Source organism: Exiguobacterium sp. SH5S4 (genome assembly GCF_004337045.1).
Taxonomy (GTDB): Bacteria; Bacillota; Bacilli; order Exiguobacteriales; family Exiguobacteriaceae; genus Exiguobacterium; species Exiguobacterium aurantiacum_A.
Map to the genome: position 1 here is coordinate 1 of NZ_SJUQ01000023.1, position 51,620 is coordinate 51,620.

Annotated in this window: 66 protein-coding genes, 1 rRNA gene and 2 other annotated features; all 67 genes read left to right on the plus strand. The window is 49.3% G+C overall.

Annotated elements, in window-relative coordinates; genetic code table 11:
• The first annotated feature begins 3 nt into the window (after positions 1–3).
• Positions 4–119: ribosomal RNA gene (gene rrf / locus EVJ32_RS12240) — 5S ribosomal RNA — on the plus strand.
• A 142-nt stretch (positions 120–261) separates the two neighbouring features.
• Positions 262–729 carry a CtsR family transcriptional regulator gene (locus EVJ32_RS12245; RefSeq protein ID WP_070329265.1) on the plus strand — a complete coding sequence of 156 codons (468 nt, stop codon included), beginning with the start codon at positions 262–264 and terminating at the stop codon, positions 727–729.
• 14 nt (positions 730–743) lie between these two features.
• Positions 744–1,178, plus strand: a complete 435-nt coding sequence (locus EVJ32_RS12250) for a UvrB/UvrC motif-containing protein (RefSeq protein ID WP_131458633.1) — start codon at positions 744–746, stop codon at positions 1,176–1,178.
• On the plus strand, positions 1,178–2,221 hold the full coding sequence (locus tag EVJ32_RS12255; RefSeq protein WP_131458634.1) for a protein arginine kinase: 1,044 nt from the start codon (positions 1,178–1,180) through the stop codon (positions 2,219–2,221). The genes EVJ32_RS12250 and EVJ32_RS12255 overlap by 1 nt, the downstream gene beginning before the upstream one ends.
• A gap of 24 nt (positions 2,222–2,245) precedes the next feature.
• A complete protein-coding gene (gene clpC / locus EVJ32_RS12260; protein ID WP_070329262.1) occupies positions 2,246–4,681 on the plus strand; it encodes an ATP-dependent protease ATP-binding subunit ClpC in 2,436 nt (811 codons plus the stop codon).
• A 54-nt stretch (positions 4,682–4,735) separates the two neighbouring features.
• Positions 4,736–6,112 (plus strand): DNA repair protein RadA, encoded by a 1,377-nt coding sequence (gene radA / locus EVJ32_RS12265; RefSeq protein ID WP_070329261.1) that lies wholly within the window; start codon positions 4,736–4,738, stop codon positions 6,110–6,112.
• Between the two features lie 114 nt (positions 6,113–6,226).
• Complete coding sequence (locus EVJ32_RS12270) at positions 6,227–7,291, plus strand: PIN/TRAM domain-containing protein (protein WP_131458635.1); 1,065 nt, start codon at positions 6,227–6,229, stop codon at positions 7,289–7,291.
• Between the two features lie 56 nt (positions 7,292–7,347).
• Positions 7,348–8,028, plus strand: a complete 681-nt coding sequence (gene ispD / locus EVJ32_RS12275; protein WP_201738376.1) for a 2-C-methyl-D-erythritol 4-phosphate cytidylyltransferase — start codon at positions 7,348–7,350, stop codon at positions 8,026–8,028.
• On the plus strand, positions 8,025–8,498 hold the full coding sequence (gene ispF / locus EVJ32_RS12280) for a 2-C-methyl-D-erythritol 2,4-cyclodiphosphate synthase (RefSeq protein ID WP_070329258.1): 474 nt from the start codon (positions 8,025–8,027) through the stop codon (positions 8,496–8,498). The genes ispD and ispF overlap by 4 nt, the downstream gene beginning before the upstream one ends.
• Before the next feature lie 45 nt (positions 8,499–8,543).
• Positions 8,544–10,001: a glutamate--tRNA ligase gene (gene gltX / locus EVJ32_RS12285; RefSeq protein WP_201738375.1), complete on the plus strand. Its 1,458-nt coding sequence runs from the start codon at positions 8,544–8,546 to the stop codon at positions 9,999–10,001.
• Positions 9,998–10,201, plus strand: a binding site (T-box leader). Its footprint overlaps the gene before it by 4 nt.
• 49 nt (positions 10,202–10,250) lie before the next feature.
• Complete coding sequence (gene cysE, locus EVJ32_RS12290) at positions 10,251–10,940, plus strand: serine O-acetyltransferase (RefSeq protein ID WP_070329256.1); 690 nt, start codon at positions 10,251–10,253, stop codon at positions 10,938–10,940.
• Positions 10,909–12,306 (plus strand): cysteine--tRNA ligase, encoded by a 1,398-nt coding sequence (gene cysS / locus EVJ32_RS12295; protein WP_071398667.1) that lies wholly within the window; start codon positions 10,909–10,911, stop codon positions 12,304–12,306. The genes cysE and cysS overlap by 32 nt, the downstream gene beginning before the upstream one ends.
• Entirely contained in the window at positions 12,303–12,707 is a 405-nt protein-coding gene (locus EVJ32_RS12300; RefSeq protein ID WP_035386102.1) for a Mini-ribonuclease 3, read from the plus strand. The genes cysS and EVJ32_RS12300 overlap by 4 nt, the downstream gene beginning before the upstream one ends.
• A 130-nt stretch (positions 12,708–12,837) precedes the next feature.
• The gene (gene rlmB / locus EVJ32_RS12305; protein WP_035386115.1) at positions 12,838–13,575 is read left to right on the plus strand and encodes a 23S rRNA (guanosine(2251)-2'-O)-methyltransferase RlmB; all 738 of its coding nucleotides are present in this window, start codon (positions 12,838–12,840) and stop codon (positions 13,573–13,575) included.
• On the plus strand, positions 13,572–14,120 hold the full coding sequence (locus tag EVJ32_RS12310) for a YacP-like NYN domain-containing protein (RefSeq protein ID WP_131441632.1): 549 nt from the start codon (positions 13,572–13,574) through the stop codon (positions 14,118–14,120). Before rlmB ends, EVJ32_RS12310 begins: the two co-directional genes overlap by 4 nt.
• Positions 14,121–14,322: 202 nt before the next feature.
• Complete coding sequence (gene sigH / locus EVJ32_RS12315; RefSeq protein WP_070329253.1) at positions 14,323–14,964, plus strand: RNA polymerase sporulation sigma factor SigH; 642 nt, start codon at positions 14,323–14,325, stop codon at positions 14,962–14,964.
• A 127-nt stretch (positions 14,965–15,091) separates the two neighbouring features.
• Positions 15,092–15,238 (plus strand): 50S ribosomal protein L33, encoded by a 147-nt coding sequence (gene rpmG / locus EVJ32_RS12320; protein WP_083274150.1) that lies wholly within the window; start codon positions 15,092–15,094, stop codon positions 15,236–15,238.
• Positions 15,239–15,272: 34 nt separating this feature from the next.
• Positions 15,273–15,443 carry a preprotein translocase subunit SecE gene (gene secE / locus EVJ32_RS12325; protein ID WP_012727692.1) on the plus strand — a complete coding sequence of 57 codons (171 nt, stop codon included), beginning with the start codon at positions 15,273–15,275 and terminating at the stop codon, positions 15,441–15,443.
• 17 nt (positions 15,444–15,460) lie between these two features.
• Positions 15,461–16,012 (plus strand): transcription termination/antitermination protein NusG, encoded by a 552-nt coding sequence (gene nusG, locus EVJ32_RS12330; RefSeq protein WP_016508920.1) that lies wholly within the window; start codon positions 15,461–15,463, stop codon positions 16,010–16,012.
• 148 nt (positions 16,013–16,160) lie between these two features.
• Positions 16,161–16,586 (plus strand): 50S ribosomal protein L11, encoded by a 426-nt coding sequence (gene rplK / locus EVJ32_RS12335; protein ID WP_070329252.1) that lies wholly within the window; start codon positions 16,161–16,163, stop codon positions 16,584–16,586.
• Positions 16,587–16,684: 98 nt separating this feature from the next.
• The gene (gene rplA, locus EVJ32_RS12340; protein ID WP_083274148.1) at positions 16,685–17,371 is read left to right on the plus strand and encodes a 50S ribosomal protein L1; all 687 of its coding nucleotides are present in this window, start codon (positions 16,685–16,687) and stop codon (positions 17,369–17,371) included.
• Between the two features lie 59 nt (positions 17,372–17,430).
• Positions 17,431–17,584, plus strand: a sequence feature (ribosomal protein L10 leader region).
• Positions 17,585–17,629: 45 nt separating this feature from the next.
• The gene (rplJ, locus tag EVJ32_RS12345; RefSeq protein ID WP_070329251.1) at positions 17,630–18,136 is read left to right on the plus strand and encodes a 50S ribosomal protein L10; all 507 of its coding nucleotides are present in this window, start codon (positions 17,630–17,632) and stop codon (positions 18,134–18,136) included.
• A 54-nt stretch (positions 18,137–18,190) separates the two neighbouring features.
• Positions 18,191–18,556, plus strand: a complete 366-nt coding sequence (gene rplL / locus EVJ32_RS12350) for a 50S ribosomal protein L7/L12 (protein WP_070329250.1) — start codon at positions 18,191–18,193, stop codon at positions 18,554–18,556.
• Between the two features lie 85 nt (positions 18,557–18,641).
• On the plus strand, positions 18,642–19,238 hold the full coding sequence (locus tag EVJ32_RS12355) for a class I SAM-dependent methyltransferase (RefSeq protein WP_131441633.1): 597 nt from the start codon (positions 18,642–18,644) through the stop codon (positions 19,236–19,238).
• Between the two features lie 193 nt (positions 19,239–19,431).
• The gene (rpoB, locus tag EVJ32_RS12360; RefSeq protein WP_070329266.1) at positions 19,432–22,980 is read left to right on the plus strand and encodes a DNA-directed RNA polymerase subunit beta; all 3,549 of its coding nucleotides are present in this window, start codon (positions 19,432–19,434) and stop codon (positions 22,978–22,980) included.
• 22 nt (positions 22,981–23,002) lie between these two features.
• Positions 23,003–26,602: a DNA-directed RNA polymerase subunit beta' gene (gene rpoC, locus EVJ32_RS12365; RefSeq protein ID WP_070329248.1), complete on the plus strand. Its 3,600-nt coding sequence runs from the start codon at positions 23,003–23,005 to the stop codon at positions 26,600–26,602.
• 288 nt (positions 26,603–26,890) lie between these two features.
• The gene (gene rpsL / locus EVJ32_RS12370; protein WP_012727683.1) at positions 26,891–27,313 is read left to right on the plus strand and encodes a 30S ribosomal protein S12; all 423 of its coding nucleotides are present in this window, start codon (positions 26,891–26,893) and stop codon (positions 27,311–27,313) included.
• Positions 27,314–27,358: 45 nt separating this feature from the next.
• Positions 27,359–27,826, plus strand: a complete 468-nt coding sequence (gene rpsG / locus EVJ32_RS12375; protein WP_016508928.1) for a 30S ribosomal protein S7 — start codon at positions 27,359–27,361, stop codon at positions 27,824–27,826.
• 116 nt (positions 27,827–27,942) lie between these two features.
• Complete coding sequence (fusA, locus tag EVJ32_RS12380; protein ID WP_070329247.1) at positions 27,943–30,021, plus strand: elongation factor G; 2,079 nt, start codon at positions 27,943–27,945, stop codon at positions 30,019–30,021.
• A 114-nt stretch (positions 30,022–30,135) separates the two neighbouring features.
• The gene (gene tuf, locus EVJ32_RS12385; RefSeq protein WP_131458638.1) at positions 30,136–31,323 is read left to right on the plus strand and encodes an elongation factor Tu; all 1,188 of its coding nucleotides are present in this window, start codon (positions 30,136–30,138) and stop codon (positions 31,321–31,323) included.
• Between the two features lie 97 nt (positions 31,324–31,420).
• A complete protein-coding gene (locus tag EVJ32_RS12390; RefSeq protein ID WP_131458639.1) occupies positions 31,421–31,930 on the plus strand; it encodes a hypothetical protein in 510 nt (169 codons plus the stop codon).
• Positions 31,931–32,310: 380 nt separating this feature from the next.
• Entirely contained in the window at positions 32,311–32,619 is a 309-nt protein-coding gene (rpsJ, locus tag EVJ32_RS12395; protein ID WP_016508894.1) for a 30S ribosomal protein S10, read from the plus strand.
• 61 nt (positions 32,620–32,680) lie between these two features.
• Positions 32,681–33,307, plus strand: coding sequence for a 50S ribosomal protein L3 (gene rplC / locus EVJ32_RS12400; protein ID WP_016508913.1), 627 nt, complete (start codon positions 32,681–32,683; stop codon positions 33,305–33,307).
• Between the two features lie 28 nt (positions 33,308–33,335).
• Positions 33,336–33,959: a 50S ribosomal protein L4 gene (rplD, locus tag EVJ32_RS12405; protein WP_016508943.1), complete on the plus strand. Its 624-nt coding sequence runs from the start codon at positions 33,336–33,338 to the stop codon at positions 33,957–33,959.
• A complete protein-coding gene (rplW, locus tag EVJ32_RS12410; protein WP_071398658.1) occupies positions 33,959–34,240 on the plus strand; it encodes a 50S ribosomal protein L23 in 282 nt (93 codons plus the stop codon). The genes rplD and rplW overlap by 1 nt, the downstream gene beginning before the upstream one ends.
• A 34-nt stretch (positions 34,241–34,274) precedes the next feature.
• The gene (gene rplB / locus EVJ32_RS12415) at positions 34,275–35,105 is read left to right on the plus strand and encodes a 50S ribosomal protein L2 (protein WP_070329243.1); all 831 of its coding nucleotides are present in this window, start codon (positions 34,275–34,277) and stop codon (positions 35,103–35,105) included.
• Positions 35,106–35,171: 66 nt separating this feature from the next.
• Entirely contained in the window at positions 35,172–35,447 is a 276-nt protein-coding gene (rpsS, locus tag EVJ32_RS12420) for a 30S ribosomal protein S19 (protein ID WP_012727673.1), read from the plus strand.
• Between the two features lie 20 nt (positions 35,448–35,467).
• Entirely contained in the window at positions 35,468–35,800 is a 333-nt protein-coding gene (gene rplV, locus EVJ32_RS12425) for a 50S ribosomal protein L22 (RefSeq protein ID WP_021066609.1), read from the plus strand.
• 13 nt (positions 35,801–35,813) lie between these two features.
• A complete protein-coding gene (gene rpsC, locus EVJ32_RS12430) occupies positions 35,814–36,458 on the plus strand; it encodes a 30S ribosomal protein S3 (protein ID WP_035386108.1) in 645 nt (214 codons plus the stop codon).
• Positions 36,459–36,490: 32 nt separating this feature from the next.
• Positions 36,491–36,928, plus strand: coding sequence for a 50S ribosomal protein L16 (gene rplP, locus EVJ32_RS12435; protein ID WP_016508922.1), 438 nt, complete (start codon positions 36,491–36,493; stop codon positions 36,926–36,928).
• Positions 36,915–37,118 carry a 50S ribosomal protein L29 gene (gene rpmC / locus EVJ32_RS12440; protein ID WP_016508900.1) on the plus strand — a complete coding sequence of 68 codons (204 nt, stop codon included), beginning with the start codon at positions 36,915–36,917 and terminating at the stop codon, positions 37,116–37,118. Before rplP ends, rpmC begins: the two co-directional genes overlap by 14 nt.
• A 33-nt stretch (positions 37,119–37,151) precedes the next feature.
• Positions 37,152–37,412 (plus strand): 30S ribosomal protein S17, encoded by a 261-nt coding sequence (gene rpsQ, locus EVJ32_RS12445; protein ID WP_016508930.1) that lies wholly within the window; start codon positions 37,152–37,154, stop codon positions 37,410–37,412.
• A gap of 43 nt (positions 37,413–37,455) precedes the next feature.
• Positions 37,456–37,824 carry a 50S ribosomal protein L14 gene (gene rplN, locus EVJ32_RS12450; RefSeq protein WP_012727667.1) on the plus strand — a complete coding sequence of 123 codons (369 nt, stop codon included), beginning with the start codon at positions 37,456–37,458 and terminating at the stop codon, positions 37,822–37,824.
• A 37-nt stretch (positions 37,825–37,861) separates the two neighbouring features.
• Positions 37,862–38,170, plus strand: coding sequence for a 50S ribosomal protein L24 (gene rplX / locus EVJ32_RS12455; protein ID WP_070329242.1), 309 nt, complete (start codon positions 37,862–37,864; stop codon positions 38,168–38,170).
• A 32-nt stretch (positions 38,171–38,202) separates the two neighbouring features.
• Positions 38,203–38,742, plus strand: a complete 540-nt coding sequence (gene rplE, locus EVJ32_RS12460; protein ID WP_016508927.1) for a 50S ribosomal protein L5 — start codon at positions 38,203–38,205, stop codon at positions 38,740–38,742.
• Between the two features lie 18 nt (positions 38,743–38,760).
• Positions 38,761–39,030 (plus strand): 30S ribosomal protein S14, encoded by a 270-nt coding sequence (gene rpsN / locus EVJ32_RS12465; RefSeq protein WP_035386110.1) that lies wholly within the window; start codon positions 38,761–38,763, stop codon positions 39,028–39,030.
• Between the two features lie 31 nt (positions 39,031–39,061).
• The gene (gene rpsH / locus EVJ32_RS12470; protein ID WP_021066614.1) at positions 39,062–39,460 is read left to right on the plus strand and encodes a 30S ribosomal protein S8; all 399 of its coding nucleotides are present in this window, start codon (positions 39,062–39,064) and stop codon (positions 39,458–39,460) included.
• 33 nt (positions 39,461–39,493) lie between these two features.
• Positions 39,494–40,033 carry a 50S ribosomal protein L6 gene (gene rplF, locus EVJ32_RS12475; protein WP_016508938.1) on the plus strand — a complete coding sequence of 180 codons (540 nt, stop codon included), beginning with the start codon at positions 39,494–39,496 and terminating at the stop codon, positions 40,031–40,033.
• 34 nt (positions 40,034–40,067) lie between these two features.
• On the plus strand, positions 40,068–40,430 hold the full coding sequence (gene rplR / locus EVJ32_RS12480) for a 50S ribosomal protein L18 (RefSeq protein WP_070329241.1): 363 nt from the start codon (positions 40,068–40,070) through the stop codon (positions 40,428–40,430).
• A gap of 20 nt (positions 40,431–40,450) precedes the next feature.
• Positions 40,451–40,951 (plus strand): 30S ribosomal protein S5, encoded by a 501-nt coding sequence (gene rpsE / locus EVJ32_RS12485; RefSeq protein ID WP_016508948.1) that lies wholly within the window; start codon positions 40,451–40,453, stop codon positions 40,949–40,951.
• A 15-nt stretch (positions 40,952–40,966) separates the two neighbouring features.
• Positions 40,967–41,152 (plus strand): 50S ribosomal protein L30, encoded by a 186-nt coding sequence (gene rpmD / locus EVJ32_RS12490; RefSeq protein WP_016508937.1) that lies wholly within the window; start codon positions 40,967–40,969, stop codon positions 41,150–41,152.
• 30 nt (positions 41,153–41,182) lie between these two features.
• Positions 41,183–41,623 (plus strand): 50S ribosomal protein L15, encoded by a 441-nt coding sequence (gene rplO, locus EVJ32_RS12495; protein ID WP_021066618.1) that lies wholly within the window; start codon positions 41,183–41,185, stop codon positions 41,621–41,623.
• Positions 41,623–42,912 (plus strand): preprotein translocase subunit SecY, encoded by a 1,290-nt coding sequence (secY, locus tag EVJ32_RS12500; protein ID WP_070329240.1) that lies wholly within the window; start codon positions 41,623–41,625, stop codon positions 42,910–42,912. Before rplO ends, secY begins: the two co-directional genes overlap by 1 nt.
• Before the next feature lie 79 nt (positions 42,913–42,991).
• Positions 42,992–43,642, plus strand: a complete 651-nt coding sequence (locus EVJ32_RS12505) for an adenylate kinase (protein ID WP_070329239.1) — start codon at positions 42,992–42,994, stop codon at positions 43,640–43,642.
• Entirely contained in the window at positions 43,639–44,397 is a 759-nt protein-coding gene (map, locus tag EVJ32_RS12510) for a type I methionyl aminopeptidase (RefSeq protein ID WP_131458640.1), read from the plus strand. Before EVJ32_RS12505 ends, map begins: the two co-directional genes overlap by 4 nt.
• 105 nt (positions 44,398–44,502) lie before the next feature.
• Positions 44,503–44,721, plus strand: coding sequence for a translation initiation factor IF-1 (infA, locus tag EVJ32_RS12515; protein WP_035386112.1), 219 nt, complete (start codon positions 44,503–44,505; stop codon positions 44,719–44,721).
• 30 nt (positions 44,722–44,751) lie between these two features.
• Positions 44,752–44,865 carry a 50S ribosomal protein L36 gene (gene rpmJ, locus EVJ32_RS12520; protein ID WP_003156543.1) on the plus strand — a complete coding sequence of 38 codons (114 nt, stop codon included), beginning with the start codon at positions 44,752–44,754 and terminating at the stop codon, positions 44,863–44,865.
• A gap of 19 nt (positions 44,866–44,884) precedes the next feature.
• The gene (rpsM, locus tag EVJ32_RS12525) at positions 44,885–45,250 is read left to right on the plus strand and encodes a 30S ribosomal protein S13 (RefSeq protein WP_035386113.1); all 366 of its coding nucleotides are present in this window, start codon (positions 44,885–44,887) and stop codon (positions 45,248–45,250) included.
• Positions 45,251–45,266: 16 nt separating this feature from the next.
• The gene (gene rpsK / locus EVJ32_RS12530) at positions 45,267–45,662 is read left to right on the plus strand and encodes a 30S ribosomal protein S11 (RefSeq protein WP_070329238.1); all 396 of its coding nucleotides are present in this window, start codon (positions 45,267–45,269) and stop codon (positions 45,660–45,662) included.
• A gap of 92 nt (positions 45,663–45,754) precedes the next feature.
• The gene (locus tag EVJ32_RS12535; RefSeq protein ID WP_070329237.1) at positions 45,755–46,699 is read left to right on the plus strand and encodes a DNA-directed RNA polymerase subunit alpha; all 945 of its coding nucleotides are present in this window, start codon (positions 45,755–45,757) and stop codon (positions 46,697–46,699) included.
• A 24-nt stretch (positions 46,700–46,723) separates the two neighbouring features.
• Positions 46,724–47,077: a 50S ribosomal protein L17 gene (rplQ, locus tag EVJ32_RS12540; protein WP_016510776.1), complete on the plus strand. Its 354-nt coding sequence runs from the start codon at positions 46,724–46,726 to the stop codon at positions 47,075–47,077.
• Positions 47,078–47,146: 69 nt separating this feature from the next.
• Positions 47,147–47,983 (plus strand): energy-coupling factor transporter ATPase, encoded by an 837-nt coding sequence (locus EVJ32_RS12545; protein ID WP_070329236.1) that lies wholly within the window; start codon positions 47,147–47,149, stop codon positions 47,981–47,983.
• Positions 47,959–48,837, plus strand: a complete 879-nt coding sequence (locus EVJ32_RS12550; protein WP_016510779.1) for an energy-coupling factor transporter ATPase — start codon at positions 47,959–47,961, stop codon at positions 48,835–48,837. Before EVJ32_RS12545 ends, EVJ32_RS12550 begins: the two co-directional genes overlap by 25 nt.
• Positions 48,834–49,625: an energy-coupling factor transporter transmembrane component T family protein gene (locus EVJ32_RS12555; protein ID WP_070329234.1), complete on the plus strand. Its 792-nt coding sequence runs from the start codon at positions 48,834–48,836 to the stop codon at positions 49,623–49,625. The genes EVJ32_RS12550 and EVJ32_RS12555 overlap by 4 nt, the downstream gene beginning before the upstream one ends.
• Positions 49,622–50,362, plus strand: a complete 741-nt coding sequence (truA, locus tag EVJ32_RS12560; protein ID WP_131458641.1) for a tRNA pseudouridine(38-40) synthase TruA — start codon at positions 49,622–49,624, stop codon at positions 50,360–50,362. The genes EVJ32_RS12555 and truA overlap by 4 nt, the downstream gene beginning before the upstream one ends.
• A gap of 154 nt (positions 50,363–50,516) precedes the next feature.
• Positions 50,517–50,954, plus strand: coding sequence for a 50S ribosomal protein L13 (rplM, locus tag EVJ32_RS12565; protein WP_016510784.1), 438 nt, complete (start codon positions 50,517–50,519; stop codon positions 50,952–50,954).
• Positions 50,955–50,979: 25 nt separating this feature from the next.
• Positions 50,980–51,372: a 30S ribosomal protein S9 gene (gene rpsI / locus EVJ32_RS12570; protein ID WP_070329232.1), complete on the plus strand. Its 393-nt coding sequence runs from the start codon at positions 50,980–50,982 to the stop codon at positions 51,370–51,372.
• Positions 51,373–51,620: the final 248 nt, after the last annotated feature.

The following is a 51,620-nucleotide window of genomic DNA, read 5'->3' on the forward strand; positions in this document are numbered from 1 at the left end:
TTGTCTGGTGGCGATAGCGAAGCGGCCACACCCGTTCCCATGCCGAACACGGAAGTTAAGCGCTTCAGCGCCGAAAGTAGTTGGGGGTCTCCCCCTGTGAGGATAGGACGTTGCCAGGCCATATGAAAGACGACCAAGCACATGCTTGGTCGTCTTTTCTTTTGAGCGACGATGCATTTGCGTCGTCGCTTTTCGTTTGCCTTTTTTTAAATCAGTGATAGAATAAAATCAAAAGTCAAAGATGGTCAGAGGGTGGTGGAGATGAGAAACATATCTGATGTAATCGAACAGTATTTGAAGCAAGTGCTGAAGGAAAGTCAGGCAGAAGCGATTGAAATCAAACGACAAGATATCGCGAAACGTTTTGAATGTGTTCCGTCTCAAATCAACTATGTCATCAATACACGTTTTACGGTCGAAAAAGGCTACCTTGTAGAAAGTAAGCGAGGTGGGGGCGGTTATATTCGAATTCGTCGTGTCATTCTTCACGAGAAACAAGACTTGCTGACGAGTTTAATGGACATTTTACAAGACCATCCTCGTCTGACGGAACAACTTGTTGAAAACATTTTGATCCGTTTATTTGAAGAAGGTATGTTGAGCGAGCGGGATGTCCGTTTACTGTACCACTTGTTGTCCGACGAAACGCTCGGCTTGAACGCCGACGACCGCTATCTGATTCGAAGACAGCAGCTACTCGCCCTGATGAAGTTACTTAGTTATCACTGACGGAGGCTTAAGACATGTTATGCGAACGGTGTAAACGGCGTCCTGCCGTCAATGAAGTCGTTATGTTGGAAAACGGGGTCCCAGTCGAACGAAAACTATGTCGGAACTGTACAGTCGAAGTGATGGCCGATTACGTTCCTGTCGTGAAGCGGTGTCCAACTTGCCAGATGACACAGAGCGAGATGACGCATCTAAGAAAAGCGGGCTGCGCCTCATGCTACACGGTCTTCCGTGAAGAGTTGATTAAAATGACACGTCAGTACCAGCAAGGGCATGACCATCATGTCGGGTCGGTACCTGACGCGTTACGCACACCGGATGAGCGAATCGGCGAACGTCTTGTAAAGTTAGCAGGGGAGTTAGAATGGGCCGTCGAACAAGAAGATTATGAACGAGCGGCACGCATCAAAAAAGAAATGACGCAACTGAAAGGGCAAGGTGAGGCGTGATGGAGACATTCCTCAAACATCCACTCGGTCCAAAAATGAAAGAACGGGCCAAGCTTGATGATCTTGTCATCTCGACACGAATTCGTTTGGCACGCAATTTAAAAGACATCGTCTTTTCTCCGACATTGTCTCAAGAAGGACAGCGTCAGCTATGCGAACGCATCGAGACGGCCTTGGGCGGCTTACAAGGCTTTGAATATTTGCATATGCGCGCCTATGATCAAGTGACGCGGCAAGCTCTCGTCGAAAAGCATTTGATCAGCCCGACGATTGCGGAAAAAGATGAGAGTGCTGTTTTCCTGAGTGAAGACGAGACGATCAGCGTGTTGATTAACGAAGAAGATCATTTGCGCATCCAAACGTTGCTTCCCGGCTATCAAGTCCAAGAAGCGTTCGAACTTGCGAAACGAGTCGACGCGCTCTGTGGCGAGTCGCTCCCATACGCTTTCGATGAAGAGCTTGGCTATTTGACGACGTGTCCGAGCAACATCGGTACCGGACTTCGCGCATCGGTCATGCTGCACCTGCCGGGTCTGACGTTAACGGGACGAATAACTCCTATATTAGTAGAACTTCGCAAACTCGGATACACGATTCGAGGACGTTACGGAGAAGGCAGTGACGCAGCCGGGCGTTTGTTCCAGTTATCGAATCAACGGACGCTTGGTAGCGATGAATCGCAGTTGTTATCTGATTTTATGGAAATCACAGAACAAGTCGTCCACGCGGAACGTCAAGCCCGAGAACAACTCCTGAACAGTAATCAAGATGAATTGGAAGATCAGTTTTATCGTTCTTACGGGATTTTACGGTATTCCAAATTATTGTCGTCGACAGAGGCGATTGAACGGTTATCCGATTTACATTTAGCGAGTGACCTCGGTATTTTGTCCGACTGGAGTCCACCGCAGTTTCATGATTTGATTGTCCGCCTACAATCAGGTTTCCTACAAAAACATTTCGGGAAAACATTATCTACGAAAGAACGAGATCGCGAACGAGCGACTCTCGTACGTCGAACGTTAGATCATGGTTTAGTTTGATCCAACTCTAAGGAGGTTTTGTCAATGATGTTTGGTCGATTTACAGAACGAGCTCAGCGCGTATTAGCTTTAGCACAAGAGGAAGCGGTACGACTTGGCCATCATAATATTGGTACGGAACATATCTTGCTCGGACTTGTCCGTGAAGGTGAAGGGATTGCTGCCAAAGCGTTGTTCGCCCTCGGTCTAACTTCTGAGAAGATTCAACAAGAAGTCGAGGCGTTGATTGGCCGTGGTTCTGAGAACGGGTCGACAATCCACTACACGCCGCGTGCGAAAAAAGTAATCGAGCTCTCGATGGATGAAGCCCGTAAACTCGGTCATTCTTACGTCGGGACAGAGCATATTTTACTCGGATTGATTCGTGAAGGCGAAGGCGTCGCTGCCCGCGTCTTGAACAACCTTGGTATCAGCTTGACGAAAGCACGGCAACAAGTGCTTCAACTTCTCGGGAACACGGAATCGTCGTCAAACGCATCACAACCAGGCACGAGCGCTGCGACACCGACACTTGATGGCTTGGCCCGCGACTTGACGCAACAAGCCCGTGAGTCACGTCTCGACCCTGTTATCGGCCGTGCCGGTGAAATTCAACGGGTCATCGAAGTGTTGTCTCGCCGGACGAAGAACAACCCGGTCTTGATTGGAGAGCCAGGTGTCGGTAAGACGGCAGTTGTCGAAGGACTCGCGCAACAGATCATTAACAATGAAGTGCCGGAGACGCTTCGCAACAAACGCGTCATGGTGCTCGACATGGGTACGCTCGTCGCGGGAACGAAATACCGCGGTGAGTTTGAAGACCGATTGAAAAAAGTCATGGACGAGATTCGCCAGGCCGGCAACGTCATTCTCTTCATCGACGAGTTACACACGTTGATTGGGGCGGGTGGAGCCGAAGGGGCGATCGATGCCTCGAACATCTTGAAACCGTCGCTCGCGCGAGGTGAGCTCCAATGTATCGGTGCAACAACGCTTGACGAGTACCGGAAATACATTGAGAAGGATGCCGCACTCGAACGCCGCTTCCAACCGATTCAAGTGAATGAGCCGACGACGGACCAGGCTGAACAAATTTTGTTCGGTTTGCGTGACCGCTATGAGGCTCACCACCGTGTCACAATTACGGATGAGGCGATTCATGAAGCGGTTGTCTTATCTGACCGCTATATTTCGGACCGGTTCCTTCCAGATAAAGCGATCGACCTCGTCGACGAAGCGGCTTCGAAAGTTCGCCTCCGTTCATTCACGGCGCCGCCGAACTTAAAAGAGCTTGAAGCACGTCTCGAATCGATCCGTAAAGAAAAAGATGCGGCCGTCCAGAGCCAAGAGTTTGAAAAAGCGGCTTCGCTTCGTGATACAGAACAGAAGCTTCGCGATGAACTCGAGCACCTCAAATCAGAATGGCAGAACAAGCAAGGTAATGAAAAGCTTGAAGTGACGAAAGAAGATATCGCTCAAGTCGTCGCAAGCTGGACGGGTGTGCCGGTGACAAAAATTGCCGAAGAGGAGACAGACCGTCTCCTCAAGCTCGAGTCGATCTTACACGGTCGGGTCATCGGTCAAGATGAAGCCGTCAAATCAATCTCGCGTGCGATTCGCCGGGCCCGGGCCGGACTGAAAGATCCGAAACGTCCGATCGGGTCATTCGTTTTCCTCGGACCGACCGGTGTCGGGAAGACGGAACTAGCGCGTGCTGTCGCTGAGGCGCTCTTCGGTGACGAGGATGCGATCATCCGAATCGACATGTCGGAGTATATGGAAAAACATGCGACGAGCCGTCTCGTCGGGTCGCCTCCAGGGTATGTCGGATACGAAGAAGGCGGTCAGTTGACGGAGAAAGTTCGTCGTAAGCCATACTCGGTCATCTTGCTTGATGAGATTGAGAAAGCTCACCCTGAAGTGTTCAACATCTTGCTCCAAGTGCTCGATGACGGGCGTCTGACCGACTCGAAAGGTCGTACGGTCGACTTCCGTAACACGGTCATCATCATGACGTCAAACGTCGGTGCGGCCGCACTTAAACGGAACAAATATGTCGGTTTCACCGTCGAAGATGACGTGAAACGTGAATATACGGAAATGAAAGATAAAGTCATGGAAGAATTGAAAAAAGCGTTCCGGCCTGAGTTCTTGAACCGGATCGACGAGATCACCGTCTTCCATTCGCTTCAAAAAGAGCATATCCAAGAAATCGTCAAACTTATGGCGAAGACGCTCACAGACCGACTTGGCGAGCAAGGCATCGATTTCACCTTGACGGAATCGGCGCTTGAGAAGATTGCCGTCGTCGGCTATGACCCTGAGTACGGGGCTCGTCCGCTCCGCCGTGCGCTCCAGCGCGAGGTGGAAGACCGACTCTCAGAATCGATGCTCAGCGGGGAAATCACGAAAGGCAGTAAAGTGGCTCTCGATGTTCAAGATGGTGAATTCATCGTCCGCAACGAAGGTGTCGTCCAGTAAATACGGAGCTCCCTCTCTCTTTTGAGGGGGCTTTTTTAGACAGAAGGGAATAACATGGCAAAAATTAAAACGAAGTACGTATGTCAGTCTTGTGGCTATGAATCCGCAAAATGGATGGGCCGTTGTCCGGGATGTAACGAGTGGAACACGCTCGTCGAAGAATTTGTTGAAGAAAAGAAAGCGAAACGGGGAGCTGCGTTTGTCCATAGTTCGTCGCGACAACTGAAGCCAGAGCGTCTCTCAGACGTCGTTTCCCAAGAAGAAACACGTGTGCATACGAACAGTCAAGAGTTCGACCGGGTGCTCGGGGGTGGAATTGTCCCGGGCTCGCTCGTCCTCGTCGGTGGGGACCCGGGGATCGGGAAGTCGACAATTCTCCTGCAAGTGAGTGCACATCTCGCCCATAGCGGTCGGAAAGTGCTATATATTTCCGGGGAAGAATCGTTGAAGCAGACAAAGCTGCGCGCGGAACGACTCGGGTTACCGACACAGGATTTATACGTTCTCGCCGAGACGGACATGCTCATGATCGAACGGGTCATCGATGAAGAGGAACCTGGGTTCGTCATTATTGACTCGATTCAGACGGTATATATGGATGAAATCCAATCGGCGCCAGGCAGCGTCGCCCAAGTGCGGGAATGTACGGCTGCGCTGATGAAAATTGCCAAGACACGAGGGGTCGCCGTCTTTATCGTCGGCCACGTGACGAAGCAAGGATCGATTGCCGGACCGCGTCTGCTCGAGCATATGGTGGATGCTGTTCTGTATTTTGAAGGAGAACGTCACCACACGTTCCGGATTTTACGGGCCGTCAAAAACCGGTTCGGTTCAACGAACGAGATTGGAATATTCGAGATGAAAGAAGGCGGCCTTGAGGAAGTGCTCAACCCGTCAGAGATTTTCCTCGAAGAACGGACGGCAGGCGTCTCAGGCTCGACGGTCGTCGCGTCGATGGAAGGGACACGGACGGTACTCGTCGAGCTGCAGGCACTCATTTCCCCGACGTCGTTCGGGAACCCGCGCCGGATGGCAACGGGAATCGACCAAAACCGGGTCGCCCTTCTCATGGCCGTGCTGGAGAAACGTTCGGGTCTCTTGCTGCAAACGCAAGACGCTTATTTGAAGGCGGCGGGCGGGGTCAAGCTCGATGAACCGGCGATCGACTTGGCGATTTGTATTTCCATCGCCTCGAGTTTCCGGGACCGCCCGACTCGTCCGACTGATGTCTGCATCGGCGAGGTCGGGTTGACCGGGGAAGTGCGCCGTGTGTCACGGATTGAGCAACGTGTCGCGGAAGCGGCCAAGCTCGGTTTCACACGTGCGATCATTCCGAAGAATAACCTAGGGGGCTGGACCGCCCCACCTGGTATCGATGTGGTCGGTGTCAGTACTGTCGATGAAGCGCTCCAACTCGCCATCCCGTTTTGACGGGGCGCTTCTGGCAGTTTTTAACGCTTTGTAACGAACGCGTTTAAAAGAACCGTGTTACAATATAAGTGTTATTTTTTTGAAATTTTAATTCAATAGAAGGAGGTGGAATGAGTGAAGATTTCAGTGCGACTCGGATTTATTTTGATTGGACTCGTCGTCGGGTGGTTTGGCATGATCGAAGCGATGGTGCTTCTTGATGACCTCGGGGTCAGCGTGCCGGCATGGTTGACGATTCCTTACGTTGCTAGTTTGATTGGTGGACTTATCTTCTTCATTCTCAGTTTATTTTTGACTGATGCAATCGTCAAATTTATCCGTTTTGTCGAAGAACGGCTCGTCCATTTACCGGTCGGCGATATTTTATTCGGCTCAATCGGATTGATCATCGGTTTATTGATTGCCTTTTTGATCAGTGTATCGCTTGAGGTCACGGACATCTTCTTACTCAGTAAGATTGTTCCGATTTTTGTGACTGCCCTGTTCGGTTACTTTGGATTTGCCGTTGGTTACCGGAAGCGGAACGAATGGATCAAGTTGTTCGTGAAAAGTGAACGGGACAAGCCGGAAGCGGAACCGTTACGCCGCTCGAACGACAAGATATTAGATACGAGTGTGATCATCGATGGTCGGATCGCCGATATTTCGAAGACCGGATTCATCGAAGGGACGCTCATCGTTCCTCAGTTCGTCATCGGAGAGTTGCAGTACATCGCCGACTCGTCGGATACGCTTAAACGGAATCGAGGCCGACGCGGTCTGGATATTTTAAAAGAGCTCCAAAACAACGATCGAATCGAGGTCGAGATTTACGATGGTGACTTTGAAGACGTAGCCGAAGTCGATATTAAATTGATCAAGCTCGCCGAGTTAAAGAAAGGCATTGTCGTGACGAACGATTACAACTTGAATAAAGTGTGTGAAGTCCGAAACGTACCGGTGCTCAACATTAATGATTTGGCCAACTCGGTCAAACAGATCGTCATTCCCGGAGAAGAGATGGTCGTGACGGTCATCAAAGAAGGGAAAGAACAAAACCAAGGGGTCGCTTACCTCGAAGACGGGACGATGGTCGTTGTCGAAGGCGGACGCAAGCTCATCTCGAAGACACTTCCTGTCGTCGTGACGAGCGTACTCCAAACATCCGCGGGCCGAATGATTTTTGCTCGCCCTGAATAAGTATGAAAAAAGAGACGCATCAGCGCTCTCTTTTTTCACGAAGAGAGGTGAACGTGATGGTACGTTACACGGTCGTCATCCCGGCTGCCGGGAAAGGCAAGCGCATGGGAGCCGATGAGAACAAGTTGATGTTGTCGCTCCAAGGAAAACCGATCATCGTCTGGACCGTCGAGGCGTTTGCGAAAGACACATGGTGTGAACAGATTGTTCTGGCGATTCGTCCGGAAGAAGAAGCCTGGTTCGCGCATGAGTTACGTCACGTCCCGACGCCGATTACGTACGTGGCAGGCGGGGAAGAACGGCAACAGAGCGTTCGAGCCGGTTTACAGACAATCGACACGGACGGAGTTGTGTTGATCCATGACGGGGCCCGGCCGTTCGTTCGAATCAGTCAGTTGCATCAAGTAGCGGAAGCGGCTCAGACGAAAGGGGCCATTTTAGCCGTTCCAGTGAAAGATACGGTGAAACAAGTGACCGCGGGGACGATTACGCAAACTGTTCCCCGTGAGACACTTTGGCTCGCTCAGACACCGCAAGCGTTTCCTGTGGCTGACATCCGGGCGATTCATGACCAGGCAGAATCATCCCGATTCATCGGGACTGATGATGCGAGCTTGTTCGAGTGGTCAGGGAAAGAAGTCACCGTCATTCCAGGTGACTATCACAACATAAAAATGACGACCCCTGAGGATTTGTTGTTCGGGGAAGCGATCTTGACGAAGGAGGACTATCGATGAGAATCGGACAAGGTTTTGATGTACATGCGTTCGCAGAAGGGCGCCCGCTTATATTAGGAGGGATCGAGATTCCCCACGACCGCGGTTTGCTTGGACACTCGGATGCCGACGTGTTACTTCACACCATCGCAGATGCGGCGCTCGGTGCCATCGCGGCAGGGGATATCGGCAAACACTTCCCGGATACGGATCCCGATTTTAAAGATGCAGACTCGAAAGTGTTGCTCCAACACGTATGGCAACTCGTCAAGGCAGAAGGGTATGTGCTCGGCAACGTAGACGCGACCGTTATGGCGGAACGGCCGAAGCTCCGGACGTATATCGATGACATGCGCGCGGTCATCGCCGAACTGCTTGAAGCTGATATTAGCCAAGTGAACGTGAAAGCGACGACGACGGAACGGTTAGGTTTCACGGGACGTGAAGAAGGAATCGCCGCCCAGGCGGTCATCTTGCTCAACCGTGCTTGAAAAAAGTGGTATACTATTTGGGCAGAAGAGAAGAAAGGTGGAAATATTATGAGTGAAGTGCGTGTACGCTATGCGCCAAGTCCGACGGGTCACCTTCATATCGGGAACGCCCGGACCGCGCTATTTAACTATTTATATGCTCGCCACGCAGGCGGGAAAATGATTCTTCGGATCGAGGACACGGATCAAAAACGAAACGTCGAGAACGGTGTCGAAAGTCAGATGAAGTACTTGGAATGGCTCGGTATCGAGTGGGATGAAGGTCCAGGTCGCGATGGCGATTACGGTCCATATTTCCAAATGGAACGACTCGATCTCTACAATAAACACGTGAACGAGTTGATGGACAAAGGGCTCGCTTATAAATGCTACATGACGTCAGAAGAACTCGAAGCGGAACGCGAGGCACAGATCGCACGCGGTGAAGCACCACGCTACTCGGGAGCACATCGCGACTTGAGCGACGCTGAGCGCTCGGCGTTTGAAGCCGAAGGACGGAAGCCGTCGATTCGGATTCGAGTGCCAGAACAGGTTACGTACAAATGGACAGACGTTGTCAAAGGCGACGTTTCGTTCGAGTCGAAAGACTTCGGAGACTGGGTCATCGTCAAGCAAGACGGGATCCCGACGTACAACTTTGCCGTCGTCGTCGATGACTACTTGATGAAAATCAGCCACGTGTTGCGCGGGGATGACCATATCGCGAACACACCGAAACAGATGATGGTATACGATGCACTCGGATGGGAGTATCCGACGTTCGGTCACATGACATTGATCTATAACGAGAACCATAAGAAGCTCTCGAAACGTGATGAGTCGATCATCCAGTTCATCGAACAATATGCAGACCTCGGATATCTCCCTGGTGCGCTCTTCAACTTCATCTCGCTTCTCGGTTGGTCTCCAGTCGGTGAAGAGGAAATCTTCACGAAAGAAGCGTTTATCGACATGTTCGACGCGGGCCGTCTATCGAAGAGTCCGGCCGTATTCGACCAGCATAAGCTCGCTTGGATCAACAGTGTCTACATGAAGCAGGCTTCGCTTGACGAAGTGGTGGCACTCAGTTTACCATTCTTACAAGAAGCAGGACGATTGCCTGAAGCCTTGTCAATGGAAGAGGCGGACTGGGCCACAGCGCTCATCGCTCTTTATAAAGAACAAATGACACACGGTGCCGAAATTGTACCGTTGACAGACTTGTTCTTTAAAGACGAGGTCGAGTATGACGAGGCGGCGAACGCGGTGCTTGCCGGTGAAGCGGTGCCGGCTGTACTCGCCGAGTTTAAAACGCAACTCGAGGCGATCGAGGACTTCACACCGGAAGCTATCAAGGCGGCTACGAAGGCCACTCAAAAAGCGACTGGGCAAAAAGGAAAGAACTTGTTCATGCCAATCCGTGTCGCCACGACCGGACAAACACATGGACCAGAACTTCCAAACGCGATTGCGCTGATTGGCAAAGAGCGTGTGTTGGCACGTCTCACAACATTATTAGCTTAAAGGCAACGATGAGGAAAGTAAGCGGGTTGACACTTGTCAGAGACTAGAACCTAGGCTGGAAGTTCCAGAAGCGTCCCCCGTCGAAGTGCACCTCGGAGCCGTTCCGGCGATATGTAGTCGGGACCGCGACTCGGCGTTAACGAGACTTGAGAGGGGAACTTTCCCAAACAGAGTGGAACCGCGCTTACGGCGTCTCTGTGCCTTGGCACAGGGGCGTCTTTGTTTTTGATATGGAAAAGGAGAACAATTATGGGATTTTGGAAAAGTGTGAGCGCCGACATCCGGAACGTGCTCGAACTCGATCCGGCTGCCCGCTCAAAAGCAGAAGTCGTATTGACGTATCCAGGCCTCCATGCCTTATGGTCGCATCGGATCGCGCATGGGTTGTGGACTCGCAATATTAAACTATTGGCTAAAATGATTGCCCAGACGAGTCGCTGGGTGACCGGGATTGAGATTCATCCGGGTGCCATCATCGGCGAAGGTGTCTTTATCGACCACGGATTCGGGATCGTCATCGGGGAGACGGCCATCATCGGCAACAACGTCACCATCTATCAAGGCGTGACGCTCGGCGGAACCGGCAAAGAAAAAGGGAAGCGGCATCCGACCATCGGGAACGATGTGCTCATCTCGGCCGGCGCGAAAGTGCTCGGTAATATCACGATAGGCGATTGCGTCAAAATTGGGGCCAGTTCGGTCGTCTTAAAAGATGTCCCGTCAGACTCGACCGTCGTCGGGATCCCGGGACGTGTCGTCATCCGCAACGGGGAGCGGGTCAAACAGCACGACCTCGACCATCGCTTACCGGACCCGGATCGTGAATGCCAAGAGCGGTTAGAGAACGCCGTGGCTGATTTGGAACGCAAGTTAGCATTACTCGAGAAACAGATGGAGGAGAAGTCACATGATTCAGTTTTACAACAGCCTCACGAATAAGAAAGAACCGTTCAACCCGATCGTTCCTGGGAAAGTGTCCATGTACGTATGCGGACCGACCGTCTATAATTATATTCACGTCGGAAACGCCCGTCCGGCCATCGCATTCGACACGGTACGGCGCTATTTGACATACCGAGGCTACGACGTGAAGTACGTCCTCAACTTTACCGATGTGGATGATAAGATCATCCGTACGGCGAATGAGCTCGGTGAAGATGTCGGAACGCTGACGAACCGCTATATCGACGCTTATTTGGCGGATACGGGTGCGTTGAACGTCTTGCCAGCGGACGTGCATCCACGTGTCACCGACACGATGGAGGAAATCATCGACTTTATCCGTAACTTAGAGGATGAAGGCTACGCCTACGCATCAGAAGGCGATGTCTATTTCCGGACGCGTAAGTTTGAAGAGTATGGCAAGCTCAGCCAACAGTCGATTGAAGACCTTCGGGCCGGGTCACGTGTCGATGTCGGGGAGAAGAAGGAAGACCCGCTCGACTTCGTGCTCTGGAAAGCGGCCAAACCAGATGAGCCGGCTTGGGACAGCCCGTGGGGACAAGGACGCCCCGGCTGGCATATCGAATGCTCGGCCATGGCGAAGAAGCACCTCGGCAAAACGATCGACATTCACGCAGGCGGGCATGACCTCAAATTCCCGCACCACGAGAATGAGATTGCACAGTCTGAGGCGTGCAACCATACGAAGTTTGCGAACTACTGGCTCCACAACGGCTTCATCAACATCGAGAACGAGAAGATGTCGAAATCACTTGGGAATTTCCTGCTCGTCCACGAGGCGTTAAAAGAAGTCGACGCGATGGTGCTCCGTTTCTTCATGTTATCGGTCCACTACCGTCATCCGATCAACTATAGCCGCGAGCTGATCAATCAGGCCGCGAACGGATGGGACCGGATCAAGGAAGCGTACCATAACGTCGAACACCGTCTGTCGGTCACGGCCGGTCTCGTTGAACCGAGCGAGGCGATGGAGCGAAAACTTGCGACGGTGAAAGCAGCATTTATCGAAGCGATGGATGATGATATCAACACGGCGAACGCCGTGACAGTATTGTTTGATTTAGCAAAAGAGGCAAACATCTACGCCAAAGCAGACCATGTCTCGAAAGATACGCTCGAGCAAGTGCTCGACTTGTTCAAGGAATTGACGGGCGTGCTCGGGTTGACGATTGAAGTGGAAACAGAACTACTCGACGCCGAGATCGATCAGTTAATTCTCGAGCGGAATACGGCCCGAGCAGAGCGTAACTTTGCCCGTGCCGACGAAATCCGTGACTTGTTGAAACAACAGAACATCCAGCTCGAAGATACGGCGCAAGGCGTACGGTGGAAACGGTCATGACGAATGCGAATCAACTAAACGCGCTCGCCCTCGCTTATATGGGCGACGCAGTGTATGAGATGGCGGTACGAAAACGACTGCTCGGCAAAGGGTTGACGCGACCGAACGACCTCCATCGCGGGGCCGTCCGTTACGTGAACGCAACCGCGCAAGCGAGCGTCGTCACCCACTGGTTAGAGACGGGTATCTTGAGCGAGGACGAGACAGCGATCGTCCGGCGCGGTAAAAATGCGAAATCAGGGTCGATCCCGAAACGCACCGACGTCCACACATACCGCTACTCGACAGCTTTTGAGGCATTGATCGGCTACACATATCTAATAGAAAGAAGGGATCGTCTTGAAGAACTCATCGAACAGGCACTCACATGGCTCGAAACCGAGCAACCCGAAACGACATGAACGACATGACGGAGGACGAGCGAACGACAAGCGTTCGTTCGACCGTCCAAGAGGTGAACGGGGCGACCGTCCGCACCGTCAAAAGCCGGAACGCCCGGACTATCAAGAAGTTGACGTCCTTGAAGAAGGCATCGATTTCTTATATGGACGTAATCCAGTAATCGAGGCGCTTCGGAGCGGACGGGATATGAATAAAGTCTTTATCATGGAAGGGCAGCACAAAGGGCCGCTCGCCCAAATTATCGGCATGGCCAATGAGGCCTCGGTACAGATCTCGTTCGTCCCGAAGACGAAGCTTGAAAAGATGGCGGGCAGTGAACACCATCAAGGCGTCGTCGCGGCCGTTGCGGCTTACGAGTATAAGACGCTTGACGATATGTTCGCGCTTGCCGAGTCTAAAGGGGAGACACCGCTCTTTATTTTGCTCGATGAGCTAGAGGACCCGCACAACTTGGGATCGATTTTACGGACAGCTGACGCGGTCGGCGCCCATGGAGTCATCATTCCGAAACGGCGCTCGGTCGGCTTGACGCAAACCGTCGCGAAAGCCTCGACGGGAGCAATTGAATATATCCCGGTCGCGCGTGTCACGAACTTGACGCGGACGCTCGAAGAATTGAAAGAAAAAGGGATGTGGATCGTCGGAACTGACGCGAGTGAGAGTCAAGACTATCGTCGGCTCGATGGGAACATGCCACTTGTCGTCGTCATCGGCAGCGAAGGAAAAGGGATGGGCCGTCTCGTGCGCGAGGCGTGTGACTTCCTCGTCCATATGCCGATGGTCGGTCATGTCACGTCGCTCAACGCTTCGGTCGCGGCCGCACTTCTTCTGTATGAGGTGCATCGCTCTCGTAATCCGTTATCATGAGCCTGAAAAAGCGAGAATTACTCCTCGTCGATGGCTATAACATCATTGGGGCGTGGCCGCATCTTCGAAAACTGCGGGACATCGACTTCGATCAAGCTCGAAATGACTTGATTGAAGCGATGGCCGAGTATCAGGCCGCCACAGGCCGCATAGTGACGGTCGTCTTTGATGCCCACATGCGCTATGGGCGCGAGTCGATCCAGAAGCGGAGCCGGGTCGAGGTCGTCTATACGAAGGAGAACGAAACGGCGGATGAGTGGATCGAACGGCGGGCCCATGAACTCGTGGACGATCGTTTAGTGACGTTATTCGTCGCCACAAACGATTTTACCGAGCAATGGGTCATCTTCGGTCAAGGTGCCCTCCGTGTCCCAGCGACCGAACTATTAAAGGATTGGAAGCAAGCGAAAGTGGCGATTGAGCAAGAGCGTCAGACGCTCGCGAGCGACCGGTCCAATCGAAAAACAATCGATATCCCGCCTGACGTCATGGCCCGTTTTGAAGAAATGCGGCGCCGTAAGTCGAACGGTGAGGATTCTCACTGACGAGTTCATACAATGGACTCGTTTTTTGTTTTTAATTTGACATTTTTTTGGAAAGAAATGTTGTATACTATTAGTTGTATAAGTTACACCATATCTAATTGACGGAATTTTTTGAAATTTATTTGACGGTCGTTTTGTATGACGCCTATAATAAGAGCACTAACTTACATAGTTCATTATCAATAGCCGGGGGGTATGAAACATGAACGGATGGCCATACGAGCAGTTTGAAACGATGTCAGACGAAGAGCTCGTCTCTCTAGCGCGGAATGAAGGGGATAGTGATGCGCTCGAGTTTTTGATTGAACGTTACCGTTACTTCGTGCGGGCGAAGGCGCGGTCTTACTTTTTGATCGGCGCCGACCACGAGGATATCGTCCAAGAGGGAATGATCGGTCTGTATAAAGGCGTGCGTGACTATCGGGATGAACGCCTCGCTTCGTTTAAGAGTTTTGCCGAGATGTGTATCACCCGTCAGATGATCACGGCGATTAAGACGGCGACGCGTCAGAAACATATTCCGCTCAACTCATACGTCTCGCTCGACAAGCCGATCTTTGACGATGAGTCTGACCGGACGTTGCTCGACGTGATCTTGCCCCCGCATCCGAACGACCCGCAAGACTTGCTCGTCACGCGGGAAGAACAACTGTTCATGGAAGAGAAGATGGATGAGCTCCTCAGTGACTTGGAACGAAAAGTGCTTCGTCTTTATTTAGATGGTCGTTCGTATCAAGAAATCTCTGACGACCTTGACCGTCATGTGAAGTCGATCGATAACGCCTTACAGCGCGTGAAGAAAAAATTCGAGCGGCACGTTGACGTTAAAATGCTGACGAGTTAACTCGTATTGACCGCACGCCTCCTATGTGATACTTTTAAGGCAGCGCCTTGTCCGTAGACGCCAGTTACAGGAGGCGTTTTTTTTTCGCTCTTTTTTAATATGGAGCTGTCGAAAGGGGCGCTTATGGATGGCAAAGAAAGTAAGTCTCGAGTGCGCGGATTGCGGGTCAAGAGTTTACTCGACGACCAAGAAAGATGATGTGCAGACGCGGCTCGAGCTGAACAAGTTCTGCCGTCGTTGCAATGCGCATACAACACATCGAGAATCAAAGTAACGTAGATTGGCATTCAACGTAGGAGGAAGCTACCATGAACTTTTTGCGCGATGTATGGAAAGAGTTAAAGAAGACGAGTTGGCCGACTCGTAAAGAGCTCACAAAATATACCATCACAGTCATCGCGACGGTCGTCGTGATCGGCCTGTTCGTGTTCGGCGTAGATACTGGTGTCAGTTATCTCGTCAACCTATTGATTAACTAAGGAAAGAGGTGAAAGCCGTGGAGAAACAATGGTTTGTTGTCCAGACGTACTCTGGCTTTGAGAACAATGTCAAAGAAAACCTAGAACGTCGAATCGGTTCGATGAACATGGAAGATAAAATTTTCCGCGTCCTCGTTCCGACCGAAACAACGCAAGAAGAAGTCACGTTGAAGAGTGGCGAAAAGAAAATTAAAGAGCGTGAAGTGAAAAACTTCCCTGGATACGTCTTCGTCGAGATGATTATGACAGACGATTCATGGTATGTTGTTCGTAACACGCCAAACGTAACGGGCTTCCTCGGATCAACCGGGGGCGGCGCCAAGCCGATCCCGCTCCAGCCTGACGAAGTGACGAACGTCCTTTCGCAGATGGGTCTGATTGAGAAGAAAGACCGTTATAACTATGAGCTTGGCGATCTCGTTCGTGTCAAAGAAGGCGCGTTCGAGAACTTTGAAGGTACGATTGATGAGATCGAAACTGACAAAGAGAAGCTCAAAGTCGTCGTCGACATGTTCGGCCGCGAAACAAAAATTGAGCTTGATTTCGAACAAGTTCAGAAAATTAACTAAAACCCACTTGCCATTCTCGGAAACGGATGGTACAATCGGAAATGTTTGATGTTGTGCTATATTTCAGTACAAACTCGACCTAATAGATTGAGTGGGAGGGCGCACAACGTCCAAGAAACCACATTTTAGACTTAAGGAGGTGTGTCTCGTGGCGAAAAAAGTTACTAAACTCGTTAAACTTCAAATCCCTGCTGGTAAAGCTAACCCAGCACCACCAGTTGGTCCAGCACTTGGTCAAGCAGGTGTTAACATCATGGGATTCTGTAAAGAGTTCAACGCTCGTACACAAGACCAAGCCGGATTGATTATTCCTGTAGTCATTACGGTATACGAAGATCGTTCGTTTACATTCATTACGAAAACTCCACCAGCTGCAGTTCTTTTGAAAAAAGCTGCTGGTATCGAGAGCGGTTCAGGAGAACCGAACCGTAAGAAAGTAGCAACGGTTAAGCGTGATAAAGTTCGCGAAATCGCTGAACTTAAAATGCCTGACCTTAACGCAGCGTCTGTAGAAACAGCGATGCTTATGGTTGAAGGTACTGCGCGCAGTATGGGTATTGTAATCGAAGACTAATTTATTAGTCTCTGGGATTGTCGGTGCATATTTTGCTCACCTTCAATCCCTTCATTATGTGGGAGGAAATTCCGCTAACCACAAGGAGGAAAAGAATCATGGGTAAAAAACACCAAGAAGCAGCTAAGCTTGTTGATCGCACGAAGTCTTACGACCTCGCAGAAGCGGTTGAACTCGTTCAAAAAACTGCAACAGCTAAGTTCGATGAAACAATCGAAATTGCTGTCCGTCTCGGCGTAGATCCGAAGAAAGCGGACCAACAAATCCGCGGTGCCGTTGTACTTCCACACGGTACTGGTAAAACACAAAAAGTTCTCGTCTTTGCAAAAGGCGAAAAAGTTAAAGAAGCTGAAGCGGCTGGCGCTGACTTCGTCGGCGATGCTGAGTACATCACTAAAATCCAACAAGGATGGTTCGACTTCGATGTTATCGTTGCGACACCTGACATGATGGGTGAAGTTGGTAAACTCGGTCGCGTTCTCGGACCAAAAGGCCTCATGCCTAACCCGAAAACAGGCACAGTCACGTTCGACGTTGCGAAAGCAATCGCGGACATCAAAGCTGGTAAAGTTGAGTACCGTGTTGATAAAGCCGGTAACATCCACGTACCAGTTGGTAAGAAGTCATTTGAAGCAACAAAACTCTCTGAGAACATCGAGACTATCCTCGAGACACTCATGAAAGTTAAGCCTGCTACTGCAAAAGGAACTTACCTCAAAAACATCGCGCTTTCTTCGACAATGGGTCCTGGTATCCGTGTCGCAACTGCCGATTTCATCAAGTAATTCACTTGAAATAAACTGTTGACAACGTGTGATGCCGCTGTTAAAGTAAAACACGTTCAACCGAATATGTTGGATTACCGCAGACAGAAGGTGGACATCGGTCCGTAAACCCTTCCGAGGTGTCTTTGCTCGAACTTGAGCCTGTTGTCACAGGTTTACTTTCAAACAATTACGCCCTCGTATGTCTTCATACGAGGGATTTCTTTTTGGAGAGCAGCCTCTCGTCCGGTATAAGAATTGACTAGGAGGTGCACAAACATGGCAAGCGAAAAAATCGTAGCTCAGAAATCGGTACTCGTTGATGAAATCGCTGAGAAAATGCAAGCAAGCGTTGGAACGATCGTTGTTGACTACCGTGGACTTACAGTTGAAGAAGTGACTACACTCCGTAAAACACTTCGTGACGCTGGAATCGAGTTCAAAGTATACAAAAACGGTCTCCTTCGTCGCGCGGCGACTCAGTCTGGTTATGACGGTCTCGATGAAGTCTTCACAGGTCCTACTGCAATCGCGTTCTCGAAAGAAGACGTTATTGCTCCAGCGAAGATCTTGAACGACTTCTCAAAAGAGCACAAAGCGCTCGAACTTAAAGGCGGAATCATCGAAGGCAAAGTAACTTCACTCGAAGAAGTTAAAGCCCTTGCAGAACTTCCATCACGCGATGGTCTTCTCTCGATGCTTCTCAGCGTCCTTCAAGCTCCGATCCGCGGGCTCGCAATCGCAACAAACGCAATCGCAGAACAAAAAGAAGAGCAGTCTGCTTAATCTTTGTCGCGTAGCGTAAAAAACTTTTTACAACATCAAAGGAGGAAAACCATAATGGCTTTCAACAAAGAGCAATTCATCGAAGACCTCAAATCAATGACGGTTCTCGAACTTAACGAACTCGTAAAAACAATCGAAGAAGAATTCGGCGTATCAGCAGCAGCTCCAGTAGCAGCAGCAGGTGCAGGCGCAGCAGTAGCTGAAGAGCAAACTGAATTCGACGTAATCCTCACAAGCGCAGGTTCTGGTAAAATCAACGTAATCAAAGCAGTACGTGAACTTACTGGCCTCGGTCTTAAAGAAGCAAAAGCACTCGTTGACGGAACTCCGGCTCCAGTCAAAGAAGGCGTTTCTAAAGAAGATGCAGACGCAGTTAAAGCTAAGCTTGAAGAAGCTGGCGCATCTGTCGAAGTTAAGTAATCTAACTTTTACTTCACAACGTATAGAAGCTCGCTATGGCGAGCTTCTTTTATTTCCTTGAAGAGTGGGTTAGGAGGTTCAATGCATGGGAGATCATTACTATACGAACGATCCGAGTTCGAAAAGTGCCCCTGAGACGTGGACGTATGAGTTGCGAGGGAAGATGTATCGCTTCACCTCGGACCGCGGCGTGTTCTCGAAAGGATCGGTCGATTTTGGGTCACGTCTCTTAATCGAGTCATTTGAAGTGCCGGAAGTTGAAGGTCGCATTTTAGATGTAGGCTGCGGCTACGGTCCGATGGGGATCTCGCTTGCCGACGCCTCTGGGCGTGAAGCGCTTCTCGTCGACGTGAACGAACGAGCGCTTGCCTTGTCAGAGCAAAACGCCGCCCAAAACGGGGTGACGATCGAAACACGGCTTAGCCACGCATATGATGGAGTCGGAGGCGAGCAATTTGCCGCTATCGTGACCAATCCGCCGATTCGGGCCGGGAAGCAAGTGGTTCACACGATTTTAAGAGATGCGTACGCGCATCTCGTCATGGGCGGGGCACTCTACGTCGTCATTCAAAAGAAACAAGGAGCGCCTTCTGCTAAGAAGTTGCTTGAAGATGTGTTCGGTCAGGTCGAGACGGTTGCCAAAGACAAAGGCTATTTTATTTTCCGGGCAATTCGCTCTTGACAAACGGTTGAGTCTTGTTGACTCGCTATAACGTATATGCTAACATTATAAAATGCCATTGGAATGGAATTCGCCTTGAATTGCCGCGTTTGCCGCTTTTTAGACGCGGAAAAAGGGCGACATTCAATGACAATGTTCGATTATTACGCCCGAAAAATTCGATAGAGAATTGGGGGTCTGAGAGGTGAATCAGTTGACTGGTCAACTTGTTCAGTACGGTCGTCACCGTCAGAGAAGAAGCTTTGCCCGTATCAGTGAGGTATTAGAGCTTCCGAATTTGATTGAAATTCAAACTGCTTCTTATGAGTGGTTCTTACGTGAAGGATTGAAAGAGATGTTTACCGACATTTCGCCAATCTCCGACTTCACTGGAAACCTCGTGCTTGAGTTCATCGATTACTCGCTTAGCGAGCCGAAATATTCGATTGATGACTCGAAGGAGCGCGACGTCACTTATTCTGCGCCATTGCGCGTGAAAGTACGTCTGCAAAACAAAGAGACAGGTGAGCTTAAAGAACAAGAAGTATTCATGGGTGATTTCCCGATTATGACAGAATCGGGAACGTTTATTATTAACGGCGCAGAACGCGTCATCGTTTCCCAGCTTGTTCGTTCGCCGAGCGTCTATTACAATTCTAAACTCGATAAAAACGGTAAACGTGGTTTCGGTGCGACAGTCATCCCGAACCGTGGAGCATGGCTCGAACTTGAGACAGATGCTAAGGATATCGTTTATGTTCGTATCGACCGTACCCGTAAGATCCCGGTAACGGTGTTGTTGCGTGCTCTCGGATTTGGTACGGACCAAGAAATTATCGACCTTCTCGGGGATGATGAATATCTTCGGAACACCCTTGAAAAAGATAATACCGAGTCGACAGAGAAAGCGTTGATCGAGATTTACGAGCGTCTCCGCCCTGGTGAACCACCAACGGTTGAAAACGCAAAATCACTTCTCGTCTCACGTTTCTTCGACCCGAAACGCTACGACCTCGCAAACGTTGGTCGTTATAAGATGAACAAAAAACTTCATCTTAAAAACCGTCTCTTCGGTCAGAAATTGGCCGAGACGCTCGTTGACCCAGAGACAGGCGAAGTGATCGCCGAAGCTGGAACAATCCTCGACCGTCGCAACTTAGACCGCGTCCTTCCGCATTTGGAAAACGGTCTCGGTTACATGGACGCTGAGCCAACTGGCGGCGTTGCTGAAGGTGAGCCGTTTGGTCTCCAATCGATTAAAGTCATCTCACCGGATGACCCGGATGGAGAGCGTGTCTTGAACATTATCGGTAATGGCAACATCGACCGTAGCATCAAGCACGTCACACCAGCGGATATCATTGCATCGATCAACTACTTCTTCAACTTACTTCACGAAGTCGGAACAACAGATGACATCGACCACTTAGGAAACCGTCGTCTTCGTTCAGTCGGAGAACTTCTCCAAAACCAATTCCGTATCGGTCTTTCTCGTATGGAACGTGTCGTAAAAGAACGGATGTCGATTCAAGATCAAAATGCGATCACACCACAGGCGCTGATTAACATCCGCCCGGTAATCGCATCGCTGAAAGAGTTCTTCGGTAGCTCGCAGTTGTCACAGTTCATGGACCAAACAAACCCGCTCGCAGAGCTCACGCACAAGCGTCGTCTCTCTGCACTCGGACCGGGTGGTTTGACACGTGAGCGTGCCGGCTTCGAAGTTCGAGATGTTCACTATTCGCACTACGGTCGGATGTGTCCAATCGAAACACCTGAAGGACCGAACATCGGTCTCATCAACTCGCTTTCATCTTTTGCGAAAGTAAACGAGTACGGTTTCATTGAGACACCGTACCGCCGAGTCGACCCAGAAACAGGTCTCGTCACGAGCGAGATTCAATATATGACGGCGGATGAAGAAGATCTCTACGTCGTCGCCCAGGCGAACATGCCGCTCACTGAAGACAGTTACTTTGCAAACGAGCAAGTCCTTTGCCGCTTCCGCGGACAAAACTTGTCAGTTGAGCCAAGTCGAGTCGACTACATGGACGTTTCGCCGAAACAGGTTGTTTCTGCGGCAACAGCATGTATCCCGTTCCTTGAGAACGATGACTCGAACCGTGCCCTCATGGGAGCGAACATGCAACGTCAAGCTGTACCACTCCTTCAACCGGACTCGCCGATTATCGGTACTGGTATGGAGTACGTGTCAGCGAAAGACTCTGGGGCCGCGATTATCGCGAAATACCCAGGTGTCGTCGAGCGTGTCACAGCGCGTGAAATTTTGGTCCGCCGCACGTCTGACGTGAACGGAACAACGGTTTCAGGTGACCTTGACCGCTACAAACTTCAAAAGTACGTTCGTTCGAACCAAGGAACGTGCTATAACCAAAAGCCGATCATCGCTGCTGGTGACCAAGTCGAAAAAGGAGAAATCCTTGCTGACGGTCCATCGATGGATATGGGTGAGCTCGCGCTCGGTCGTAACGTCGTTGTCGCCTTCATGACTTGGGACGGTTACAACTATGAGGATGCGATCATCATGAGTGAGCGCCTCGTGAAAGATGACGTCTACACTTCGATTCACATCGAGGAGTATGAGTCAGAGTCACGAGACACGAAACTCGGACCTGAGGAAATCACACGTGATATTCCGAACGTCGGTGATGACGCGCTTCGCAACTTGGACGATCGTGGGATCATCCGCATTGGTGCGGAAGTGAAAGATGGCGATATCCTCGTCGGGAAAGTCACGCCTAAAGGTGTAACTGAACTGACGGCGGAAGAGCGTCTCTTGCATGCGATCTTCGGTGAGAAAGCCCGTGAAGTCCGTGATACGTCACTCCGTGTACCAAACGGCGGCGACGGCATCATCTTGGACGTCAAGGTGTTCGACCGTGAGAACGGCGACGAACTTTCACCAGGTGTGAACCAAATGGTTCGTGTCTACATCGTTCAAAAACGTAAGATTCACGAAGGGGATAAGATGGCGGGACGTCACGGTAACAAAGGTGTTATCTCGCGGATCCTCCCTGAAGAAGACATGCCATATATGCCAGACGGCACACCGATTGACATCATGCTTAACCCACTCGGTGTACCATCGCGGATGAACATCGGTCAGGTACTTGAACTCCACCTTGGAATGGCGGCTAAAAAGCTCGGCATCAAAGTGGCGACACCTGTATTCGATGGCGCACGTGAAGAAGACGTATGGGCAACGATTGAAGAAGCTGGAATGGACAAAGATGCCAAGACTCGTCTCTATGACGGTCGTACTGGTGAACCGTTCGATAACCGCGTCTCGGTCGGTGTCATGTATATGATCAAACTTGCGCACATGGTTGATGATAAACTTCACGCTCGTTCGACAGGACCATACTCGCTCGTTACGCAACAACCGCTCGGTGGTAAAGCACAGTTCGGTGGACAGCGCTTCGGTGAGATGGAAGTTTGGGCACTTGAAGCGTACGGCGCAGCCTACACGCTCCAAGAAATCCTTACAATCAAGTCGGATGACACGGTTGGTCGTGTGAAAGCATACGAAGCAATCGTGAAAGGCGAGAGCGTTCCGAAAGCGGGCGTTCCTGAATCGTTCCGCGTCTTGATCAAAGAGCTTCAAGCGCTCGGTATGGAAGTCAAGATGATGTCTGTGGACGACGAAGAAGTTGAAATGAAAGATGAAGATGACGACAACATCCCGAACGCAACATCGGCGTTAGAACAAGTCGTTCAACCGACTGTTACGGAAGAGGAATAAGGCGAAAAGGGAGGTCGGCCCCTTGGTAGATGTTAATCGATTTGAATATATGAAAATCGGCTTGGCTTCACCCGAAAAGATCCGTTCGTGGTCTTACGGGGAAGTCAAAAAGCCGGAAACAATCAACTATCGTACACTCAAACCAGAGAAGGACGGACTGTTCTGTGAACGAATCTTCGGTCCTACGAAAGACTGGGAATGTTACTGCGGGAAATACAAACGAATCCGATATAAAGGAGTCATTTGTGACCGCTGTGGCGTTGAAGTGACGAAAGCGAAAGTGCGTCGCGAACGTATGGGCCACATCGAGCTCGCGGCTCCGGTTTCGCACATCTGGTACTTCAAAGGGATTCCAAGTCGAATGGGGCTTGTTCTCGATATGTCACCGCGTGCGCTCGAAGAAGTAATCTACTTCGCGTCGTACGTCGTGACAGAACCAGGTGACACTCCGCTCGAGAAGAAACAACTTCTCTCGGAAAAAGAATTCCGTCTCTACCGTGAGAAGTACGGTAGTGACTTTAAAGCAGACATGGGTGCGGAAGCGATCCGGACACTCCTTCAAGACGTACAACTCGAGAAGGAAGTCGGAGAACTCCGCGAAGAATTGAAGACAGTTCAAGGCCAACGTCGTACACGTGCGATCAAACGTCTTGAAGTGCTCGATGCGTTCTTCACGTCGGGGAATGATCCAGATTGGATGATCCTCGAAGTACTTCCTGTCATTCCACCTGAGCTTCGCCCGATGGTGCAGCTCGACGGTGGGCGCTTTGCGACTTCTGACTTGAACGATTTATATCGTCGAGTCATCAACCGTAACAACCGTCTCAAACGTTTGCTCGATCTCGGCGCGCCGAACATCATCGTGCAAAACGAGAAGCGTATGCTTCAAGAAGCGGTTGACGCCCTCATCGACAACGGTCGTCGTGGTCGTCCGGTAACAGGTCCAGGTAACCGTCCACTTAAGTCGCTTTCACATATGTTGAAAGGGAAACAAGGTCGTTTCCGTCAAAACCTTCTTGGTAAACGGGTCGACTACTCAGGACGTTCGGTTATCGTCGTTGGACCGAACTTGAAGATGTTCCAATGTGGTCTCCCGAAAGAGATGGCCCTTGAACTCTTCAAACCGTTCGTGATGAAAGAACTTGTCGGTCGCGGAATCGCGTCGAACATCAAGAACGCCAAACGCAAAATTGAGAAGATGCAACCAGAAATCTGGGGCGTCCTCGAAGAAGTCATTCGTGAGCATCCGGTTCTCTTGAACCGTGCCCCTACACTTCACCGTCTAGGGATTCAAGCTTTCGAACCGATTCTCGTCGAGGGCCGTGCGATTCGTCTACACCCACTCGTATGTACGGCTTACAACGCCGACTTTGATGGTGACCAAATGGCGGTCCACGTACCACTTTCAGCCGAAGCGCAAGCAGAAGCTCGTCTCCTCATGCTCGCTGCACAGAACATCTTGAACCCGAAAGATGGTAAACCAGTTGTTACACCATCGCAGGATATGGTCCTCGGTAACTACTACATCTCGCTTGAACGCGACGATGCCATCGGACAAGGGAAAATTTTGTCGAACGTCAACGAAGCGCTCATCGCGTATCAAAATGGATACGTCCACTTGCATACACGTGTCGCCCTTCCAGCACGTACGCTCAACAACCCGACGTTCACAGCGGAGCAAAATGAGAAAATGTTAATCACGACAGTCGGTAAGATGATCTTTAACGAGATCTTGCCGAACACGTTCCCATACTTGAACGAACCGACGATGGAAAACTTGCAGGAAGCAACGCCTGATAAGTACTTCATCGAAAAAGGTGCCAACGTCGCGGAAGAAATTGCCGCACGTCCACTCATCGAACCGTTCAAAAAAGGATTCCTTGGTAAAGTCATCGCGGAAGTGTTCCAGAAGTTTGAAACGACTGAAACGAGCCGCATGCTTGACCGGATGAAAGATCTCGGCTTCAAACACTCGACTAAAGCGGGTGTGACGGTCGGAATCGCCGATATCATCGTTCTTCCGGACAAACAAGAAATCCTTGATGAAGCGCAAACTCAAGTCGACCAAATCATGAAGTCGTTCCGTCGTGGTCTCATCACTGAAGATGAGCGTTACGAGCGCGTTGTACGCTCTTGGAACGAAGCGAAGGACGAGATTCAATCGCGATTGATGAAATCCCTCAACCGCTTGAACCCGATCTTTATGATGTCTGACTCAGGTGCCCGTGGTAACGCGTCCAACTTCACGCAGCTCGCAGGGATGCGTGGTTTGATGGCCGCTCCATCTGGCCGCATCATCGAACTTCCAATCAAATCGTCGTTCCGTGAAGGACTGACGGTTCAAGAATACTTCATCTCGACGCACGGTGCGCGTAAAGGTCTTGCCGATACAGCCCTTAAAACGGCTGACTCAGGTTACTTGACGCGTCGTCTCGTCGACGTTGCCCAAGATGTCATCATCCGTGAAGAAGATTGTGGAACGGACCGTGGAATCCGCGTTGCCGCTCTCCGCGAAGGCACGGAAGAAATCGAAAACTTGTATGACCGCCTCGTCGGCCGTACAGCGTTCGAGACAGTGGCACATCCGGAAACGGGTGAAGTCATGATTGAGAAGAACCAATTGATCACAGAAGATATCGCCCGCGACATCGTCGACGCTGGTATCGAACGAGTTGAAATCCGTACAGCCTTCACATGTAACACGTCACACGGCGTATGTAAGAAGTGCTACGGCCGCAACTTGGCGACCGGCTCGAACGTTGAAGTTGGCGAAGCAGTCGGAATCATCGCCGCGCAATCAATCGGTGAGCCAGGAACGCAGCTTACAATGCGTACCTTCCACACAGGTGGGGTAGCCGGAGATGATATCACGCAAGGTCTTCCACGTATCCAAGAGGTATTCGAGGCTCGTAACCCGAAAGGGCAAGCGGTCATCTCGGAAATTCCTGGTACGGTCATCGACTTTACCGAGTCGCGTGACAAGCGGGAACTCACGGTCGAAGGACTCAGTGAGACTCGTACGTACACGATTCCGTTCGGAGCGCGTTTACGCGTTCAGATCGGCGACACGGTAGATGCCGGGGAAGTCTTCACGGAAGGTTCGATCGATCCGAAAGAATTGCTCACCGTCCGTGGTGTGTCTGGTGTCCAAAACTATCTTCTTCAAGAAGTTCAAAAAGTATACCGGATGCAAGGGGTAGAAATCGGCGACAAACACGTCGAAGTCATGGTTCGCCAAATGCTTCGTCGCGTCAAAGTCATCGAGTCAGGTGACACGCCACTTCTCCCTGGTTCACTCGTCGATATCGGCGTCTTCAAAGAAGCGTGTAAAGACGTACTTCGCGTAGGTAAGAGCCCAGCAACGGCGAAACCGGTCCTTCTCGGAATCACGAAAGCGTCGCTTGAGACAGATTCGTTCCTCTCGGCCGCTTCGTTCCAAGAAACGACTCGCGTGTTGACAGACGCTGCCATCAAAGGCAAACGCGACTATCTTCTCGGACTCAAAGAGAACGTCATCATCGGTAAACTCGTGCCAGCTGGTACAGGGATGCCGGTATACCGTGACGTTAAACTTAAAGAAGATGCGTCGAAAGCCGTCCTCGAAGACGCGAACGTCGAGTAAAAACGTCTTGACAGCACTCTTTGGCGGTGCTACTATGATTTAGTGCCGCCAATCGGTTGTTGTCGATGACAATGGTGTCCAGCAGTCGGCAAGCTACTTGGACGTTAACCGATCTTTCTACGGAAAGGTTTGGCTGCTATTATTGCCACTTTCAAGGTATAACTCACGTTTTTGCGAGGTCATGGAATGCCTACGCCTCGTAAAAGCGTTTCGTTATGACCTTAAATGAACCACCCGGGTCGGTGGGTCTAGAAAATAGCATAATTCAGGAAGGGAGGATCTTCAAAGATGCCTACTATCAACCAGTTAGTCCGTAAAGGACGCAAATCGAAAGTCGTTAAATCTGACTCTCCAGCACTTAACAAAGGTTACAACAGTTTCATCAAGTCACAAACAAACGTGAGCTCACCACAAAAACGTGGTGTTTGTACACGTGTTGGTACAATGACTCCGAAGAAACCGAACTCGGCTTTACGTAAGTATGCCCGTGTTCGTTTGACTAACCAAATCGAAGTGACTGCGTACATTCCAGGTATTGGCCACAACCTTCAAGAGCACAGCGTTGTTCTTATCCGCGGAGGACGTGTAAAAGACTTACCAGGAGTACGTTACCACATCGTTCGTGGTGCACTTGACACTGCAGGTGTGGACGGACGTATGCAAGGCCGTTCTAAATACGGTACGAAACGTCCGAAAGCTGCGAAGAAGTAATTCTCGCAAACTAAACTACTGAAATTTTGAAAGGAGGGTACTCGGATGCGTAAAAACCGTGCAGAACGTCGTGACGTTATCGCAGATCCGATCTACAACTCGAAATTGGTAACTCGCCTCATTAACCGTGTCATGTTAGACGGTAAAAAAGGTACAGCTCAAACTATCATTTACAACGCATTTGGTCTCATCGCTGAACGCTCAGGCAAAGAGCCTATGGAAGTGTTCGAAGAAGCAATGACAAACATCATGCCTGTACTTGAAGTTAAAGCTCGCCGTGTAGGTGGAGCAAACTACCAAGTTCCTGTTGAAGTTCGTCCAGAACGCCGTACGACACTTGGTCTTCGTTACCTCGTGAACTACGCTCGTCTCCGCAACGAGAAGACGATGGAGCAACGTATCGCGAATGAAATCATGGATGCAGCCAATAACACTGGTGCTTCTGTTAAGAGACGCGAAGACATGCATAAGATGGCAGAAGCGAACAAAGCGTTTGCTCACTATCGTTGGTAAGTTAAACGTAAAGACCACTCCACGTCACCAAGCGGTGGCTTAATGGAGTGGCTTTCGGGTATAATCATATCGTGTGCCAGCACACGAAAAACACATGCGGAAGGAGAATACCCAGTATGGCAAGAGAATTCTCCCTAAAGAATACTCGTAACATCGGGATCATGGCTCACATCGATGCCGGTAAAACGACTACAACTGAACGTATTCTTTATTACACAGGTCGTATCCACAAGATTGGTGAAACTCATGAAGGAGCTTCACAAATGGACTGGATGGAGCAGGAGCAAGAGCGTGGAATCACGATCACTTCTGCAGCGACGACTGCACAGTGGAATGGCCACCGTGTAAACATCATCGATACACCTGGACACGTAGACTTCACAGTTGAAGTTGAACGTTCACTCCGTGTACTTGATGGCGCAGTTGCTGTACTTGACGCTCAGTCAGGTGTTGAACCACAAACAGAAACTGTATGGCGTCAAGCGACAACATACGGTGTTCCACGTGTCGTATTCGTCAACAAGATGGATAAGATTGGTGCGGACTTCATGTACTCGGTGAAAACACTTCACGAACGTTTACACGCTAACGCACACCCAATCCAACTTCCAATCGGCGCAGAAGATGAATTCAAAGGAATCATCGACCTCGTCGAAAGAAAGACATACATGTACTCGAACGACCTCGGTACTGACATCGAAGTAACAGAAGGCTTCCCAGCTGATATGGCTGACCAAGCTGAAGAACTTCGTGGTCGCTTGATCGAAGGCGTTGCGGATTACAACGAAGATTTGATGATGAAATACCTCGAAGGCGAAGAGATCTCAATCGAAGAACTCAAAGCTGGTATTCGTCAAGCAACACTTAGCGTTGAATTCTACCCTGTACTTGTAGGTTCGGCCTTTAAAAACAAAGGTGTTCAATTGATGTTGGACGCTGTTGTTGATTACCTCCCATCACCAGTTGATGTCGAGTCAATCAAAGGAATCAACCTCGATACAGAAGAAGAGATCACGCGTGAACCTTCTGACGAAGCGCCGTTCTCGGCACTTGCGTTCAAAGTCATGACTGACCCTTACGTCGGTAAATTGACATTCTTCCGTGTGTACTCTGGTACAGCACAAGCTGGTTCGTATGTGAAGAACTCGACTAAAGGGAAGCGCGAGCGTCTCGGTCGTATCCTTCAAATGCATGCAAACAGCCGTGAAGAAATTCCAATGGTATTTTCTGGTGACATCGCCGCTGCTGTTGGTCTTAAAGATACAACGACTGGTGACACACTTTGCTCAGAGAAAGACAACGTCGTTCTCGAGTCAATGACATTCCCAGAACCGGTTATCTCGGTCGCAATCGAGCCTAAATCGAAAGCAGACCAAGACAAGATGGGTCAAGCCCTCGCGAAACTCGCAGAAGAGGATCCAACTTTCCGCACTGAAACAAACCAAGAGACTGGTCAAACGATCATCTCTGGTATGGGTGAGCTTCACCTTGATATCCTCGTTGACCGTATGCGTCGCGAATTCAAAGTCGAAGCAAACGTCGGTGCACCACAAGTTGCTTACCGTGAGACAATCCGTAGCGCTGCGAAGATCGATTCGAAATTCGTACGTCAATCGGGTGGACGCGGTCAGTACGGTCACGTTGTCGTTGAATTCGAACCGAACGTAGAAGGTGCTGGATTCGAATTTGAGAACAAGATCGTCGGTGGTGTTGTTCCACGTGAATACGTACCGGCTGTTCAAAACGGTATTCAAGAAGCTCTCGAAAACGGTATCCTCGCTGGTTACCCAGTAGTTGACGTTAAAGCTGCCCTCGTCTTCGGATCGTACCACGATGTCGACTCGAACGAGATGGCGTTTAAAGTTGCTGCTTCGATGGCGGTCAAACAACTTAAGGAACAAGCGAAAGCTGTCATCCTTGAGCCAATGATGCGTGTTGAAGTTGTCATCCCAGAAGAATACTTGGGAGACATCATGGGTGACGTCACGTCACGCCGTGGACGCGTAGAAGGTATGGAAGCTCGCGGTAACGCACAAGTCGTTAAAGCGATGATTCCACTTTCGGAAATGTTCGGATATGCAACGTCACTCCGTTCACGTACGCAAGGACGTGGAACGTACTCGATGCACTTCGACCACTACGAAGAAGTACCGAAGTCAATTGCAGAAGAAATCATCAAAAAAGCGAACGGCTAATAACGGTTGTAACGCTGAAATGATTGTTGTAAGCTAAGGAGGACGTATGTTAAAAGTAGCCTACGTCTTCCTAGTTAAATAAAAAATTAATTGTCTATAGAGGAGGAATCTAGAATGGGTAAAGAAAAATTCGACCGTTCTAAACCGCACGTTAACGTTGGTACAATTGGCCACGTCGACCACGGTAAAACAACTTTGACTGCAGCGATTTCAGCTGTACTTTCAAAAGCACAAGGGAAAACAGCTACAAAGTTTGACGCAATCGATGGTGCTCCAGAAGAGCGCGAGCGCGGTATCACAATCGCAACAGCTCACATCGAGTACGAAACTGAAAAACGCCACTACGCACACGTTGACTGCCCAGGTCACGCTGACTATGTTAAAAACATGATCACTGGTGCTGCACAAATGGACGGCGCGATCCTCGTTGTTTCGGCAACAGATGGCCCAATGCCACAAACACGTGAGCACATTCTTCTTTCACGTCAAGTAGGTGTTCCTTTCATCGTAGTATTCATGAACAAAGTTGACATGGTTGACGACGAAGAGCTTCTCGAACTCGTTGAGATGGAAATCCGTGAACTTCTTTCTGAATATGACTTCCCAGGCGACGACCTCCCTGTAATCAAAGGTTCAGCACTTGGCGCGCTTAACGGCGAAGCACAGTGGGAAGAAAAAATCATGGAACTCATGAACGCAGTTGATGAGTACATCCCTGAGCCTGTTCGTGACACGGACAAAGACTTCATGATGCCAGTTGAGGACGTATTCTCAATCACTGGTCGCGGTACTGTAGCGACTGGTCGTGTTGAGCGTGGTGTTCTCCGCGTCAACGACGAAGTTGAAATCGTTGGTCTTACAGAAGAAACTAAGAAAACTGTATGTACTGGTGTAGAGATGTTCCGTAAGCTTCTTGACTATGCTGAAGCTGGCGACAACATCGGTGCTCTTCTCCGTGGTGTATCACGTGAAGACATCGAGCGTGGACAAGTACTTGCTAAACCAGGTACAATCACTCCGCACTCTAAATTCAAAGCTTCAATCTACGTTCTTTCTAAAGAAGAGGGTGGCCGTCACACGCCATTCTTCGCGAACTACCGTCCGCAGTTCTACTTCCGTACAACTGACGTAACAGGTATCGTTCACCTTCCAGAAGGTACTGAAATGGTAATGCCAGGAGACAACATCGAGTTGACGATCGAATTGATTTCTACAATCGCGATCGAAGACGGAACACGTTTCTCAATCCGTGAGGGTGGCCGTACTGTAGGTGCTGGTTCGGTAACAGAAATCGTCGAGTAATCGATGTCTTAAGCAGTCCGCATTTGCGGGCTGCTTTTTTGTTTTTTGAAACGAAATGATAAGATAGGAGATAGGATTGTAGGAAGGAGAATCGACGATGGAAAAGCAAGTGGAGACGCTTTGTCGGTTGAACGGCGTTGCCTGCCGCTTTGGTGGGTCAAGTTTACTCAAGCATCACGGGATCGTCGAGACGGCGCATGACTTGGATCTGTTCGTTGAGCCTGACCAGTTCGAGACGATTGACCGTGTGCTCAGCCGTGCCGGAAAAAAAGAAGAGTCTGATCCGCATGACGAGTATATGACGACGTACTTTGGCGAATATACGTTTGAAGGCCAGGACATCGACGTGATGGCTAGTTTTCGGATGCGTTGTACGGACGGGATTTATACGCATCCTTACATTGAACCGGACGGGAGTTGGATGCATCTTGAAGAGTGGGTCGTCCTCTATTCAGTGATGGGGCGGGGAGAGAAAGTCGACAAGCTGCACGAATACTTTATGACGCACCCGTTCAACAACTCGATTGTGCAATCGTGTCTGAAACGAGCCCCGGCATCGGTCATCGAAGCCGTGACTGAGCAGTTTAAAGAGTATATGAAACGCTAGGAAGAGTTGGCATGGGCCTTCTTTTGAAAAATAGTTCAACAAAAGAAGGAAAAGAACTTGCAAAAGGGTTCGAATCTTGTTACATTAGTGAACGTTGAACAACTCATCAGACATCCGGCACGATCGAAAAAAATCAAATCTTGCATTTGTTTTGCAGATTCGATATAATGATTAAGTGTTTGTGCGAGTGGTGAGAGACTTTACAGCAGAAAATGGGTCCTATCGTTGATTTGCAATGATCGGATGCCTCTGCTGACACAAGCACGCTGCGATGAAGCGGGAGGTTATGACACGCCAGGCAGCTTTGCCATGGCCGGTGTGGAAATTTCCGCTGAGAACTGTCTATTTTTAAAAGTAGGCGACAAAGGAGGGAAACTTACATGGCAAATGAAAAAATCCGTATTCGCTTAAAAGCATACGACCATCGCGTTCTCGATCAATCAGCTGAGAAAATCGTTGAAACTGCGAAACGTTCAGGTGCGAAGGTCTCGGGCCCAATCCCGCTTCCAACTGACAAATCGATCTACACGATCCTTCGTGCGGTCCACAAGTATAAAGATGCTCGTGAACAGTTCGAAATGCGTACACACAAACGCTTGATCGACATCGTTAACCCAACACCAAAAACGGTTGATGCGCTTATGCGTCTCGAATTACCATCAGGTGTTGACATCGAAATCAAACTTTAATTCTTCATATAGTAGATACTAGCCAGAAGAGACAATAATTATTAAACAGGAGGTGTATCTCATGGCTAAAGGAATCTTAGGAACAAAACTTGGTATGACTCAAATCTTCAACGAAGCAGGCGAAGTCGTACCGGTAACAGTAGTTGCTGTCGAAGGAAACGTCGTGCTTCAAGTTAAAACACTTGAAACAGACGGTTACGAAGCAGTTCAACTCGGTTTTGGAGACATCAAAGAATCGCGTCAAAACAAACCGGCAAAAGGTCACGCTGCGAAAGCAAGCGCGACACCTAAGCGCTTCATGAAAGAAATTCGTACTTCAGTAGAAGGATACGAAATCGGTCAAGAGATCAAGGCGGACATTTTCGCTGCAGGTGAATTAGTGGACGTAACAGGTACTTCAAAAGGTAAAGGATTCCAAGGTGCGATTAAGCGTCACGGACAATCACGTGGACCAATGTCCCACGGTTCGCGTTACCACCGTCGCCCTGGTTCAATGGGTCCTGTAGCTCCTAACCGCGTATTTAAAGGGAAGCTTCTTCCTGGTCAAATGGGTGGCGAGCGTAAAACGATTCAAAACCTTGAAATTGTCAAAGTTGACGTGGAACGCGGCCTTGTACTCGTTAAAGGCGCAATCCCAGGCGCTCGTAAATCGAACGTCATCATCAAGACAGCTGTCAAAGGTAACTAATTAACTGCACGGAAAGGAGGAATTACGAATGCCTAAAGTAGCTTTGCTAAACCAAACAGGTTCACAAGTTGGCGAAATCGAATTGGCTGAAGCCATTTTCGGTATCGAACCAAACGAATCAGTACTTTATGACGCGATCGTCATGCAACAAGCATCACGCCGTCAAGGTACTCACGATACGAAAGGTCGCTCGGAAGTACGCGGTGGCGGCCGTAAACCATGGAAACAAAAGGGAACTGGTCGTGCGCGCCAAGGTTCGATCCGCTCACCACAATGGGTTGGTGGTGGAACAGTCTTCGGTCCAACTCCACGTTCATACTCTTACAAGCTTCCTAAAAAAGTTCGTCGTCTTGCACTTCTCTCGGCTTTGTCGTCGAAAGTACAAAACAACGAAATGATCGTCCTCGAAGGCCTTGCTTTCGATGCACCAAAAACAAAAGATATGGTCGCAGTACTTCTTGGCCTATCAGTAGAACGTAAGGCTCTTGTAGTCACAGCGGACTACAATGAGACTATCGCTCTCGCAGCTCGTAACATCCCAGGAGTGACTGTAATCGAGGCAGCAGGCGTTAACGTTCTTGACCTCGTTGCTAACGACAAAGTCATCTTCACTAAAGATGCGGTTGCGAAGGTAGAGGAGGTGCTTGCATAATGGCTCAAGCATACGATATCATCAAACGTCCTATCATCACTGAGCGTTCAGTTAGCCTCATGGAAGCTAACAAATACGTTTTCGAGATCGACGTTAAAGCGACTAAATCACAAGTGAAGCACGCTATCGAAACAATCTTCAACGTGAAAGTTGCTTCGGTAAACACAATGAACATTAAACCGAAAGCGAAACGTGTCGGTCGTCACTCTGGTTACACATCGCGTCGTAAAAAAGCGATCGTAACTCTTGCTGAAGGCAACACAATCGACTTCCTCGGTTAATTTACTACCTTAGAAGAAAAGGAGGGAATCCTCGATGGCAATTAAAAAGTTTAAGCCGACCACTAACGGTCGCCGTAACATGACATCTCTCGACTTTGCAGAGATCACAACGAACCGTCCTGAGAAATCGTTAACTGAAAAGCTTTCGAAAAAAGGCGGTCGTAACAACCAAGGTCGTTTGACTGTACGTCACCAAGGTGGCGGGCACAAACGTAAATACCGTATCATCGATTTCAAACGTAACAAAGATGCTATCATCGGACGCGTTGCTACGATCGAATACGATCCAAACCGTTCAGCTAACATCGCCCTCATCAACTATGCAGATGGTGAGAAACGTTACATCCTCGCTCCTAAGGGCATCAAAGTAGGCATGGAAATCATGTCTGGTCCTGAAGCGGATATCAAAGTGGGGAACGCTCTTCCACTCGTAAACATCCCTGTCGGTACTACTATCCACAACATCGAGCTTAAGCCTGGTAAAGGCGGTCAGCTTGTTCGTGCGGCTGGTGCATCGGCACAAATCCAAGGACGTGACGGCAAGTACGTCATCGTTCGTCTTCAATCAGGTGAATCACGCTTGTTCCTCGGCACTTGCCGCGCGACAATCGGTTCAGTTGGTAACGAAGAACACGAACTTGTAAACATCGGTAAAGCAGGACGTTCACGTTGGTTAGGCAAACGCCCAACAGTACGTGGTTCTGTAATGAACCCAGTTGATCACCCACACGGTGGTGGTGAAGGTCGTGCGCCAATCGGTCGTTCGGGCCCACTTACTCCTTGGGGTAAACCAGCTCTTGGTTACAAAACTCGTAAGAAAAACAAATCGAGCGACATGTACATCCTTCGTCGTCGTAAGAAATAATTATTACATGATTCTTGGGCGGTTCGAAAGAGCCGTTCCCGAATCATTCCAAAGGGAGGTTCTATCATGGGTCGCAGCTTGAAAAAAGGTCCATTCGCAGATCACCATTTGCTCGCTAAAGTTGACAAACTTAACGAATCTGGTGAGAAGCAAGTCATCAAAACTTGGTCACGTCGCTCGACAATCTTCCCAGAATTCATGGGTCACACGTTCGGTGTACACGATGGTCGTAAACACGTACCAGTATTCGTGACAGAAGACATGGTCGGTCACAAACTTGGTGAATTCGCTCCAACACGCACGTATAAAGGTCACGGATCAGACAAGAAAACGAAACGGTAATCTGAGGGGAGGTCAAATCCATGCAAGCTAAAGCATCAGCTAATATGGTCCGTCTTGCTCCTCGCAAAGCACGTCTCGTTGTAGACTTAATTCGCGGGAAACAAGTCGGCGAAGCGCTCTCTGTCCTTGCTCACACGAACAAGGCAGCGTCGCCAATCGTTGAAAAAGTATTGAAGTCAGCGATTGCTAACGCAGAGCACAACTACGATATGAACATTGAGAACCTTGTTGTATCTGAAATTTTCGTCAACGAAGGTCCAACACTCAAACGCTTCCGCCCACGTGCGATGGGTCGCGCAAGTCGTATTAACAAACGCACAAGCCACATTCACATCGTGGTAACTGAGAAATAAGGAGGGATATGTAGTGGGTCAAAAGGTAAATCCGCACGGTTTTCGCGTTGGTGTTATCAAAGACTGGGATTCGCGTTGGTACGCTGAGAAAGACTACGCAGATCTCCTTCATGAAGACTACGTTATTCGTGAATACATCGAAAACAAAATGAAGGATGCTAGTGTGGCTAAAGTTGAAATCGAACGCGCTGCAAACCGCGTAAACATTTCGCTTCACACTGCGAAACCAGGTATGGTCATCGGTAAAGGTGGTTCGGAAATCGAGTCACTCCGTAAAAATATCACAAAGCTTGCTGAAGGCAAACGTGTTCACATCAACGTTGTTGAAGTGAAAAACGCGGATGCAGTCGCTAAGCTTGTTGCTGAGAACATCGCTCGTCAATTGGAAGGCCGTGTGTCATTCCGTCGTGCAATGAAACAGTCAATTCAACGTTCGATGCGCACTGGCATCAAAGGGATCAAAACAGAAGTTTCTGGTCGTCTTGGTGGCGCTGATATCGCTCGTTCAGAGAAGTACTCAGAAGGATCAGTTCCGCTTCATACAATCCGTGCCGACATCGACTACGGAACAGCTGAAGCTGACACAACGTATGGTAAAATCGGAATTAAAGTATGGCTTTACCACGGAGAAGTTCTTCCAACAAAAAACACTAAATAATAAACACTCTTTCAGGAAGGAGGCAACACACTATGTTGTTACCTAAACGCGTGAAATATCGTCGTGTACACCGTGGTAAAATGCGCGGAAATGCAAAACGCGGCACAACAGTACATTTCGGTGAATTCGGTCTCCAATCGCTCGAAGCGAGCTGGATCACAAACCGTCAAATCGAATCAGCACGTATCGCAATGACACGTTATATGAAACGTGGCGGTAAAGTGTGGATCAAGATCTTCCCACACAAACCGTACACTAAAAAGCCTCTCGAAGTTCGAATGGGTTCAGGTAAAGGTGCTCCAGAAGGCTGGGTAGCTGTAGTTAAGCCTGGTAAAGTAATGTTCGAAATCGCGGGTGTATCTGAGGAAGTCGCACGTGAGGCACTTCGCCTTGCAGCGCACAAACTTCCAGTAAAATGTAAGTTCGTGAAACGTGAAGAAAATGGTGGTGATACGAATGAAAGCAACTGATCTCCGTCAATCAACAAATGAAGAGCTCAACGGTAAAGTAGGCGAGTGGAAAGAAGAACTCTTTAACCTTCGTTTCCAATTAGCTACAGGTCAGCTTGAGAATCCTGCTCGTATCCGTGAAGTACGCAAGTCGATTGCGCGTGCTAAAACGATTCTTCGTGAACGCGAACTCGGCATCAACAACGGCTAATCTAATCGGATTATTGAAGAGGAGGTAACACTCATGGAACGCAATAAGCGTAAAGTACTCACTGGACGCGTCGTGTCTGACAAAATGGACAAAACGATCGTCGTTGCAGTTGAAACAAAAGTACGTCATAAGCTTTATGGAAAACGTGTAAACTACACGAAGAAATTTAAAGCGCACGATGAGAACAATGTCGCTAAAGTAGGCGATGTAGTCCGCATCGCGGAAACACGTCCGCTTTCTAAAGACAAACGTTTCCGTCTCGTAACAGTAGTAGAAGAATCAGTAATCATCTAATAACAGTTCGGATCTATAAACATCCGGAGGGAGGTACACTCGCATGATTCAACAAGAATCTCGCTTGAAAGTAGCAGACAACTCTGGCGCGCGTGAACTGTTGACAATTAAAGTCCTCGGTGGTTCAGGTCGTAAGACTGCAAACATCGGTGACATCATCGTCGCGACGGTAAAACAAGCAACACCAGGTGGCGTTGTTAAAAAAGGTGACGTTGTCAGAGCAGTTGTCGTTCGTACAAAACGCGGCGCTCGTCGTAAAGATGGTTCGTACATCCGTTTCGATGAGAACGCAGCAGTCATCATCAAAGATGACAAGAGCCCACGCGGCACTCGGATCTTCGGGCCAGTTGCACGTGAACTTCGTGAAAAAGAATTCATGAAGATCGTTTCGTTGGCACCGGAAGTACTTTAATTTCCAATTTCAATCCTATAAGGAGGTGCGCAAAACGATGCATGTTAAAAAAGGCGATACAGTCCAGGTAATGTCTGGTAAAGATAAAGGCAAGCAAGGGGTTATCCTCAAAGCTATGCCAAGCAAGAACCGCGTAGTCGTCGAAGGGGTTAACGTGATGAAAAAACACGCTAAACCATCACAAGCGAATCCACAAGGCGGTATCCTTGAAATCGAAGCACCAATTCACGTCTCGAACGTCATGCCAATCGACCCTAAAACGGGCAAACCAACTCGCGTTGGTTTCCAAGTAGTCGATGGTAAAAAAGTTCGTGTCGCGAAATCGGGCGAAGTACTCGATAAATAAGAACAACGTGACGAAAGGAGGTCCATTCGACTATGAACCGTTTGCAAGAGAAGTATAAAAGCGACATCGTGAAAGCGATGATGGATAAATTCAACTATGACTCGGTTATGCAAGTGCCACAAGTCGACAAGATCGTCATCAACATGGGTGTAGGTGACGCTGTTTCGAACTCGAAAGCTCTTGACATGGCAGTGGAAGAATTATCAATTCTTTCAGGTCAAAAACCACTCGTAACGAAGGCTAAGAAATCAATCGCTGGTTTCAAACTTCGTGAGGGCATGCCGATCGGTGCGAAAGTAACACTTCGTGGCGAGCGCATGTACGATTTCCTCGACAAATTAGTAACTGTTTCACTTCCACGTGTACGTGACTTCCGCGGTGTATCGAAGAAAGCATTCGACGGACGCGGTAACTACACGCTTGGTGTGAAAGAGCAACTTATTTTCCCTGAAATCGATTACGATAAAGTAACTAAAGTACGCGGTATGGATATCGTTGTTGTTACAACAGCGAACACAGACGAAGAAGCACGTGAATTGCTCACACTTCTCGGAATGCCATTCCAAAAATAATAAAGGGAGGTCGACAACATGGCTAAAAAGTCAATGGTGAATCGCGAGCAAAAACGCGAGAAACTCGTTGCCCAGTACGCTGAGAGACGCGCGCAATTAAAAGCTGAAGGCGACTACATCGGACTCAGCAAATTGCCACGTAACTCGTCACCTGTACGTCTTCATAACCGTTGCCGTATCACAGGTCGTCCACATGGTTACATGGGTAAATTCGGGATCAGCCGTATCAAGTTCCGTGATCTTGCATACAAAGGTCAAATCCCTGGTGTTAAAAAAGCAAGTTGGTAATCCACTAACAGTGTGAAAGGAGGTACATCGCATGGTAATGACAGACCCTATTGCAGATATGCTTACACGTATCCGTAACGCTAACATGGTTCGCCATGAAAAATTGGAGCTTCCAGCTTCTAATATCAAACGTGAGGTTGCAGAGATCCTCAAGCGTGAAGGTTTCATTCGCGATGTTGAATATATCGAGGACGCTAAACAAGGTACACTTCGTCTTTTCCTTAAATATGGAGCAAGCAACGAACGTGTTATCACTGGTCTCAAACGTATTTCGAAACCAGGTCTTCGTGTATATGCAAAAGCAGATGAAGTACCAAAAGTACTCGGAGGACTCGGTATCGCAGTTCTTTCGACATCAAAAGGTCTTATGACTGATAAAGAAGCTCGCCAACAACAAGTCGGCGGCGAAGTGCTCGCCTACATCTGGTAAGTCACTTTTCTAACAAGAACGGAGGTGTAATCAATGTCACGTATTGGTAAAAAACCAGTTACGATTCCAGCTGGCGTTACTGTAACGGTTGCAGAAGGCAACATTGTCACAGTAAAAGGTGCTAAAGGTGAACTTTCGCTTTCAGCTAACCCAGCCTTGGAAGTCAAAATTGAAGAAAACGAACTAACTGTTGTTCGTCCGGATGACTCGAAAGAGAACCGTACGATCCACGGTACGACACGTGCCCTCATTGCCAACATGGTGGAAGGTGTGTCTAACGGGTTCCAGAAAACACTTGAGATCTCAGGGGTTGGTTACCGTGCTGCTAAGCAAGGTAACAAACTCGTCCTCAGCCTCGGTTACTCGCATCCAATCGAGTACGTTGCTGAAGAAGGTATCGAGATCGAAGTTCCTTCAAACACGCAAATCATCGTAAAAGGGATTAGCAAAGAGCGCGTCGGTCACGTTGCAGCTCAAATCCGCTCGTACCGTGCTCCAGAACCTTACAAAGGTAAAGGTGTTCGTTACTCTGATGAACGTATTCGCCGTAAAGAAGGTAAGACTGGTAAGTAATTCGTCACGAAATGAACGGAAAGGAGTGGCATAAATGATCACAAAAGCAGATAAAAATGCAGTTCGTAAGAAACGTCATGCTCGTGTACGTCGTACGATCACCGGGACGGCAGCTCGTCCACGTTTGAACGTATTCCGTTCGAGCAAGAACATCTACGTACAACTTATCGATGACGCGTCACAAACAACGCTTGTGTCAGCATCTTCGAAAGATAAAGCACTCGATCTTACAAACGGCGGCAACGTTGAAGCAGCGAAAGCTGTTGGTAAACTTGCAGCTGAACGTGCACTCGAGAAAGGTATCGACACTGTTGTGTTCGACCGTGGTGGATACCTCTATCATGGCCGCGTCAAAGCTGTTGCAGAAGCAGCTCGTGAAGCGGGTCTTAAATTCTAACAAAAAGGAGGGGACACTCGATGCGCCAGTTAGACGTTAACATGGAACAACTTGAAGAACGCGTTGTTACCGTAAACCGCGTCGCGAAAGTTGTGAAAGGTGGCCGTCGCTTCCGTTTCGCCGCTCTCGTAGTCGTAGGTGACAAAAATGGTCACGTCGGTTTCGGTACAGGTAAGGCACAAGAGGTGCCAGAAGCGATCCGCAAGGCTATTGAAGCCGCTAAGAAAAACATGGTTCAAGTACCAATGGTTGGTACAACAATTCCACACGAAATCACAGGAGTATACGGAGCAGGTCGTGTATTCATGAAACCTGCTTCTGAAGGTACTGGGGTTATCGCCGGTGGTCCAGTTCGTGCAGTGCTCGAACTTGCAGGTGTAGGTGACATCCTTTCGAAATCGCTTGGATCAAACACACCGATCAACATCGTCCGTGCGACGGTCAAAGGCTTGACAGAGCTTAAAAAAGCAGAGGAAGTTGCTAAACTACGCGGTAAAAGCGTAGAAGAACTTCTTAAATAAGGGAGGGAACTAGACATGGCGAAACTCGCAATCACCCTCACACGCAGCACAATCGGTCGTCCCGAGGATCAGCGTGTAACAGTACGTACACTTGGTCTTCGCAAAATGCATCAAACCGTCGTTGTCCCTGACAACGTCGCGATGCGTGGTATGATCAAAAAAGTGTCGCACCTTGTGACTGTAGAAGAAATTAACGAATAATATCGATTTTAATAATAAGGAGGTGCCACTATGAAACTCCATGAATTGAAGCCAACTCCAGGTTCGCGTCACGAACGCAACCGTGTCGGTCGCGGTATGGCGACTGGTAACGGTAAAACTTCTGGCCGTGGACATAAAGGTCAAAAAGCTCGTTCAGGCGGTGGCGTTCGTCCAGGGTTCGAAGGTGGACAAAACCCACTTTACCGTCGTCTTCCAAAACGCGGTTTCAACAACCCTACTCGTAAAGAGTATGCAGTTGTTTCCCTAGACACGCTTAACCGTTTCGAAGCAGGTACTGAAGTCACTCCAGAACTCTTAATCGAGACTGGTGTCGTCAGCTCTGCTAAAGACGGAATCAAAGTACTTGCTAACGGCAAGCTTGAAACAAAATTAACTGTTAAAGCCAACAAATTCTCGGGTGCAGCGAAAGAAGCGATCGAAGCAGCTGGCGGTTCAGTTGAGGTGATCTGATGTTTCAGACGATCTCCAATATGTGGCGCGTGAAAGATATTCGACAGCGTATTCTCTTCACACTCGCAATCATCATCATTTTCCGCATCGGGGCCCATATCCCGGTGCCGATGGTGAATACGGATGTGTTGCGTTTTGACTCAGGAGGTCTACTCGACTTCTTGAACTTGTTTGGAGGAAATGCTTTACAGAACTTCTCCCTGTTCGCTATGGGGATCATGCCGTACATCACGGCATCGATCGTTGTACAACTTTTACAAATGGACGTCGTTCCGAAGTTTGCCGAATGGGCAAAACAAGGCGAGTCCGGGCGTAAGAAGCTAGCGACGGTCACGCGCTATGGGACGATCATGTTAGGGTTTGTCCAAGCGACATCACTGTCGTTCGGATTTAACCGCCTCTACCCAGGTCTCGTCAATGAGACGTGGGGAACGGCAACCTACTTCGTGATCGCGATTGTACTTACTGCAGGTACGGCGTTCTTGATGTTCCTCGGTGAGATGACAACGGAGAAAGGTGTCGGGAATGGTATTTCCGTCATCATCTTCGCGGGTATCATCGCTGGGTTCCCAAGAATCTTCACGCAGATTTACGAGACGAAGCTCCAAAATGCTGGAGACGCGTTATTCATTAACATCGTTTACTTGGCTGTGCTATTGCTCGTTATTCTTGCTGTGACGGTTGGAATCATTTATGTTCAACAAGCGGCACGTAAGATTCCGATTCAATACGCGAAGCGCACGGCGAACCGTACCCCTGTGGGCGGTCAGTCGACGCACTTGCCAATCAAGCTAAACGCTGCTGGTGTCATCCCGGTCATCTTCGCGATTTCCTTCATGGTGACACCGCCAACTGTTGCAAGCTTCATTGCTTCTCCGGAAACGACGCAGAAGTTGCAGACTTACTTCGATACGACATCTCCAATCGGAATGTCAATCTACGTAGCGCTCATCATCGCGTTCGCTTACTTCTATACATTTATTCAGGTCAACCCAGAGCAAATGGCAGAAAATCTGCAGAAGCAAGGTGGCTATATTCCTGGGATTCGTCCTGGGGCGCAAACAGAACAGTACATCACGAAGTTGCTCTATCGATTGACTTTCTTCGGAGCGATTTTCCTATCGCTCGTAGCGATCATGCCGACAATCTTCATTAAGCTTGCCGGTCTCCCAACTTCGGTGCAAATCGGAGGGACGAGCTTGTTGATCGTAATCGGGGTAGCCCTCGAAACGATGAAACAAATCGAAAGTCAACTCGTAAAACGACACTACAAAGGCTTTATCCGTTAAAGCGGAAGGAAGGGCTCTCCCTTCCTTCCTGTCGTGTTTACGAACCGTTCGTGAAAATCAAAACTGGAGGCTAACTGAGATGAATCTAGTACTCATGGGCTTACCGGGTGCAGGGAAAGGGACTCAAGCGGCTAAAATCGTTGAAGAGTACCAAATCCCACACATTTCGACAGGCGACATGTTTCGTGCGGCAATCAAAGGCGGAACGCCACTTGGGAAAGAAGCTAAATCGTTCATGGATAAAGGTGAACTCGTACCGGATGAGGTAACAATCGGAATCGTACGTGAACGCTTGAGTCAAGATGATACGAAAAATGGCTTTTTACTCGATGGATTCCCGCGTACTGTTGCTCAAGCAGAGGCACTCGAAAGTTTGCTTAAAGATTTGGGGAAACAGATCGACCACGTCGTCAACATTGATGTGGCTGCGGAAATTCTCGTTCCGCGTTTGACAGGTCGTTGGATCTGCCCGACGTGTGGAGCGACATATCATGTGATCTTCAATCCACCAAAAGTGGAAGGCATCTGTGATGTGGATGGGTCGGCACTCATGCAACGTGAAGACGATAAAGAGGAAACGGTTCGCCGTCGCCTTGACGTCAACATCGAGCAATCGAAACCACTTATTGACTTTTATGCAGAAAAAGGGTATCTTCGTACATTGGATGGAGATCGTCCAATCGATGTCGTTTATGCCGATGTTAAAGCGTTACTCGGTGATACTGAATGATCATCACGAAGACGCCTCGAGAAATTGCGATTATGCGTGAGGCTGGGCAAATTGTTGCTCGAACGCACCAGGTGCTCAAAGAGCACATCAAACCAGGTATTACGACGCTAGAGCTCGACCGGATTGCGGAAGATTACATTCGCAGCCAAGGTGCGACACCGTCGTTCAAAGGCTACAACGGTTTTACCGGTAGTGTTTGCGCTTCAGTGAACGAAGAACTTGTTCATGGAATTCCCGGAGAACGGGTGTTGAACGATGGAGATATCATCTCGATCGACATCGGTGCCCACTATAACGGATACCATGGAGATTCCGCTTGGACTTATCCAGTGGGAACAATCTCAGAAGAGACACAGCGGTTGCTTGACGTAACCGAAGAAAGTCTGTATAAAGGATTGGAGCACGCCAAGGCTGGACTGCGATTGACAGACATCTCGCATGCGATTCAAGCGTATGTTGAATCGCATGAGTTTTCTGTCGTCCGTGAATATGTCGGTCATGGTGTCGGTCAAAATTTGCATGAAGAACCGCAAATTCCGCACTATGGTCCACCGGGGAAAGGGCCGCGCCTAAAGACTGGGATGACGTTAGCCATTGAACCAATGGTCAACGCTGGTCAACGCTATGTTCGAACGCTGGCTGACAACTGGACAGTTGTGACAGTGGACGGTAGCATGTGCGCCCACTTTGAGCACACCATCGCCATCACAGACGATGGATACGAGGTTTTAACGAAACTCGATTCCGGTGAATGAGGCTCTATTGTTGCGTGCTGATCCGTTATGGATCCTTCTCTCACAGTACTGTACAATAGATCGTCTGTGCTCCTAAATATCTTCATATAGAAAGGGGAATAAATGATGGCGAAACAAGATGTCATTGAAGTGGAAGGCACTGTTATCGAACCACTTCCAAACGCAATGTTTAAAGTGGAGTTAGAAAACGGCCACACGGTGCTCGCGCACGTCTCAGGGAAAATTCGGATGCACTACATTCGAATCCTTCCAGGCGACCGCGTAACTGTCGAGTTGTCTCCGTACGACTTGACTCGCGGGCGAATCACGTACCGTTATAAGTAACTCCGATTTTTCCAGGAGGAGGGTATAATCATGAAAGTAAGACCGTCGGTAAAACCGATCTGCGAAAAATGTAAAGTTATTCGCCGTAAAGGAAAAGTAATGGTAATTTGCGAAAACCCGAAACACAAACAAAAACAAGGTTAATCTAAGAGGAGGTGCACACATGGCACGTATTGCTGGTGTAGATATTCCGCGCGAAAAACGTATCGTTATTTCGCTCACATACATCTTTGGTATTGGTAAAACAAAAGCACAAGAAATCTTGAAGACTGCAAACGTATCTGAAGATTCACGCACACGTGATCTTACAGAAGACGAAATCAACCGCATCCGTGAAGCAATTGACGGAATTAAAGTTGAAGGTGACCTTCGTCGTGAAGTTTCACTCAACATTAAGCGTTTGATCGAGATCGGCGCCTATCGCGGTGTCCGTCATCGCCGTAGTCTCCCTGTTCGCGGACAAAACACGAAGAACAACTCGCGTACTCGTAAAGGCCCACGCCGTACAGTAGCGAACAAGAAGAAGTAAAGGAGGGAATTGAACAATGGCGAAACGTAAGCAAAATGTACGTTCAAAACGTAAAGTCAAAAAGCATATTGAAGTCGGTGTGGTACACATCCGTTCTACATTTAACAACACAATCATCACAATCACTGACACGCAAGGTAACGCGATCTCATGGGCTACTTCTGGTAACCTTGGATTTAGAGGATCACGTAAATCGACACCGTTCGCAGCACAATTGGCTGCTGAAACTGCAGCGAAAGTTGCAATGGACAACGGTATGCGTACAGTAGAAGTTAACGTTAAAGGTCCTGGTGCTGGACGTGAAGCGGCAATCCGTGCCCTCCAAGCTACTGGTCTTGAAGTAACTGCAATCCGTGACGTAACACCTGTTCCGCACAACGGTTGCCGCCCTCCAAAACGTCGCCGCGTATAATCGTTTGTGCGTGTGATGGGCTTACCTAGCACGAACAACATATACAATGCAGCGCAAGCTGCGTGGCAGGATACACTCAAGGAGGGGTTCAGATGATCGAGATTGAAAAACCAAAGATCGAAACGGTCGAAATCAGCGAGGATGCTACGTTTGGTAAATTCGTGGTGGAACCGCTTGAACGTGGATATGGCACTACTCTCGGCAACTCACTGCGTCGAATTTTATTGTCATCGCTTCCTGGTGCAGCGATTACGGCGGTTCAAATCGATGGCGTGCTTCACGAGTTCTCAACGATTGACGGAGTCGTCGAAGACGTCACCCAAATTGTTTTAAACCTCAAGAAGTTAGCGCTCAAAGTGTACTCGGAAGAAGAGAAAACGCTTGAGATTAACGTTTCAAGTGCCGGTGCTGTCACTGCGGCAGACATTACCCATGATAGCGACGTTGAAATCTTGAATCCTGAGCTCCACATCGCGACTCTCGCTGACAATGCGACGCTTCGCATGCGTTTGACTGCTCGCCGTGGTCGTGGTTACGTCCAGGCAGAAGATAACAAACGTGATGATATGCCGATTGGTGTCATTCCAATCGATTCGATCTATACACCGATTCAACGCGTGAACTACGAAGTAGACAAAACACGTGTCGGTCAAGATGCTAGCTTCGATAAGCTTCTATTAGACGTGTGGACAGATGGTTCAATCCGTCCGGAAGAAGCAGTATCGCTTGGAGCGAAAATTTTGACAGAACACTTGAATATCTTTGTTGGTTTGACTGACGAAGCTCTCAACGCAGAAATTATGGTCGAGAAAGAAGAAGACCAAAAAGAAAAAGTACTTGAAATGACGATCGAAGAACTCGATCTCTCAGTTCGTTCGTACAACTGCTTGAAGCGCGCCGGCATCAACACTGTTCAAGAACTCGCAAACAAATCAGAGGAAGAGATGATGAAAGTCCGTAACCTCGGACGTAAATCACTCGAAGAAGTTCAACTCAAGTTGGACGAGCTCGGTTTGGGCTTGCGTAAAGAAGACTAAGTTCAACCGAAGGAGGGAAATGTAATGGCTTATTCGAAACTTGGCCGTACAAGCTCGCAACGCAAGGCTCTTTTGCGTGATCTTGCAACTGACCTTATTATCAACGAGCGCATTCAAACAACTGAACAAAAAGCGAAAGAACTTCGCCCAGTCGTTGAAAAATTAATCACTCTTGGAAAACGTGGCGATCTTCATGCCCGTCGTCAAGTAGCTTCATTCGTTCGCAAAGAGAGCGCTGGAGAGAAAAACGCAATCCAAAAATTGTTCGAAGACGTGGCACCACGCTACGCTGAACGTCAAGGTGGATACACACGCATCATGAAAGTCGGCCCACGCCGCGGTGACGGTGCGGAAGTCGTAATCATCGAACTCGTCTAATTCATTAGGCAGTCAACAGGGCATGCGGTCACGTATTGCCCTGTTTCCACATCGGAAAGGAGTCGACAGATGGAATCTCAAATTATGGTACGCGATGTCGTGTTTCGTTACCCGGGACAAACCGAGCCAGCCTTAGACGGGTTGTCACTCGATGTATACAAAGGGGAATGGCTCGCCATCGTTGGCCATAATGGTTCCGGCAAGTCGACTTTGACGAAGTTGTGGAACGGGCTTTTGCTTCCTCAGGAAGGAGAGGTCCGGGTTGAGACGCTCGATCCGACGGACGCCACAGACGTGTGGGACGTTCGTAAACGGATCGGTGTCGTCTTCCAAAATCCCGACAATCAGTTTGTCGGGGCGACCGTGCGCGATGATGTGGCGTTCTCTCTCGAAAACATGGGACTTCCACGTCAAGAAATGGTTCGTCGAATTGATGACAGTCTAGCGCGCGTTGGATTATCGGAACTAGCGGACCGTGAACCGCATCAGTTATCCGGTGGACAAAAGCAGCGTGTTGCGATTGCTTCGGCTCTCGCAATGCGCCCGCATGTCCTCGTGCTCGATGAAGCTACCTCGATGCTCGACCCGATTGGGCGTAAAGAGGTGTTACAAACGGTACAACAGCTCGTCTCAGAAGGGATGACCGTTGTCGCCATTACACACGAGCTCGACGAAGTGTTGTTTGCCGACCGTATCATTGCCCTGTCTAAAGGGAAAATTGCAATGACCGGTACACCAGAAGACGTGTTTAGAAATCCGGAAGCGTTACGTGCCATCCAATTGGATGTGCCGTTTATCGTACGGATGCAACTCGAACTGAAGGAACGGGGCATACCACTCGATCGTCTGATGCTACAACATTCGGAGTTGGTGAACCATCTATGCCGATTAGCATTGAAGAAGTGACTTACCAATATCAATTGAATACTCCGTTTGAACGAACCGCGCTGCGCGATGTGAATGTATTTATTCCGTCGGGGGCGCTTGTTGCGTTTCTTGGCCATACCGGCTCTGGGAAATCGACACTCGTTCAGCACATGAACGGCTTACTGCGACCGACAAAAGGTCGTGTCGTCGTGGATGACATTACAGTACGTGCGATTACGAAGCGTCGCGATAAAAAGCAAAGTTTGCTTCCGCTTCGGCGCCGCGTTGGGCTCGTCTTTCAGTATCCCGAGCATCAACTGTTTGAAGAGACGGTCGAACGCGACGTGATGTTTGGTCCCCGCAACTTCGGTGCGACGGAGGCCGAGTCGAAAGAACGGGCTCATGCGGCCCTGCGCCTTGTCGGTCTCGATGAAACGTTATGGGACCGTTCCCCGTTCGATTTGTCGGGCGGACAGATGCGACGTGTCGCGATTGCGGGCGTGCTCGCGAGCCGTCCGGACGTCTTAGTCGTCGATGAACCGACGGCAGGACTCGACCCGCTCGGCCGTCAAGACATGCTGGCGCTATTTAAACGTTTAAAAGAAGAACTCGACTTGACGCTCATCCTCGTCTCGCATGACATGGATGACGTGTTGACGTATGCGGAACGTGTCGTCGTCATGGAACAAGGACAAGTCGCTTTCGACGGTGACCCGTTCGAACTGTTCAAGGACGAGTCGCTCGTTCGCTCGTTGCAACTCGACGTCCCGAACGTGCTTCGGCTCGCGCTTGAACTCGCACCGACGTTCGGAGTCGAGCCTCCATCCCTTCGGACGGAAGTCGAACTAGCGGACTGGATTGCGGCCGAGTTGAGAAAGGGGGGAGCCATATGATCATCGGGCAATACATTCCCGGTCATTCATGGCTGCACACACTTGACGCTCGGGCCAAAACGTTGTTCATCCTTGGGTTTATTCCAGTCGTCTTCTTGGCCGACAATTTGTGGACGAACGTGTTTTTACTCGCGTTCACGTTATTCGCGGTCAAATTGTCTCAGTTGTCATGGCGCTATTTATGGAACGGGTTGAAAATGATTTTATTTTTGATCGTGTTCACACTCCTGTTGCAACTGTTCTTCAATCGGGAAGGGACGTTGCTCGTTTCACTCGGTCCGTTCTCGATTTACTCGGAAGGGGTGAGGATGGGCTTGATCGTCTCGCTCCGTTTCTTCTATCTCGTCATGTTGACGACGCTCGTCACCTTGACGACGACGCCGATGGAACTGACCGATTCGATTGAAGCCGGTCTTCGTCCACTCGAACGCATACGAGTGCCGGCACACGAGATCGCCCTGATGCTGTCCATCTCGCTTCGTTTCTTGCCGACGCTAGCCGACGAGACGGATCGCATCATGAAGGCGCAACAGGCGCGAGGCGTCGATTTAAAGAGTGGTCCGATTAAAGATCGGCTAAAAGCGGTCGTCCCGCTCATGATCCCATTGTTCGTGTCCGCGTTTAAGCGGGCTGAGGACCTTGCCACGGCGATGGAAGCCCGCGGGTACCGTGGGGGTGAAGGGCGGACGAGGTGGCGTGAGATGACGTGGGAACGGCGCGACACAGGATTGTTGATCGTTTTCGTCTGCTTGACACTCATATTGATTGGATTGCGAGGGATAGGATGAGACGGGTTAAATTGACGATTGCTTATGATGGGACGAATTATGCGGGCTATCAAGTCCAGCCGAACGGCAATACGGTTCAGGCCGAAGTCGAGACGGTTCTTGCGAGGATGCATGGTCAGGCGGTGAAAGTCGTCGCTTCTGGGCGGACAGACGCCCGTGTTCACGCTAAAGGTCAGGTCATCCACTTCGATACGCATTTATCAATGCCGGCAGATCGCTTCGTCAAAGCGTTGAACGCGATGTTGCCAGATGATATCCTTGTTTGTTCGGCCGAAGAAGTAGATGTTTCTTTCCATGCCCGCTATGGTGCGAAACGGAAAGAGTATCGTTACTTCATTCGCACTGACGTCGATCCGTTCCGCCGCCACCATGTCGTGACGGTGACGTATGCGCTTGACCGGGAACGGATGCGTCAAGCGCTCCGGTCACTCGTCGGAACACATGATTTCACTTCGTTTTCGGTGACGAAGTCAGAAGTGGTGGACCGTGTCCGCACGATTTATGAAGCGGAACTTGTTGAGGCGGGAGACGAAATGTACTTTCGCTTCGTCGGATCCGGCTTTCTGTATAACCAAGTCCGGATTATGGTCGGTACGTTAATGGAGGTTGGCAGAGGGAAGTATGAACCGGCCGATGTGAGTCGAATGCTCGCGGCGAAAGACCGCCGCAGTGCTGGGATTACGGCTCCACCGCACGGTCTATATTTATGGAATGTGAATTATAAAAAAGTAGATTGACATTCCCCTTGTAAAAACGTATCATATTCATTGGCATTTCATTTTCACATTGAGAGATGAACCACAATCTTAGCCCCGTAAACTAGGATTATGATAAAGCATCAAACAAGCATTAAAAAAATCAAATGAACAGACATTTTAGGAGGTATTCCACATGCGCACGACATTCATGGCTAAAGCATCTGAAGTAGAACGCAAATGGCACCTTATCGATGCAGAAGGCAAAACACTCGGTCGTATGACTAGTGAAGTAGCATCACTTCTTCGCGGTAAGCACAAGCCAACTTTCACACCACACGTTGATTGCGGAGACCACGTCATCATCATCAACGCTGAGAAAGTCAAATTGACTGGTAACAAACTGAACGACAAGATGTACTACCGTCATTCAGGTCATCCAGGCGGCTTGAAATCACAAACTGCAAAAGAGCTTCTTGCAAAACGCCCAGAGCGTATGCTTGAACTCGCGATCAAAGGGATGCTTCCAAAAGGATCACTCGGTCGTCAACAATTCACTAAACTCCACGTTTACGCTGGAGCTGAGCACAACCACGAAGCACAAAAACCAGAAGTTTACGAACTTCGCGGTTAATCGGGACACAAGGAGGAACTAAACGATGGCAGATGTACGTTACTACGGAACTGGCCGCCGCAAGCACTCGGTGGCTCGTGTTCACCTCGTTGCAGGTGACGGCAAAGTTGTTGTAAATGGCCGTGATATTTCAGAATACTTCGGTCATGAGACTTTGATCATGATGGCAAAATCACCACTCGTATTGACTGAAACAGAAGGTAAATACGATATCATCGTTAACGTTAACGGTGGTGGATTCACTGGACAAGCTGGAGCGATTCGCCACGGCGTATCACGTGCGCTTCTTCAAGCGGACCCAGAATTCCGTCCAAGCCTCAAAGAAAAAGGCTTCTTGACTCGTGACGCACGTATGAAAGAGCGTAAAAAATACGGTCTTAAAGCAGCACGTCGCGCACCACAGTTCTCGAAGCGTTAATCTTCGAAAAGTTTGGTCTAAACTCTTCGCCCTTTATGGGAGGGCACTGAAAAACCTCCGCTCTATCCGAGCGTGAACAGAAAAAAGGGCGATTGGACCGACTCAAGTCGGGACAATCGCTCTTTTTCCTTGCCCTTATCCTGTTTTTTCTTTTGAGAGGGTGATGATCCGCTTCAGGTTTACCGCGATGATCGCCATCACGCTCTGTAACGTCATGCCTTTCAGGTCTGACGTTTTGTTTCGCGCCA

Excerpts from the sequence above, each read along its gene's own strand:
- EVJ32_RS12245 (WP_070329265.1), top strand. The coding sequence starts at position 262 with ATGAGAAACATATCTGATGTAATCGAACAGTATTTGAAGCAAGTGCTG.
- EVJ32_RS12250 (WP_131458633.1), top strand. The coding sequence starts at position 744 with ATGTTATGCGAACGGTGTAAACGGCGTCCTGCCGTCAATGAAGTCGTT.
- EVJ32_RS12255 (WP_131458634.1), top strand. The coding sequence starts at position 1,178 with ATGGAGACATTCCTCAAACATCCACTCGGTCCAAAAATGAAAGAACGG.
- clpC (WP_070329262.1), top strand. The coding sequence starts at position 2,246 with ATGATGTTTGGTCGATTTACAGAACGAGCTCAGCGCGTATTAGCTTTA.
- radA (WP_070329261.1), top strand. The coding sequence starts at position 4,736 with ATGGCAAAAATTAAAACGAAGTACGTATGTCAGTCTTGTGGCTATGAA.
- ispD (WP_201738376.1), top strand. The coding sequence starts at position 7,348 with ATGGTACGTTACACGGTCGTCATCCCGGCTGCCGGGAAAGGCAAGCGC.
- ispF (WP_070329258.1), top strand. The coding sequence starts at position 8,025 with ATGAGAATCGGACAAGGTTTTGATGTACATGCGTTCGCAGAAGGGCGC.
- cysE (WP_070329256.1), top strand. The coding sequence starts at position 10,251 with ATGGGATTTTGGAAAAGTGTGAGCGCCGACATCCGGAACGTGCTCGAA.
- cysS (WP_071398667.1), top strand. The coding sequence starts at position 10,909 with ATGATTCAGTTTTACAACAGCCTCACGAATAAGAAAGAACCGTTCAAC.
- EVJ32_RS12300 (WP_035386102.1), top strand. The coding sequence starts at position 12,303 with ATGACGAATGCGAATCAACTAAACGCGCTCGCCCTCGCTTATATGGGC.
- EVJ32_RS12310 (WP_131441632.1), top strand. The coding sequence starts at position 13,572 with ATGAGCCTGAAAAAGCGAGAATTACTCCTCGTCGATGGCTATAACATC.
- sigH (WP_070329253.1), top strand. The coding sequence starts at position 14,323 with ATGAACGGATGGCCATACGAGCAGTTTGAAACGATGTCAGACGAAGAG.
- rpmG (WP_083274150.1), top strand. The coding sequence starts at position 15,092 with ATGGCAAAGAAAGTAAGTCTCGAGTGCGCGGATTGCGGGTCAAGAGTT.
- secE (WP_012727692.1), top strand. The coding sequence starts at position 15,273 with ATGAACTTTTTGCGCGATGTATGGAAAGAGTTAAAGAAGACGAGTTGG.
- rplA (WP_083274148.1), top strand. The coding sequence starts at position 16,685 with ATGGGTAAAAAACACCAAGAAGCAGCTAAGCTTGTTGATCGCACGAAG.
- rplJ (WP_070329251.1), top strand. The coding sequence starts at position 17,630 with ATGGCAAGCGAAAAAATCGTAGCTCAGAAATCGGTACTCGTTGATGAA.
- rplL (WP_070329250.1), top strand. The coding sequence starts at position 18,191 with ATGGCTTTCAACAAAGAGCAATTCATCGAAGACCTCAAATCAATGACG.
- EVJ32_RS12355 (WP_131441633.1), top strand. The coding sequence starts at position 18,642 with ATGGGAGATCATTACTATACGAACGATCCGAGTTCGAAAAGTGCCCCT.
- rpsL (WP_012727683.1), top strand. The coding sequence starts at position 26,891 with ATGCCTACTATCAACCAGTTAGTCCGTAAAGGACGCAAATCGAAAGTC.
- rpsG (WP_016508928.1), top strand. The coding sequence starts at position 27,359 with ATGCGTAAAAACCGTGCAGAACGTCGTGACGTTATCGCAGATCCGATC.
- fusA (WP_070329247.1), top strand. The coding sequence starts at position 27,943 with ATGGCAAGAGAATTCTCCCTAAAGAATACTCGTAACATCGGGATCATG.
- tuf (WP_131458638.1), top strand. The coding sequence starts at position 30,136 with ATGGGTAAAGAAAAATTCGACCGTTCTAAACCGCACGTTAACGTTGGT.
- EVJ32_RS12390 (WP_131458639.1), top strand. The coding sequence starts at position 31,421 with ATGGAAAAGCAAGTGGAGACGCTTTGTCGGTTGAACGGCGTTGCCTGC.
- rpsJ (WP_016508894.1), top strand. The coding sequence starts at position 32,311 with ATGGCAAATGAAAAAATCCGTATTCGCTTAAAAGCATACGACCATCGC.
- rplC (WP_016508913.1), top strand. The coding sequence starts at position 32,681 with ATGGCTAAAGGAATCTTAGGAACAAAACTTGGTATGACTCAAATCTTC.
- rplD (WP_016508943.1), top strand. The coding sequence starts at position 33,336 with ATGCCTAAAGTAGCTTTGCTAAACCAAACAGGTTCACAAGTTGGCGAA.
- rplW (WP_071398658.1), top strand. The coding sequence starts at position 33,959 with ATGGCTCAAGCATACGATATCATCAAACGTCCTATCATCACTGAGCGT.
- rplB (WP_070329243.1), top strand. The coding sequence starts at position 34,275 with ATGGCAATTAAAAAGTTTAAGCCGACCACTAACGGTCGCCGTAACATG.
- rpsS (WP_012727673.1), top strand. The coding sequence starts at position 35,172 with ATGGGTCGCAGCTTGAAAAAAGGTCCATTCGCAGATCACCATTTGCTC.
- rplV (WP_021066609.1), top strand. The coding sequence starts at position 35,468 with ATGCAAGCTAAAGCATCAGCTAATATGGTCCGTCTTGCTCCTCGCAAA.
- rplP (WP_016508922.1), top strand. The coding sequence starts at position 36,491 with ATGTTGTTACCTAAACGCGTGAAATATCGTCGTGTACACCGTGGTAAA.
- rpmC (WP_016508900.1), top strand. The coding sequence starts at position 36,915 with ATGAAAGCAACTGATCTCCGTCAATCAACAAATGAAGAGCTCAACGGT.
- rpsQ (WP_016508930.1), top strand. The coding sequence starts at position 37,152 with ATGGAACGCAATAAGCGTAAAGTACTCACTGGACGCGTCGTGTCTGAC.
- rplN (WP_012727667.1), top strand. The coding sequence starts at position 37,456 with ATGATTCAACAAGAATCTCGCTTGAAAGTAGCAGACAACTCTGGCGCG.
- rplX (WP_070329242.1), top strand. The coding sequence starts at position 37,862 with ATGCATGTTAAAAAAGGCGATACAGTCCAGGTAATGTCTGGTAAAGAT.
- rplE (WP_016508927.1), top strand. The coding sequence starts at position 38,203 with ATGAACCGTTTGCAAGAGAAGTATAAAAGCGACATCGTGAAAGCGATG.
- rpsN (WP_035386110.1), top strand. The coding sequence starts at position 38,761 with ATGGCTAAAAAGTCAATGGTGAATCGCGAGCAAAAACGCGAGAAACTC.
- rpsH (WP_021066614.1), top strand. The coding sequence starts at position 39,062 with ATGGTAATGACAGACCCTATTGCAGATATGCTTACACGTATCCGTAAC.
- rplF (WP_016508938.1), top strand. The coding sequence starts at position 39,494 with ATGTCACGTATTGGTAAAAAACCAGTTACGATTCCAGCTGGCGTTACT.
- rplR (WP_070329241.1), top strand. The coding sequence starts at position 40,068 with ATGATCACAAAAGCAGATAAAAATGCAGTTCGTAAGAAACGTCATGCT.
- rpsE (WP_016508948.1), top strand. The coding sequence starts at position 40,451 with ATGCGCCAGTTAGACGTTAACATGGAACAACTTGAAGAACGCGTTGTT.
- rpmD (WP_016508937.1), top strand. The coding sequence starts at position 40,967 with ATGGCGAAACTCGCAATCACCCTCACACGCAGCACAATCGGTCGTCCC.
- rplO (WP_021066618.1), top strand. The coding sequence starts at position 41,183 with ATGAAACTCCATGAATTGAAGCCAACTCCAGGTTCGCGTCACGAACGC.
- secY (WP_070329240.1), top strand. The coding sequence starts at position 41,623 with ATGTTTCAGACGATCTCCAATATGTGGCGCGTGAAAGATATTCGACAG.
- EVJ32_RS12505 (WP_070329239.1), top strand. The coding sequence starts at position 42,992 with ATGAATCTAGTACTCATGGGCTTACCGGGTGCAGGGAAAGGGACTCAA.
- map (WP_131458640.1), top strand. The coding sequence starts at position 43,639 with ATGATCATCACGAAGACGCCTCGAGAAATTGCGATTATGCGTGAGGCT.
- infA (WP_035386112.1), top strand. The coding sequence starts at position 44,503 with ATGGCGAAACAAGATGTCATTGAAGTGGAAGGCACTGTTATCGAACCA.
- rpmJ (WP_003156543.1), top strand. The coding sequence starts at position 44,752 with ATGAAAGTAAGACCGTCGGTAAAACCGATCTGCGAAAAATGTAAAGTT.
- rpsM (WP_035386113.1), top strand. The coding sequence starts at position 44,885 with ATGGCACGTATTGCTGGTGTAGATATTCCGCGCGAAAAACGTATCGTT.
- rpsK (WP_070329238.1), top strand. The coding sequence starts at position 45,267 with ATGGCGAAACGTAAGCAAAATGTACGTTCAAAACGTAAAGTCAAAAAG.
- EVJ32_RS12535 (WP_070329237.1), top strand. The coding sequence starts at position 45,755 with ATGATCGAGATTGAAAAACCAAAGATCGAAACGGTCGAAATCAGCGAG.
- rplQ (WP_016510776.1), top strand. The coding sequence starts at position 46,724 with ATGGCTTATTCGAAACTTGGCCGTACAAGCTCGCAACGCAAGGCTCTT.
- EVJ32_RS12545 (WP_070329236.1), top strand. The coding sequence starts at position 47,147 with ATGGAATCTCAAATTATGGTACGCGATGTCGTGTTTCGTTACCCGGGA.
- EVJ32_RS12550 (WP_016510779.1), top strand. The coding sequence starts at position 47,959 with ATGCCGATTAGCATTGAAGAAGTGACTTACCAATATCAATTGAATACT.
- EVJ32_RS12555 (WP_070329234.1), top strand. The coding sequence starts at position 48,834 with ATGATCATCGGGCAATACATTCCCGGTCATTCATGGCTGCACACACTT.
- truA (WP_131458641.1), top strand. The coding sequence starts at position 49,622 with ATGAGACGGGTTAAATTGACGATTGCTTATGATGGGACGAATTATGCG.
- rplM (WP_016510784.1), top strand. The coding sequence starts at position 50,517 with ATGCGCACGACATTCATGGCTAAAGCATCTGAAGTAGAACGCAAATGG.
- rpsI (WP_070329232.1), top strand. The coding sequence starts at position 50,980 with ATGGCAGATGTACGTTACTACGGAACTGGCCGCCGCAAGCACTCGGTG.